This window comes from Roseivirga sp. UBA838 (genome assembly GCF_002296035.1).
In the GTDB taxonomy this organism is placed as follows: domain Bacteria; phylum Bacteroidota; class Bacteroidia; order Cytophagales; family Cyclobacteriaceae; genus Roseivirga; species Roseivirga thermotolerans.
On the sequence record NZ_DBHC01000003.1, the window covers coordinates 1 to 57,671 of the forward strand.

Annotated in this window: 54 protein-coding genes and 1 riboswitch (1 of these 55 running past the window's edge); of the genes, 38 read left to right on the top strand and 16 right to left on the bottom strand. The window is 44.4% G+C overall.

Annotation, left to right across the window (positions count from 1 at the left end; genetic code table 11):
- Positions 1–292, bottom strand: a 292-nt coding sequence (locus B3O12_RS00055) for a reverse transcriptase domain-containing protein (RefSeq protein ID WP_349675960.1), incomplete at its 3' end; no start/stop codon positions are given.
- Here B3O12_RS00055 and B3O12_RS00060 point away from each other — a divergent pair.
- The 3 genes from B3O12_RS00060 (at position 283) to B3O12_RS00070 (ending at position 2,626) form a co-directional block, all read left to right on the top strand.
- Entirely contained in the window at positions 283–495 is a 213-nt protein-coding gene (locus B3O12_RS00060) for a hypothetical protein (RefSeq protein WP_286754853.1), read from the top strand. The two genes, B3O12_RS00055 and B3O12_RS00060, sit on opposite strands and share 10 nt — an antisense overlap.
- Before the next feature lie 170 nt (positions 496–665).
- Positions 666–1,556, top strand: a complete 891-nt coding sequence (locus B3O12_RS00065) for a TolB family protein (RefSeq protein WP_286754854.1) — start codon at positions 666–668, stop codon at positions 1,554–1,556.
- A 398-nt stretch (positions 1,557–1,954) separates the two neighbouring features.
- Positions 1,955–2,626 carry a class I SAM-dependent methyltransferase gene (locus B3O12_RS00070; protein WP_286754855.1) on the top strand — a complete coding sequence of 224 codons (672 nt, stop codon included), beginning with the start codon at positions 1,955–1,957 and terminating at the stop codon, positions 2,624–2,626.
- A 45-nt stretch (positions 2,627–2,671) separates the two neighbouring features.
- On the opposite strand, the gene B3O12_RS00075 is transcribed toward B3O12_RS00070, so the two are convergent.
- Genes B3O12_RS00075 through B3O12_RS00090 form a run of 4 tightly spaced genes read right to left on the bottom strand, consistent with a single transcriptional unit; the run spans position 2,672 to position 5,398 of the window.
- Complete coding sequence (locus B3O12_RS00075) at positions 2,672–2,944, bottom strand: Trm112 family protein (protein WP_286754856.1); 273 nt, start codon at positions 2,942–2,944, stop codon at positions 2,672–2,674.
- A 17-nt stretch (positions 2,945–2,961) separates the two neighbouring features.
- Positions 2,962–3,609 carry a thiamine phosphate synthase gene (locus tag B3O12_RS00080; RefSeq protein WP_286754857.1) on the bottom strand — a complete coding sequence of 216 codons (648 nt, stop codon included), beginning with the start codon at positions 3,607–3,609 and terminating at the stop codon, positions 2,962–2,964.
- Positions 3,606–4,673, bottom strand: a complete 1,068-nt coding sequence (locus B3O12_RS00085) for an AIR synthase-related protein (protein WP_286754858.1) — start codon at positions 4,671–4,673, stop codon at positions 3,606–3,608. The genes B3O12_RS00080 and B3O12_RS00085 overlap by 4 nt, the downstream gene beginning before the upstream one ends.
- On the bottom strand, positions 4,673–5,398 hold the full coding sequence (locus B3O12_RS00090) for a class I SAM-dependent methyltransferase (RefSeq protein WP_286754859.1): 726 nt from the start codon (positions 5,396–5,398) through the stop codon (positions 4,673–4,675). The genes B3O12_RS00085 and B3O12_RS00090 overlap by 1 nt, the downstream gene beginning before the upstream one ends.
- 55 nt (positions 5,399–5,453) lie before the next feature.
- A riboswitch (TPP riboswitch) is annotated at positions 5,454–5,556 on the bottom strand.
- A 128-nt stretch (positions 5,557–5,684) separates the two neighbouring features.
- Here B3O12_RS00090 and B3O12_RS00095 point away from each other — a divergent pair.
- The 9 genes from B3O12_RS00095 to ftsY all read left to right on the top strand — a co-directional run bounded on the left by B3O12_RS00095 (position 5,685) and on the right by ftsY (position 11,347).
- Complete coding sequence (locus B3O12_RS00095) at positions 5,685–6,227, top strand: GNAT family N-acetyltransferase (RefSeq protein ID WP_286754860.1); 543 nt, start codon at positions 5,685–5,687, stop codon at positions 6,225–6,227.
- Between the two features lie 125 nt (positions 6,228–6,352).
- The gene (locus B3O12_RS00100; protein ID WP_286754861.1) at positions 6,353–7,414 is read left to right on the top strand and encodes a sensor histidine kinase; all 1,062 of its coding nucleotides are present in this window, start codon (positions 6,353–6,355) and stop codon (positions 7,412–7,414) included.
- Positions 7,415–7,417: 3 nt separating this feature from the next.
- A complete protein-coding gene (locus tag B3O12_RS00105) occupies positions 7,418–7,834 on the top strand; it encodes a response regulator (protein WP_189628241.1) in 417 nt (138 codons plus the stop codon).
- A gap of 73 nt (positions 7,835–7,907) precedes the next feature.
- Positions 7,908–8,483, top strand: a complete 576-nt coding sequence (locus tag B3O12_RS00110; RefSeq protein ID WP_286754862.1) for a Crp/Fnr family transcriptional regulator — start codon at positions 7,908–7,910, stop codon at positions 8,481–8,483.
- Between the two features lie 56 nt (positions 8,484–8,539).
- Positions 8,540–8,977 carry a carboxymuconolactone decarboxylase family protein gene (locus B3O12_RS00115; protein ID WP_286754863.1) on the top strand — a complete coding sequence of 146 codons (438 nt, stop codon included), beginning with the start codon at positions 8,540–8,542 and terminating at the stop codon, positions 8,975–8,977.
- A 5-nt stretch (positions 8,978–8,982) separates the two neighbouring features.
- Entirely contained in the window at positions 8,983–9,672 is a 690-nt protein-coding gene (locus tag B3O12_RS00120; protein WP_286754864.1) for a DJ-1/PfpI family protein, read from the top strand.
- 176 nt (positions 9,673–9,848) lie between these two features.
- Positions 9,849–10,031, top strand: a complete 183-nt coding sequence (gene rpmG, locus B3O12_RS00125; RefSeq protein ID WP_189628245.1) for a 50S ribosomal protein L33 — start codon at positions 9,849–9,851, stop codon at positions 10,029–10,031.
- 2 nt (positions 10,032–10,033) lie between these two features.
- The gene (locus B3O12_RS00130) at positions 10,034–10,189 is read left to right on the top strand and encodes a DUF4295 domain-containing protein (RefSeq protein WP_084375596.1); all 156 of its coding nucleotides are present in this window, start codon (positions 10,034–10,036) and stop codon (positions 10,187–10,189) included.
- A gap of 204 nt (positions 10,190–10,393) precedes the next feature.
- Entirely contained in the window at positions 10,394–11,347 is a 954-nt protein-coding gene (ftsY, locus tag B3O12_RS00135) for a signal recognition particle-docking protein FtsY (RefSeq protein ID WP_189628246.1), read from the top strand.
- Between the two features lie 16 nt (positions 11,348–11,363).
- Here the strand turns inward: ftsY and B3O12_RS00140 are convergent, their stop codons facing one another.
- Entirely contained in the window at positions 11,364–12,464 is a 1,101-nt protein-coding gene (locus B3O12_RS00140) for a hypothetical protein (protein WP_189628247.1), read from the bottom strand.
- Between the two features lie 185 nt (positions 12,465–12,649).
- Between B3O12_RS00140 and B3O12_RS00145 the strand changes: the two genes are divergently transcribed.
- From B3O12_RS00145 to B3O12_RS00160, 4 genes are all read left to right on the top strand, one after another.
- Positions 12,650–12,910 (top strand): hypothetical protein, encoded by a 261-nt coding sequence (locus B3O12_RS00145; protein ID WP_286754865.1) that lies wholly within the window; start codon positions 12,650–12,652, stop codon positions 12,908–12,910.
- Between the two features lie 115 nt (positions 12,911–13,025).
- Positions 13,026–14,339, top strand: coding sequence for a 30S ribosomal protein S12 methylthiotransferase RimO (gene rimO, locus B3O12_RS00150; protein ID WP_286754866.1), 1,314 nt, complete (start codon positions 13,026–13,028; stop codon positions 14,337–14,339).
- 63 nt (positions 14,340–14,402) lie between these two features.
- Entirely contained in the window at positions 14,403–15,986 is a 1,584-nt protein-coding gene (gene bshC / locus B3O12_RS00155; protein ID WP_286754867.1) for a bacillithiol biosynthesis cysteine-adding enzyme BshC, read from the top strand.
- Positions 15,979–16,548, top strand: a complete 570-nt coding sequence (locus B3O12_RS00160) for a 5-formyltetrahydrofolate cyclo-ligase (protein ID WP_286754868.1) — start codon at positions 15,979–15,981, stop codon at positions 16,546–16,548. The genes bshC and B3O12_RS00160 overlap by 8 nt, the downstream gene beginning before the upstream one ends.
- Before the next feature lie 3 nt (positions 16,549–16,551).
- Here B3O12_RS00160 and B3O12_RS00165 read toward each other — a convergent pair whose 3' ends face one another.
- The 5 genes from B3O12_RS00165 to B3O12_RS00185 all read right to left on the bottom strand — a co-directional run bounded on the left by B3O12_RS00165 (position 16,552) and on the right by B3O12_RS00185 (position 23,137).
- Entirely contained in the window at positions 16,552–20,262 is a 3,711-nt protein-coding gene (locus B3O12_RS00165; RefSeq protein WP_286754869.1) for a T9SS type A sorting domain-containing protein, read from the bottom strand.
- Position 20,263: 1 nt separating this feature from the next.
- Complete coding sequence (locus B3O12_RS00170) at positions 20,264–20,662, bottom strand: hypothetical protein (protein WP_189628253.1); 399 nt, start codon at positions 20,660–20,662, stop codon at positions 20,264–20,266.
- 162 nt (positions 20,663–20,824) lie between these two features.
- Complete coding sequence (locus B3O12_RS00175; protein WP_286754870.1) at positions 20,825–21,418, bottom strand: tRNA (5-methylaminomethyl-2-thiouridine)(34)-methyltransferase MnmD; 594 nt, start codon at positions 21,416–21,418, stop codon at positions 20,825–20,827.
- Positions 21,415–21,894, bottom strand: a complete 480-nt coding sequence (ispF, locus tag B3O12_RS00180; RefSeq protein WP_286754871.1) for a 2-C-methyl-D-erythritol 2,4-cyclodiphosphate synthase — start codon at positions 21,892–21,894, stop codon at positions 21,415–21,417. Before ispF ends, B3O12_RS00175 begins: the two co-directional genes overlap by 4 nt.
- Entirely contained in the window at positions 21,884–23,137 is a 1,254-nt protein-coding gene (locus B3O12_RS00185; RefSeq protein WP_286754872.1) for a M16 family metallopeptidase, read from the bottom strand. Before B3O12_RS00185 ends, ispF begins: the two co-directional genes overlap by 11 nt.
- 84 nt (positions 23,138–23,221) lie before the next feature.
- Here B3O12_RS00185 and B3O12_RS00190 point away from each other — a divergent pair, with 84 nt between their 5' ends.
- Positions 23,222–25,201, top strand: coding sequence for an alpha-ketoacid dehydrogenase subunit alpha/beta (locus tag B3O12_RS00190; protein WP_286754873.1), 1,980 nt, complete (start codon positions 23,222–23,224; stop codon positions 25,199–25,201).
- Positions 25,202–25,267: 66 nt separating this feature from the next.
- Complete coding sequence (gene ytxJ / locus B3O12_RS00195; RefSeq protein ID WP_286754874.1) at positions 25,268–25,576, top strand: bacillithiol system redox-active protein YtxJ; 309 nt, start codon at positions 25,268–25,270, stop codon at positions 25,574–25,576.
- A 9-nt stretch (positions 25,577–25,585) separates the two neighbouring features.
- On the opposite strand, the gene B3O12_RS00200 is transcribed toward ytxJ, so the two are convergent.
- The gene (locus B3O12_RS00200; protein ID WP_286754875.1) at positions 25,586–26,089 is read right to left on the bottom strand and encodes a hypothetical protein; all 504 of its coding nucleotides are present in this window, start codon (positions 26,087–26,089) and stop codon (positions 25,586–25,588) included.
- Positions 26,090–26,199: 110 nt separating this feature from the next.
- Positions 26,200–26,946, bottom strand: coding sequence for a membrane or secreted protein (locus B3O12_RS00205; protein ID WP_286754876.1), 747 nt, complete (start codon positions 26,944–26,946; stop codon positions 26,200–26,202).
- A 197-nt stretch (positions 26,947–27,143) separates the two neighbouring features.
- Here B3O12_RS00205 and rpsT point away from each other — a divergent pair, with 197 nt between their 5' ends.
- From rpsT to B3O12_RS00270, 13 genes are all read left to right on the top strand, one after another.
- Positions 27,144–27,395 carry a 30S ribosomal protein S20 gene (gene rpsT / locus B3O12_RS00210; protein WP_189628260.1) on the top strand — a complete coding sequence of 84 codons (252 nt, stop codon included), beginning with the start codon at positions 27,144–27,146 and terminating at the stop codon, positions 27,393–27,395.
- 109 nt (positions 27,396–27,504) lie between these two features.
- The gene (gene radC / locus B3O12_RS00215; RefSeq protein ID WP_189628261.1) at positions 27,505–28,194 is read left to right on the top strand and encodes a RadC family protein; all 690 of its coding nucleotides are present in this window, start codon (positions 27,505–27,507) and stop codon (positions 28,192–28,194) included.
- Positions 28,195–28,292: 98 nt separating this feature from the next.
- Entirely contained in the window at positions 28,293–28,910 is a 618-nt protein-coding gene (locus B3O12_RS00220; protein ID WP_189628262.1) for a DUF1684 domain-containing protein, read from the top strand.
- 64 nt (positions 28,911–28,974) lie between these two features.
- The gene (gene pheT / locus B3O12_RS00225) at positions 28,975–31,389 is read left to right on the top strand and encodes a phenylalanine--tRNA ligase subunit beta (RefSeq protein ID WP_286754877.1); all 2,415 of its coding nucleotides are present in this window, start codon (positions 28,975–28,977) and stop codon (positions 31,387–31,389) included.
- Positions 31,389–31,682 (top strand): hypothetical protein, encoded by a 294-nt coding sequence (locus B3O12_RS00230; RefSeq protein ID WP_229838473.1) that lies wholly within the window; start codon positions 31,389–31,391, stop codon positions 31,680–31,682. Before pheT ends, B3O12_RS00230 begins: the two co-directional genes overlap by 1 nt.
- A gap of 11 nt (positions 31,683–31,693) precedes the next feature.
- A complete protein-coding gene (locus B3O12_RS00235; RefSeq protein ID WP_189628264.1) occupies positions 31,694–31,981 on the top strand; it encodes a cell division protein ZapA in 288 nt (95 codons plus the stop codon).
- 59 nt (positions 31,982–32,040) lie between these two features.
- Positions 32,041–33,606 carry a ribonuclease Y gene (gene rny / locus B3O12_RS00240; protein WP_286742638.1) on the top strand — a complete coding sequence of 522 codons (1,566 nt, stop codon included), beginning with the start codon at positions 32,041–32,043 and terminating at the stop codon, positions 33,604–33,606.
- 294 nt (positions 33,607–33,900) lie between these two features.
- Positions 33,901–35,649, top strand: a complete 1,749-nt coding sequence (locus tag B3O12_RS00245; RefSeq protein WP_286754878.1) for a LytTR family transcriptional regulator DNA-binding domain-containing protein — start codon at positions 33,901–33,903, stop codon at positions 35,647–35,649.
- Between the two features lie 27 nt (positions 35,650–35,676).
- Positions 35,677–37,455: a LytTR family transcriptional regulator DNA-binding domain-containing protein gene (locus tag B3O12_RS00250; protein ID WP_286754879.1), complete on the top strand. Its 1,779-nt coding sequence runs from the start codon at positions 35,677–35,679 to the stop codon at positions 37,453–37,455.
- 188 nt (positions 37,456–37,643) lie between these two features.
- Positions 37,644–37,874 (top strand): response regulator transcription factor, encoded by a 231-nt coding sequence (locus B3O12_RS00255; protein ID WP_189628268.1) that lies wholly within the window; start codon positions 37,644–37,646, stop codon positions 37,872–37,874.
- 144 nt (positions 37,875–38,018) lie between these two features.
- On the top strand, positions 38,019–40,919 hold the full coding sequence (locus tag B3O12_RS00260) for a tail fiber domain-containing protein (RefSeq protein WP_286754880.1): 2,901 nt from the start codon (positions 38,019–38,021) through the stop codon (positions 40,917–40,919).
- A gap of 6 nt (positions 40,920–40,925) precedes the next feature.
- Entirely contained in the window at positions 40,926–45,737 is a 4,812-nt protein-coding gene (locus tag B3O12_RS00265) for a tandem-95 repeat protein (RefSeq protein WP_286754881.1), read from the top strand.
- Between the two features lie 6 nt (positions 45,738–45,743).
- Entirely contained in the window at positions 45,744–46,199 is a 456-nt protein-coding gene (locus B3O12_RS00270; RefSeq protein ID WP_189628271.1) for a hypothetical protein, read from the top strand.
- A gap of 633 nt (positions 46,200–46,832) precedes the next feature.
- Here B3O12_RS00270 and sucD read toward each other — a convergent pair.
- Positions 46,833–47,708 carry a succinate--CoA ligase subunit alpha gene (gene sucD / locus B3O12_RS00275; protein ID WP_189628272.1) on the bottom strand — a complete coding sequence of 292 codons (876 nt, stop codon included), beginning with the start codon at positions 47,706–47,708 and terminating at the stop codon, positions 46,833–46,835.
- Between the two features lie 416 nt (positions 47,709–48,124).
- Here sucD and B3O12_RS00280 point away from each other — a divergent pair, with 416 nt between their 5' ends.
- The 3 genes from B3O12_RS00280 to B3O12_RS00290 all read left to right on the top strand — a co-directional run bounded on the left by B3O12_RS00280 (position 48,125) and on the right by B3O12_RS00290 (position 51,123).
- Positions 48,125–49,573 (top strand): SLC13 family permease, encoded by a 1,449-nt coding sequence (locus tag B3O12_RS00280; protein ID WP_189628273.1) that lies wholly within the window; start codon positions 48,125–48,127, stop codon positions 49,571–49,573.
- 1 nt (position 49,574) lies between these two features.
- Positions 49,575–50,303: a nitroreductase family protein gene (locus B3O12_RS00285; protein ID WP_286754882.1), complete on the top strand. Its 729-nt coding sequence runs from the start codon at positions 49,575–49,577 to the stop codon at positions 50,301–50,303.
- Positions 50,304–50,433: 130 nt separating this feature from the next.
- A complete protein-coding gene (locus B3O12_RS00290) occupies positions 50,434–51,123 on the top strand; it encodes a hypothetical protein (RefSeq protein ID WP_286754883.1) in 690 nt (229 codons plus the stop codon).
- A 58-nt stretch (positions 51,124–51,181) separates the two neighbouring features.
- Here B3O12_RS00290 and B3O12_RS00295 read toward each other — a convergent pair whose 3' ends face one another.
- Positions 51,182–52,837, bottom strand: a complete 1,656-nt coding sequence (locus B3O12_RS00295; RefSeq protein ID WP_286754884.1) for a M28 family metallopeptidase — start codon at positions 52,835–52,837, stop codon at positions 51,182–51,184.
- 117 nt (positions 52,838–52,954) lie between these two features.
- On the opposite strand from B3O12_RS00295, the gene B3O12_RS00300 reads away from it, so the two are divergent.
- Together B3O12_RS00300 and B3O12_RS00305 are read left to right on the top strand one after the other, a co-directional pair.
- A complete protein-coding gene (locus B3O12_RS00300) occupies positions 52,955–53,194 on the top strand; it encodes a hypothetical protein (RefSeq protein ID WP_286742664.1) in 240 nt (79 codons plus the stop codon).
- The gene (locus B3O12_RS00305; protein WP_286754885.1) at positions 53,179–53,475 is read left to right on the top strand and encodes a type II toxin-antitoxin system RelE/ParE family toxin; all 297 of its coding nucleotides are present in this window, start codon (positions 53,179–53,181) and stop codon (positions 53,473–53,475) included. Before B3O12_RS00300 ends, B3O12_RS00305 begins: the two co-directional genes overlap by 16 nt.
- Positions 53,476–53,593: 118 nt before the next feature.
- On the opposite strand, the gene B3O12_RS00310 is transcribed toward B3O12_RS00305, so the two are convergent.
- Entirely contained in the window at positions 53,594–54,862 is a 1,269-nt protein-coding gene (locus B3O12_RS00310) for a replication-associated recombination protein A (protein WP_286742669.1), read from the bottom strand.
- Between the two features lie 401 nt (positions 54,863–55,263).
- Here B3O12_RS00310 and B3O12_RS00315 point away from each other — a divergent pair, with 401 nt between their 5' ends.
- Positions 55,264–56,640 carry a cytochrome ubiquinol oxidase subunit I gene (locus B3O12_RS00315; protein ID WP_286754886.1) on the top strand — a complete coding sequence of 459 codons (1,377 nt, stop codon included), beginning with the start codon at positions 55,264–55,266 and terminating at the stop codon, positions 56,638–56,640.
- Position 56,641: 1 nt separating this feature from the next.
- On the top strand, positions 56,642–57,671 hold the 5' portion of the coding sequence (gene cydB / locus B3O12_RS00320) for a cytochrome d ubiquinol oxidase subunit II (RefSeq protein WP_286754887.1). It continues 5 nt past the right edge of the window; 1,030 of the gene's 1,035 nt are visible here — the first part of the coding sequence; its start codon is at positions 56,642–56,644; its stop codon lies off the right edge, out of view.

Sequence of the window (57,671 nt, forward strand, 5' to 3'; positions counted from 1 at the left end):
GGCCTAAAAGCTCAAAATTGTTGGGTCTGCGGATGCCGCTCTTCGCCCGATTGATAGGCAGATCTAACTTGTTCTTTAAGAACAGGTAGACCTCATTTCCTATCTTTCTTGCTTCCGCCTTTGAATCAGCATAAACACTGAAATCATCGGCATAGCGGACAAACTTCAACCCTTTGGCTTTGAGATGCTTATCCAACAATATGTTGGAGAGCAATGGGCTAAGCGGGCTACCTTGTGGCATTCCTTTCCTGCGTCTGTGCAGCCTTCCATTGATCTGGATAGGTGCACGCAGCCATTTTCTGGGTGGTAGCCTTAAACCAAAAGGATAAGAAAGACTTTGTTAGAGTAGGCGAAAGTACCTACTTTTCAGGACTGTACGTAGACCACAGCAATACACTCCAGCTCACCAACCCTGGCTTAAAAGCCAAAAATATGATACCCTTCTGTGAATGCTGTACACACACTCTGAATGGAAAAGTGTTTGGCACAGAATAAAAAGCCTTACACTATTTTTTGAGAGGCATGCAGTCCACTCCACCCCAATAATTCATCCATAGAAATCCTAAACAACCACCACTAAACCCACCTACACAACCCTTATAACTAACTGATAACCATTTACATAAAACCAAAAAAGGCAATACAAACCCTCCGTTAGCTGACCTATGAACTATGCTAAAACTACTTCAATTGTTCTGGCCATGCTTATGGTTCTCTCAGCTTGCCAAAACAACCGATCTTCAAAACCTACCTATGTAATCGCGTACTCTTCGGCCGAATCCGGCAATGGAGAAATCTATCTGACCGATGCTGCCGGTCTGGCGAAAATTAAGCTCACCGATCATCCGGAAAATGATGGCTACCCGGCCTGGTCGCCCAGTGGTGAGCAAATTGCCCTATACGCCTACCATGACAACCGAACAACCTGGTCCATACACACCATAAACGCTGATGGCAGCAATAGAAAGCGGCTCACCCATACCAAGGGCATGTGGGACAGCTCCCCTAGCTGGTCGGCAGACGGCAAACAAATAGCTTTTGCCAGAGAGTATCCTGATGAGGCCGGAAATTGGCAGGAGGAAATATGGATAATGAACTCCGATGGCAGCAACCAGCGTCAGGTCATGTTGCTTGAGGGTGGCGGGCCTTATTTTACACCCGACAATAAGCTATTGTTTCACTCCAAAACCGGGCAAAGCGAAATTTGTATGGCCAATGCAGACGGAAGCGATTTAACTCAGCTAACCAGCAATAAAGCCGAAGACTGGCATCCGGAACTTTCGCCCGATGGCCAACAGATTGCCTTTATGTCGGACAGAGATGGAAATCACGAGATCTATATAATGAACATAGACGGCTCCGACCAAAGACGCATCACCCGAAACCCCGCCCGCGATTCCAGCCCCTCATGGTCGGCCGATGGTTCTAAACTTATATTTGCCAGAGAAGATGCCAGTGGCAATTATCACACCTATATGGTGAATAAAGATGGTACCATGGAAAGGAAGCTTATAGACAATGCAGGAACCCCGGTATGGCTCAAACTCAAGCGGTAAACCATTCGCTACATTAAGCTTAATCAGCCCCTCATTTTGGCCTTACTATAACCAGAAAAGTAATCATAAGGAAGAAGACCTGTTTTTATGGTTTCACCGCATTTCAACAATCTCTTTTCGGTAACTTACTTGAATTATTCTGGGCAAATAATATGGATTCAAAGCATCTTGAGGAGATAAAAAATACTAACTATGCTCTTGTTGCTCAACCTGAGAACAATTTCTTCTCGAGATAAAAAGACCTCATGTACACGTAAAAGATGGAGCGACACAACAAAAAACCACATCCTCAAAATCAACAATAACCCAAAAACCTTAGATGTAGAGGTATTTTTCAAACTTCTTGCAACTCTTGCCTAAGAACATGGGTTTATGAGCATAGTAAACCCACCCCAACCATGAGCGCTGTAGAGTTATTCGAAAAACAAAGAGCGGCCGGCTACAACCGGTTTGTTGAAACCTGGATCCCTAATTACAGATACTTTTTGAACCTCTTACCCAAATTATTGCTTCCGCTGAAGGAGCAAAAACTACTGGTGGTAGGTTGTGGCACCGGCAACGAAATTGAGCCTTTGGTTTCGGTTCATAAGAACTGGGATATTACAGGCATAGACCCTTCTCCGGAAATGATTGATCAGGCTCGCCAGAAGTTGCAGCCCTACTCCAACGTAAAGCTCATTGAGGGAGTAGTGCAAAACCTCAAAGACAGCGAACGGTATGGTGCCTCCACCCTGCTGCTGGTACTGCACTTTCTAAAAGATGATGGTAGCAAGCTGGAGCTGTTGCAGCAAATTGCTCAACGGTTGACCCCGGGAGCTCCTTTAATTCTTTTAGACATTACTGGCGACAGTCAACAAATAGAAGGAAACCTAAACGTTTTGCGTGCCATGATTCCTGAAGACGTGACTACGGAAGAAATTGAGCAGCGAATCAACCGAATTGCCAACGAACTCCACCATGTTTCCGAACCGCGGCTAAGTGAGTTACTTGTTCAGGCAGGGTTTACCTCTCCGCTACGATTCTTTCAGTCGGCTATTTACATGGGCTGGATGACCACCAAAGCCGGATGAGCTTTCGATTATCCGGACCTTGATTTCGTATGGTGCAAACCGAAGTTATTTAAGCAATGGCCGGTGATTTTCGAGCAAAAATGTTCCGTCTTCCTCTTTGCCCACATCAATACCCCACCGCTCCATCATAGGCGCTTCGAGGGCCTTCTGACGATACTCATCCGGGGTCATTATGGGAATGCTATAAATAATGGGGTAATAACGCTTGCAAGTTGGGCATACCATTAGCCCCTCCAGTACTTCGCCCGTTTCATCTTCATTGTATATATCTATGTGCAAATCGCTTTTATCAATAGGACAGCACAGTTTTTTAAGCATTGATTTTTGCATGGTTGCTAATTCTTTTTTATTGCTTTCAATTTATGGAGTAACGCTCTGTAGACACCAATTTGTCCGGCAGGATCTTCCGTATTCATAATACCGGAAATAATGGCCACACCATCGAAGGGCAGTTGAGCAAGTTTTTTGAGGTTATCGGGCCGAATGCCCCCGGACAGGAAAATAGGCAGGGAGCTAATGGATCGCGCCATTAGTACCGTTTCCGGCCTCACTATCTCACAGCTGTCTACAGAAGCGGAAGGGAATAAAGCGCAAAAGCTCACATAATCTGCCCCTTCACTTTGCGCCCACCGTATTCTTTCCACATTGTTGCCCACCGTAAATCCTACCAGAAGCCCCTTTAAAGCCTCTTTTATAGCAGGCCAATCTTGCGGTATGGTATCAAAATGCACTCCGGCTGCATTGCACTGCAGCGCAAGTTCCCAGTCTTCATTCATTAAGACAGGCGTACCGTACGGCTCGGCCATGTCTACAACCTCTTTGGCCAATTGTATTTTGTCGCTATGCGTAAACTCCGGGGGCCAATGGTTCCATAGCTGCAACACATCGACACCCGCCCTGAGCGCTTCTTGAAGCTTACTGAACAGCAGATTGCCTTGCATGGCCGGATCGGCCACTAGATAAACACCCTCCAACCGCTTCATTTCCACCCGGCTTTAAGGGCTTTGAAAAAAGCTCCCCAATAAGGGTCTTTACCCTCTACACTAAACTCAGACTGCCTTCCGTCAGCCTCTGTTATTCGATAAACTCCCTGTTGCGGAGTAAACTTTCCCACCACTGCAGACGGAATACCTTCCTGCTCGAGAGCTTTAATAAGTTGCGCTTCGCAGCCGGATTTAACCGCCATGGCCATAGCTCCCGCTCCAATGGAAAGTCTCGGGTCAATCTCAAACAACCGAGCCACTGCATCTACTTCAGGCTTTAGTGGCAAAGCCTCTCCCAGCAGGTCTACACCACACTTGGATGCTCCGGCCATTTCGGCTATTGCCCCCAACACTCCCCCTTCCGTTACATCGTGCATGGCCTGTAGCCCTTTTTGTATTCCCAGGGTTTGAGCGGCCAACCGCGCCTCTTTGAGCACCGAAAGATTCCAAAAATTTGATTCAGCCTGCTGCTGCACCTCCGTGCCGCAATGCCGGCTCACACTTTCAGGAAAGGCCATGGCCAAAATGGCCGTAGAGGAAAGTGCCATGCTTTTAGTGAGTATAATGCTATCGCCAGGCTGCGCACCATTGCTGCTAAGAATCTGGTCGCGGGGAGCTGTAAGAAACATAGTTCCTCCTCCTGCTATGGTAGAGTTTTGTCCTTCAATTTGCCCGGTATGCCCCCCTGTAATGGCCACCCCCATTTGCTCGCAAAGCTCATGGATATGTCGCCAATAGTCCTGAAAGGCTGATAACCCCATGGCTGTAGGCAGGTTAAGGACAAACTGAGCGAACTGCGGAGCATGGCCGGTTGTACTCATATCGTTGGCCAGCAAATGCACAGAAAGCCAGGCCGAGGCTTTTGCCCCCATGGAGGGTATCCACGATAGCGGATCGCTGGAGGTGGCCATAGCCAAACCATTACCCAAGTCTATTATTGCGGTATCTACACCAAACTGTGGCCCTTGAATAACTCGTTGGCTAGCCGCACCGGTATAAGGAAACAGTTCCGACTTGAAAACCTGTTCATCTACCTTTCCACTCTCATCTACGAATGCCGCCATCACACATCATTGAGTTGAACATGAAGACCAAAAAAGTCGCCATAAGGCTGGTGCCACTGCTGCACCGGAAACCACTTGGGCAGCCCGGTAGCCTGCCACTTTATGCTATAATCTCTGTCGAACAATGCTTCATCAATAAGTTCTTTAAGACTGGAAGGCGTGTAGAAATGAGCCGTAACATAGTAGTTGTTTCTGCCAAAAACCTGCTGCACACGCCTCCTCACAAGCTTGGGCGTGTTGCGGTTCATCATACCAAATATGATTCCGTACTTCCCTACCCTAACGGCTTCGCGAATTACTTTCACAGGGTCTTTGTAATACTCAAATGTGGTAACGAAGGCCAGGGCATCGAAACTATGATCTTTGAAGGGCATATGGTGCGAGTCGGCCAACACCAGGTCGCCATCAAAGAGATGCACCCCTTGCCCCAGCATAAATGGTGAAATATCTCCCCCTGTGGCCTCTATACCTATTTCTTTCCACCACCGGGTAAAACGCGTGGTACCACAGCCAAACTCAAGAAGGGTTTTCACCCTTGAATCGCTTTTTATCAGGTTTTCCAGGGTTTTCTTTTGCCACACCTCTTGCCTTTTATAAGGGCCTTCGTAGTACATTTCGTAATGATCGGTGTCATCGCGATTGAAGAACCACTCCTTACGCCCCTGCCAGTTGCGCAACTCACCGGTGGCTACATCGAATTTTTGCTTTTTTTCAATATTACTCATTGATCAACAGTATTGTTGATCGGATGAATGCCTGAAAAACAGAAGGATAATGATAATGGACATCATTACAATTCCCTACGCTGGCATTATCCAGATCAGGTTAGCGGGTATAATCTCAGCCGTGCCGAATTTCCGACACAACACCCCGGTTGTAACATTAACTAATGCAAAGGTATACAGCGGTAGCAGTTTGCAAAACGCTGCTCCTCTTTTCCGGAAAATATTTTATAACAGCCACACCCGGAGAGCTACATTGTATATGGCCAAGCCTGATTATCTTTAGCTCATGACTTTTAGCCTGCAACCCTCTTTGGCCAATGAAAAAGTGCGCCTGGAACCATTACTTCCTTCCGACTTTGACGCTCTTTATGCAGTAGCCTCCGACCCGGAGCTTTGGAAACAACACCCTAACCAAAACCGATGGCAGAAGCCGGTGTTCGAAAACTTTTTTAAGGGAGCCATAGAAAGCAAAGGGGCTTTTAAAATTATAGATAGCCAAACGGGTGATGTTATTGGAAGCACCAGACTATACGATTACAATGCGAAGCAGAACAGCATACTTATAGGCTATACCTTTTTTGCTAAAAACAGGTGGGGAAAGGGATATAACCATGCCACTAAAACCCTGATGCTGGACTACTTATTTGAACATATCAGCCGGGTCGATTTTCACATTGGTGCACAAAACTTTAGATCGCAATCTTCTATTGAAAAACTGGGGGCAAAAAAGATCGATGAACTTGAGGTAGCCTACTATGGTGAAGCGCCCAAACTGAACTTTGTGTACCGAATATTGCGCAACGACTGGCTCAAATGGAGAGAGAATTAACTCCTTAAAAATAGACTCCTGCTCAACGACCCCAGGCAGCTTACAAAACCCTCATTTGTAACTTAGCGCGATTAGTGTCGTAAATCTATTTAATTTTCTATATTTAATAGAAACATAGGTGCAACATGATTACTCAATACAACTTGCAAAGCAGTACCCTGTTGGGGCCCGGAAAGTCTTCAGGACCAACCCGGGAGGTTCAGCTTAGCTTGTTCATGATTCTTGTAGTATTTGCCGTAGATCTTATCATTCCTCTTGGAGTAGCCGTGGGTATATTGTATGTCTGTTCAATGGCAGTCATATTAAGCCAAAAGCCTAAAACACTACTTTATTTCTCTATACTCATCTCAATACTTATTTGGTTAATCCCGCTTATTACCATCAACAACCAAACCACATGGATGGCCTTTGCAAACCGTGGCATTTCTACGCTGGCCATATGGGTTATGTACATTATTGGAATACGGCACTCTCGGTTAAGTTTACAAGTACAAAAGCACAACCGGGAACTGGCCCACAAAAACAAAGAGCTGGAACAGTTTACCTATGTGGCCTCTCACGACCTGCAAGAACCACTGCGCACCGTTACTAACTTCACTAAAATTCTGGTTGAAGACTACGGCACCAAGCTAGACGATACAGGCAAAAAAAGCCTGAAATTCATTAGCGAGTCGGCTACCAGAATGCGACAACTGGTAAAGGACTTACTGGACTACAGCCGAATAGGTCAGGAAAGGCAGCTTACCATGGTAGACTGCCATAGTCTTCTGGTTCATATTCAGAAAGATCTTTCTTCGGTACTGGAATCTACCCACACCACCCTGGTTTTGGGTGAGCTGCCCGAGGTAAGAGGTTACCAAACAGAACTTCGGCTTCTATTTCAAAACCTCATTAGCAATGCTATTAAGTTCAGAAAAAAGGAGGTAGCCCCGCAAATTCAAATTACTGCAAAAGAAGACAACGGATGGGTCTTTGCCATACAAGACAATGGTATTGGTATATCTAAAAAACACCAGGAAAAGATCTTCACCATTTTTCAACGTATTCATTCCAGAGAAGCTTATGAAGGCACCGGCATTGGCCTGGCCCATTGCCGCAAGATAGCTGAGGTGCACAAGGGCAGAATCTGGGTTGAATCTGAGCCTGACCAGGGCAGCACTTTCTATTTTTATTTACCAAAACTATGACCCATGAAGCCCATACTCAACTCTATTTTGCTCATCGATGACAGCGAATCTGACAACTTCTTTCATCAGCGCGTCATCAATCAAATAGGATGCACCAACCATATAGTAGCTGTTGAAAGTGGGCAGGCCGCTTTAGACTACCTCACCTCCAAAGTAGGCGGAGAGCATCCTCAGCCCGATCTTATCTTTCTGGACATTAACATGCCCGGCATGAACGGCTGGGAGTTTATTGAGGAGTATGACAAGCTGGACCCCAAATACAAAGGCAATGTAATTGTAGTAATGCTCACCACCTCTCTAAACCCGGACGACAAACACAGGGCAGAGGATATTGAGAACATAAAAACCTTTATGAGTAAACCCCTAACCAAAGAAATGGTGAACAACCTGCTGCTAAAGCATTTTAAAGACCGGCTTTAGTAGACTTTCAGTTACCTTTACAAAGCCTAAAGCATTAATTTACGGCAGGAGCAACTGCCAAAGCCACTGTTGTATGCAAGACTCCTTATTCCGGCACATCAATAGATTTGTGGGTATTTCTCAAGAAGAGTTCGGCCAGATCTTGGGCTATTTCGATCCCATAACTACAGAAAAGAAAGAGAATTTAACCCACTCAGGCCACCTCTGCGATCACCTCTTTTTTGTAGCAAAAGGATGTGTGCATGCCTTTTTTACCGATCGCCAAGGAGTAGAAAAGACCATTATGTTTGCCATTGAAGATTGGTGGATTACTGATTTTCTGGCCTTTCACCACCAGAAGAATACAGATCTAAGCATTCAGGCTATTGAACCCAGCGAATTATGGCATATCTCTTACGCCAACTACCAACAGCTCCTCCGGGCCCATCCTTTACTGGAAGTATATTTTCGCAACGTATACGAAATTGCCTACGGAGCCTCTGTAGTTCGCACCAAATATGTTTTCGACTATTCGAAAAAGGAAATATTTAATCACTTTAGAAGAGACTTTCCTGAGTTTGTCAATAGGGTGCCTCAGTATATGGTTGCCACCTACCTGGGCCTTACCCCGGAGTATTTAAGCAAAATAAGGGCGGAGAAGCTTTCTTAAACCAGTTCAAGTTTTTTGGTTCGCAGGGCCTATACATTTGCTCAAAACAAAAGCAAATGAACAAGAGAATTCAGATTGAAGAAGTTGAGCCAAAGAGCTATGAAGGCATGTTTGCCCTGGAGAACTATATAAAAAACTGTGGAATTTCCGGCAAAATGGTTCACCTGATTAAAATGCGGGCATCGCAAATTAACGGCTGCGCATTTTGCATAGACATGCACAGCAAAGAGGCTCTTAAAGATGGTGAAACTGCCAGGAGGCTTTTTCTCTTAAATGCCTGGCAAGAAACCACACTTTTTACACCGGAAGAGCGCATTGTGTTGAAAATTACCGAAGAGGTAACCTTAATACATAAAGGAGGCCTAAGCACAGAAACCTATAATGAAGCTGTCGCCACTCTTGGCGAAAACTACCTGGCTCAGGTAATTATGACTGTTGTGGCCATTAATGGCTGGAACAGAATAGCCGTTAGCACTCACAAACCCATCAATTGAGCACTATGAAAAAGACCAGCCTACTCATACTAACTATCTTTTGTGGCCTAATCAGTTGCCAGGATCACAAAAACCTGCCCTCTAAATCTTTCAACAATGAGTTACCCATCATAGGGCTACTCATTTTTGAAGGAGTACTAATGACAGAGGTCACCGCTCCAATGGATGTTTTTTCCAAACCCGATCAAGATGGCACACCGCTGTTCAATGTCGTCACCATTGCCCAAACTCCCGAACCGATAACCACCGAAGAGGGACTAACCATAATACCCGACTATACTTTTGCCACTGCGCCCTCTCTCAACGTGCTCTTTGTGCCCAGTGCCTACGATATGTGGTCTATGGTGCGCAACCAAACACTTCTGGAGTTTATAAGAGCCAAAAATGAAGAAACCACCTACACGGTAAGCAATTGTGCGGGAGCTCAGCTCATAGGAGCGTCTGGCATTGCCAATGGAAAGAAAATAGTAACCTGGATTGGCGGAGGAGAACAATTACAGAAAGACTACCCCAAACTGCTGGTTCAGAACGACAGCCTTGTAACCTATATTGAAGATGGAAAATTTTCATCTTCAAACGGCAATCTGGCCACTTACGTGTCGTCTTTAGAACTTCTGGAAAAAATGACAACGCAAGAACACCGCCATTTTGTAGAGTCCTATTTATACCTAAACCGACTGAAAATGTGGGAGTAAGCAGAATTTCATATATTCGAATTCCATGGCCAAATTAGCAGCCAACATTTGGGTAGTGTGGCAGGGTCATCTACCTGAAAGACAGTGTATTTATTTTAAAGATTTTTTGATTCTTAGGTTTTAATATCAGAATCACTTCCCTATATTTGCAGTCCGAATTTTGAAAGCATAGAGAAATGGCTAAGAAAGGCAATAGAGTTCAGGTGATATTAGAGTGCACAGAGCACAAAGAAAGCGGCATGCCAGGAACATCTAGATACATCACCACCAAGAACAGAAAGAACACAACTGAAAGATTGGAGTTGAAGAAATACAATCCAATTTTGAAGAAACATACCGTTCACAAAGAAATTAAGTAATCATGGCTAAGAAAGTAGTTGCAACCCTAAAGAAAGAAGGTGGTGTAAAATACGCCAAAGTGATCAAAGCAGTAAAATCTCCTAAAACTGGTGCATATACCTTTAAAGAAGAGATGGTTACTGAAGATATGGTTAAATCTGTTTTAGCCGATAAATAAGAAATTGCATTTATCAATTATATTAAAGTCCCGTTAAGGGACTTTTTTGTTTACTATTCTTTTCGTCATTCTGAACCTGCTTTTGTCGGCAAACAAGCTAGTTTCAGAATCTTTGTATACGGGAGAATATATTCCGAAATAATTTCGGGAACGTACTTTAGCTATATAGGCTTATATAAGATAACTTCATCAAACCTTACTGTTATGGCACTATTCGGTTTATTTTCTAAAGAGAAAAAAGAGAAGCTCGATCAGGGACTCGAAAAGACTAAAGAAAGCTTATTTAGTAAGCTCGGTCGTGCCGTAGCCGGAAAATCTAAGGTAGACGATGAAGTACTCGATGAGCTGGAAGAAATACTAATAACCAGCGATGTTGGTGTAGAAACTACCGTAAAGATTATTGAGCGCATTGAAGAACGAGTGGCACGAGACAAGTACATGAACACTACCGAGCTCGATCGCATTTTGCGCGAAGAAATTGCCGAACTGCTAGCCGAAAACAATACCCAGGATCTTGCCGACTTCAAACTACCTGAAGGCCACAAACCACATGTTATTTTGGTGGTAGGTGTGAATGGTGTGGGTAAAACAACCACCATTGGCAAACTAGCCGCTCAATTCAAGAGCAAAGGTAAATCTGTTGTACTGGGTGCTGCCGATACCTTTAGAGCCGCAGCTGTAGACCAGTTAAAGCTTTGGGGCGAAAGAGTGGGCGTACCCGTGGTAGCACACGGCATGAATACTGATCCAAGCGCAGTAGCTTTCGATGCCGTAAAGCAAGGGGTTGAAACCGGTGCCGACCTTGTGATTGTAGACACTGCCGGAAGGCTTCATACCAAGGTAAACCTGATGAACGAGCTGACGAAGATCAAACGCGTGATGCAGAAATTCATCCCTGAAGCTCCTCACGAGATTCTGTTGGTGCTCGATGGCTCTACTGGTCAAAATGCCTTTATTCAGGCCAAAGAATTTACCAAAGCCACCGAAGTTTCTGCTTTGGCCATTACCAAGCTCGATGGCACAGCCAAAGGTGGAGTAGTGATTGGCATCTCAGACCAATTCAAAATCCCTGTGAAGTACATTGGCGTTGGTGAGAAGGTAGAAGATCTACAGGTTTTCAATAAAGCTGAGTTTGTAGACTCTCTTTTTAAGAAATAGACAGATCGATTAGCCTTCAAGGATTAGCCTTTAGCGCTTTCAACACAGACTCAATATTGTATCTAAAAAGGGTCTCCTGCTGATAGGAACCTCCATATAGATATCCATTTTCCTCATCTACAGATAAATTCCAAAGTTTATCAGGGCAGGCCAGCTGAGCTTTTAAGTTTCCTTCCCAATCAAAAATGCGAATAGTGGTAGGGTGAAACTCAGCCCACTTTTCCACAGAAACATCATAATAGAGTGTAAATAAGAAGTCTTTCGTGGCAGCCGTTCCATAATAATAATCCCTGTACTGCCTAGGGACAGATTTCGAGGGTGTAATAATGTCTGAATAGTTGTAAAGAGCATACTTTTCAGGGTCTCGGTAAGACATAATAAATTGTCCATCTCTGTCGAAAATGTCTAACCGATCATAGTAATCCATTGCAACGGCAAAACGAGATTGGTCAGGCTTCATTGAAAGAGAAACACTGTTAAAGTTTGCCCATTTTTTCCATCGTTCCTCATCAAGTATATTATTGACTTTGGGATACTCACCATAGGCTTTAATTTCACCGTTCTTTAACATTACCAAGGGAGCCATATTGGTTCCGTCATAATAACCAGGTTGATGACCTACTAAACCCACTGAGTCAACAACGAAAAGTGCATTCATAAAGTCATATTCGGGTCTATGTGTCACTTTTCTTTCAATTATGGTCTTGCCTTGTTGAAGGCTCTTGGTAATATTGATAAGACTTATCCTAAACCTTGGTGGGTCATTTACCCAAATCAAATAATCTCCATCTCTCTCTAAATATTGACCCCAGTAACTAGCTCCATAGAATGTATCAGGCCCTTCCCTTCCCCGCTCACCTATCTCACCTAAAAACTCAAGATCAGATGAATTGTAAACAGTAAAAACCACCCTATCAGCCCTATTTTGATCTTGCTTAATGAGTAAATATGAGCCTACTATAAAGGGAGCCAAACCAATCTCTTTCTCAAGAAATTGTTCACTGACAAGACTGTCCACCATTATCTTCTCCTCTACAATGCTACTTGAAGAGTAGTTTGAACAACTAATGGTAATGGAAAAAGTAATAAGAAGTAATAAGCATGCCGTTGCTTTCATATTGAATGTGTTACTTCGGAATATATCAAATTCCTGAACGTTTGCGTACAATTTACTGCACTTTATCGGTCAAACCCTTTGTGTATTAAATCATAATTATTTGATTTTCAACACATTAAATTCATGGCACTCATCTTGTTCCAAGAATAACGGATAGAAAACATTTGTACATTAACGAACAACTTATGAGTGCTATAGCTATACAAATTCCGCAAATCTCTGGCGAGCAAGACATTGAAGTGGAAGTAAAAATCAACGGCCAAAAGCGTTCTTACAATTACAGGGTAGAAGTATTCTACTGGGCCGACTGCGACAACCCAAGCGATGACAGAGTAGACTGCATCCGGCAAATTCTGGCTAAGTACGACTCAGAGTGGGAGCTTTATCAAATTGGTCTTCCAACAGATGAGTTAGTACCAATTACTTTCAGAAAGAGAAGAGGTTAGTTTCAAGTTTTAAGTTCAAAGTTTTATGTCTGGGTGACCGAACTTTGAACGTTAAACCTAAAACTTAAAACTTGCCAATTCTTGTTACCTTTGCCCTCCAAATTCATTGATTACCATGAAGGTTAAGGGGCTGAAGAAAGATAAAGTCAACATTGTAACACTAGGTTGTTCTAAAAACCTGGTGGATTCTGAAGTTATGTTGACCCAATTGAGGGGAAATGGCATTAGAACCACTCACGAATCTAAAAAGGACGATGCAAACATCGTCATCATCAATACCTGTGGCTTTATAGATAATGCCAAGCAGGAGTCTATTGACACGATTCTGCGATATGTAGATGCCAAGGAAGAAGGGCTGGTAGAGAAGGTCTATGTAACAGGTTGCCTTTCACACCGCTACAAAGACGATCTGGAAAAGGAAATTCCTCAGGTAGACGCTTTTTTCGGCACCATGGAATTGCCCGCTCTGCTAAAGAAGTTCAAGGCTGACTATAAGCACGAACTGCTTGGCGATAGAATTACCACCACCTCTAAGCACTATGCCTATCTGAAAATCGCTGAGGGCTGCGATAGGCCCTGCTCTTTTTGCGCTATACCTTTAATGCGTGGTGGGCACAAGTCCAGGCCGATAGAAGAACTCGTTACCGAAGCTAAAAACCTGGCCAAAAATGGCACCAAGGAGCTTTTGCTCATTGCCCAAGATTCTACTTATTACGGCCTTGATCTCTACAAAAAGAGAAATCTGGCAGAACTAATGCAGCGACTCTCCGATGTGGAGGGTATTGATTGGATAAGGCTTCATTATGCATTCCCGACAGGCTTCCCTATGGACGTGCTGGATGTGATGGCCGAACGCCCGAACATTTGCAATTACCTGGACATTCCTCTTCAGCATGGCTCTACCAAAATGCTCAAATTAATGCGCAGAGGCACTACCCGCGAAAAAACGGAAGCCTTGCTGGCCGAAATGCGATCAAGAGTACCAGACATTGCCATAAGAACCACCCTTATTGCAGGGCACCCGGGAGAAACCGAAGAAGACTTTGCCGACATGGTAGACTTTGTAGAAAAATCAAGGTTCGACCGGCTGGGCATATTCACTTATTCGCACGAAGAAAACACCCATGCCTTCTCAATGACCGATGATGTGCCTGACGAAGTGAAACAAGAAAGAGCCAATCACGTTATGCAGGTTCAGGAGCAAATTTCCTATGAAATAAACCAGGCTAAAATCGGGAAAACGTTTAAAGTATTGATCGATAGAAAAGAAAGCGGAAGCTTTATTGGGAGAACCGAACATGACTCTCCCGAAGTTGACAATGAGGTTTATATAGACGCTAAAAAGCATTACCTGAGAGTTGGAGATTTTGCCCAGATTAAAATAACCGATGCCACTGAATTTGACCTTTATGGCGAACCGTTGCTGTAGTTATTGCACATTTTTAGAACTTGAAGCGTACTAAGACAGTTACCTTCAACATAAACCAATAGTATGAGCACTTTAACCGAGACTGACTGTCTGCTATCAACGATAGAATTTTCGAAGACCAACAGTTTTTCATCGTTTTTTTTAGACTACATCTCCAACAAAGAAGAGCTCAAACCTTTTCATAACGGCCTACCTTCTTTAGCCAATCTTAGACAGCAAATTGAAAAGAGGAACTTCCCTGTAGAACACCGCTCGGTGGTGTCTGCAGTACTCTTCGACCAATACGCTGATACTAAGGCCTCTGAAATGACGCTAGCCAACATAAAGGCACTGGAAGATCAAAAAACCTTTACTATAACTACGGGCCATCAGCTCAATATTTTCACCGGGCCTCTGTACTTTATATACAAAATTGTTACCGTTATCAATGCCTGTCAAAGGCTAAAGCAAACCTACCCTGAATACAACTTCGTACCGGTATACTGGATGGCCTCCGAAGACCATGACTTTGAGGAAATATCGCACTTCAGACTCAACGGTAAAAAACTGGAATGGAAGACCAATCAGCAGGGAGCCGTTGGCCGATTTCACCTCAAGGAAATGAACAGCATCTTTGAACAGGTAATTGGCATGCCTCAGTTTTTTGTTGAAGCCTATCAGAAAAAAAATCTTGCGGCAGCCGTAAGGCATTATGTCAATGCGCTGTTTGGAGACAAAGGGCTTGTGATTGTAGATGCCGATGACCGACAGCTCAAACACCTCTTTAAACCGGTAATAACTGCCGACCTTTTTGATCACAGCCCCCAAAAAGAAGCTCAACACACCACCGAACAACTAGAGAAAATCGGTTACTCTACCCAGGTATTCCCCAGGGAAATCAACTTGTTTTACCTAAAGGAGAATATCAGGGCACGGATAGTGAAGGCTAAAGGTGCCTATGAAGTGTTGGGCACAGGCATTCGGTTCAGTGCTGATCAACTGGAAGACGAAGTAGAGAATCACCCGGAGCGGTTTAGCCCAAATGTGCTCCTCAGGCCTCTTTATCAGGAGTTTCTCCTCCCCAACCTGGCCTATGTAGGTGGCCCCAGTGAGCTTGTATATTGGCTTCAGCTAAAAAGTGTTTTCGATCGGTTCAACACTACCTTTCCGCTCTTAATGCCACGCAACTTCGCAGCCGTAATAGACAAAAACAGCTTGCGTAAGATTGAACAAGCTCAACTCAGCTGGGAAGACTTGTTCAAAGATGAGCACAGCCTTGTCAATGAAAAGGTAAGGGAGCAGACTACTTTTCAGCTCGATCTTGCCGAGCAAAAGCAAAAACTCAATCAGCTGTTCGATGATGCCCACCGGCAGGCCATTGCTATTGACCCTACGTTAGATAAAATGGTAAAAGGTCAGCACAGGCGAGCCGAAAAGACCCTTGAAAAGGTTGAACAAAAAATACTCAAGGCCGAAAGAAGAAACCAGGAAGTTCTGGTAAACCGAATATATGCCATCAAAGAAACATTGTTTCCGGGCGGAAGCCCCCAGGAACGAAAAGACAACTTCCTGAACTTCTACATGACCGACCCGGGCTTTATTGAAAAGTGTTTTGATGCTTTTGATCCCTTCGATTATCGCTTCCACCTTATTAAAGCCAATGAATAAACAGGTTTTGCGCAGTATGTTTCTGGAAAAAAGGCTTACGCTAAGGCCTGCAGAATACGCTCTGCGTAATACCCTGATGATAGAAAACTGCAAGCAGTTTTTAACGGCCTATAGCGAGCTTAAGCATGTACACATTTTCGGTTCAATGCCTACCAAATTAGAACCCGATACTGCTCCGCTGATCGACTGGCTGCTCTTGGAGCAGAAGCAGGTCTATAGCAGCAAAACTCATTGGAAGAAAAGAAGCCTGAGCCATCACCCCATAAATCATTCGGCTGACTTCCGGCCAGACTCAAGGGGAATTCCTGAACCTACGAGCAGCCAAGAAGCACAGGCTACTTTGTTCGATTTGGTTTTTGTACCATTGATAAGTTTCGATGAATCGGGCAATAGGATTGGCTATGGAGCCGGCTTGTACGATCGCTTCTTGGCCGAACTGAAGCCTGAATGTAAAAAGGTGGGATTGGCCATAACCCCACCTTTGAACACTATTCCTTATGCCGATACTCACGACATTCCCTTAAGTGCCTGTATTAATCACCTGGGCATCTATACCTTTTGAGCCCTAACGACTTCTTTTCAACAGCTTGACACTGGCCTTTCTATTGGCGTTTACAGCCTCGAAAATATAAACTCCATCTGCCGAAGATCGCAAATCGAGCCTGATTTGAGTTCCTCTCTGATACTGTTTCACTTCATTCATGGTCACGCTTCTGCCCTGAGCATCTATGACCTGATAGCTTACCGCTCCCGAGAAAGTTCGCGGTAATACCAGATGAAACACTCCATTGGAAGGGTTAGCGTCTACCACAATTGTGGTGGCATTTTGTATCAACTCATTGTCGATAGAAGCAATTACATTTTCAATGGTATAGGTTTCTTTTTGAGTGAAACTACCATCAAAATCATTGCCTGCCAGGTCTTGTACATCTTGAGAGGACACAAAATTGATATCAATTACCCCATCGGCCGCAATATTAGAAACCGTCACGGTAAATACCCTGGTACCGGTAACTGCCAGCAGTTCGCTTATCTCTGCCGAAGGAGCACTGGAAGACAACTCCAAATCGCTTATATCCATATTCTGTACATTTTCAGTAAAGGTTAGGGTAAACGAAACGGTGTTCTGGTTGGTAACTTCAGTGCCGGGATCATTGCGGGTGAGTGATGCACCGGGGGCTGTCACATCGGTAATAGTATACGTTTGTTCCGATTCTATAGTACCGGCAAAGGCGTTGCCCGAAGTATCTTCAATATCGTTTGAAGCGGCCACTCCCAAGCCCAAGGTTCCGGAACCTCCTATATCTCTCACGGTAACCCTGAATACCTGACCGGCTGTAACCACCGCCACGTTGTCTACTACACCCGAAGCTGTTCCGGTAGTCTCAAAATCATCTGCGCTAATATTAATGACTTCTTCATCGAAGGTGACTTCAAACTCTACTGATGTACCATCTGTGGCCTCTGTGGCCGGATTGAAACGGTTGATGGAAACTATTTTTGGAGCCTGGCCATCCAGGTTTAAAGAAACTACATTTGAAAGCCCGGTTCCTTCCACTCCCTGAATACCCAGGCGCAACTGATAATCGCCACCTTCGGCCACAGTTAGTTCTGCGGAGTTGGCTCCATCAATTTCCTGTCCGTTTCGAAGCCATTGATAGCTCATTGGAAAACTGGCATTATACGATATGTTGCCGCGTAAAGTAACCGCTCGACCATTTTCGCTAACGGAGTAATTGATGTTTGCCACCACTCCTTCCACATCGTAGTACCCATAAAAACAACCGTTACCATGGGTGCTGACCATAATCATGCCTTCTACCGGACGAGCCACAATGTTTGCTACGACTACATTACCAATGCTTTGTGATGCTTGCTGTGTCCAAACCGTATTGTCACCGTCCAGTGCCTTTGTCATGTATAACCCTACAGAAGTTCCTACAAAGTAGTAGTTCCCCCCTGCACCATCGGGCATTATCTCTACAGCTCTCACAGATGGCCCGGCTCCCGAACCATCGGGATTTTCTTCCAGATTACCCGAAATAGAATGCCAGCTTTGTCCTCCGTTTTCGGTGTACCAAACACTCACCAAACCATAGTTGGAGTATGTAACAATTACCTTATCGGCATCTTGAGGGTCCACAGCTATGCCCGAAATATTGGCAAAAGGCAGACCGTTTGATATTAACTGCGCCTCAGTTTGATCGGCCAGATCTTTTGTATTGGCCACCTTATATACCCCGCCTTGTCGAGTACCGAAGTAAAGTACTCCCTCGGGCTGAAAAGACACATCGAGAGCCGATACCTGCTGAGTGGCCAGGTTGGTATTAATTATAGTAGACCACTGCCCTTCTCCCGGATTGTTTCGCACATCGTTGGTGAAAAACACTCGGCCTCTTGCGGCCACAAATACCTGGTCTTGATGCACAGGATTTACATGGTATGGATTGACGAACAGATAATCACTGTCATTGTCGGTCGGTGAAATATTGCCTACAAAATTATATTCATTGCCCTGCAGCTCATATCGAATAAGGTTTCCTCGCTGAGATGACGCAAAAATGGAGTTATAGTTAATGGCCGTAAAGGCACCATCTCCTCCAAAAACTTCTACCCAATTCTCCTTGGCATTAGAGGTGAATTTTGCCCAGGTTCCATTGTCTTGCATTCCTCCGGCCAACTGCGGATCGCCCAGATCAAACTGGTGAATATCGGCATGATAAAACTGCGTGGTAATGTAGCCATTGTTCAGGCTCTTCCAGGTAATGGGATTGTTGGCACTTACATTGGCCTTATTGTTCTCGGTTAGATGCAAACCTCCATCGGTAGCCGAAATCATACGGTTCGGGTTAGAAGGAAAGAATGCATAGGCATGATTATCGGGGTGATGATTGGGATACCGCGGAAAACTGTTCGGGTTATTGTCGTTGTTGTAGCCTCCCACCTGTTTGGTTTGAGCAGTGGTACCAAAGCCATTGGTAGACCTGATTAGGTTTACCCCACCAAGGAATATAACGTTCGGGTCACTGGGGTGCACGGCAGCGTATAGATCATATCCTCCCTGCGAGCCATGCCCGGCCCCTACATCTCCGGTACTCACATTGATGTTGGCTGAAAGATCGGTCCAGAAGTTTGCCGATTCATTATAGGCAAACAGCCTGTTGCCGCTCACAAAGTACACTTTGTTTTCATCGTTAGGGTCGATGGCAATCTCAAAGCGGTCGAAGCTACTTGGGAAATTGGAAGGTGGCTGGATTTTGGTCCAGCTCAAACCATCATCAGACTTATAAAATCCATCTTCACGATTGTTACCATTAAAGCTACTGTTAGCAATGGCCGCATATACTTTTCCGGAAGAGCTTACGGCTACATCAGAAAAGTTATTTCCGGTATTGTTAGCTCCAAGCACCACTTCAAACGTTTCGAAGCCATCGGTACTGCGAATAATTTCGCTGAGCCCGGCCGCATAAATTTCTGTGCCCGAAGAGGCCGACTTATCGATGGCTAGCTGATGGATGATACTAAAGCGGTCGGTGCTGGTTACCACATCACTCTCAGAGGTACCGGCTTTTGCCGTTGCCTGAATGAGCGACCAGGTTTCTCCGCCATCGGTAGATTTATAAATGCCATTTCCCAGATAAAACGCCCCGCTAGCCGAGGCCGAATTGCCAGTGAATTCCCCGGTAGAGTAATACCACTCATTGGTTTTACCGGTTCGGGTGTCTTGCACTATACTGGTAATAGCTGGGTGCTGCTGCAAACCGCTCTTTCTGGCCCAGGTCTGCCCCTGATCAGTACTTTTCCATACCCCCCCGGCAATTCCACCGGCCACTATTATGTTTTCATCGGTAGCATCAATAACTACTGCGCGGGTTCGGCCTCCAATATTATATGGCCCCACATTGGTAAAGTTCTGGCTATTCTGGGCTTTGGCTTGTTTGCCAAAAGAAAACGGACTCACACTGCTGGGGCTCGCATTTACAGCTTGGCTGAGTTTGGTTTTAGCATATTCCAGCTCTCGTTCATAAATATTTTCCGGCAACCGCCCTGTTCTGGGGTCTACGAGTTGGCCCATTTCAAACTCCAGGCGTTCAATGGGGTTTTCACTTTCGTCTTCCTCCAACCGATCCATCAATTCGGTGGGAATGGCTCCCATGCTCAACGACCGGACAGAGTAGCTGTATTTCTGTTCAACAGGCCGATTTGTAAACACCGCAACGGCCAGCAAAAACAGTCCTGCACTGCCAACCAGTAATTTCTTCCAATTCCTCTTCATTCTATTCTATAATCATATTTAAGACCAAACTCCCCTCCGGTCGGTTAATGGGAGAAAGGACATCCAGGATCACTTCACTATTATTTTTAAATCGGGCATTGGTAGGGGCAATTAGCGTTACCTTTTCTCCAATGCGTGGCTCTATGCCCGCAAAAGTGCCCCCCTGATCTACCACCTGCAGAATCTCTACAGTATAGCTAAGCCTATCGCCCACTTTTTCAGGAGTGCCTAACACTTTGCCTTTTATTCGTAGGGCGTCTTTTCTCATGCTTTCGGTTTGTGCCTGAATTACCCCGTTTTCGTTGGTTGGAAACTGACTTTTAGTACATGAAAAGGTAAGCAAGCCAATTATTACGTAAGGTAGAAATGATGATGCATAGCACCATTTTTTGAATATCATTGGTAGTAGTTTTATCTCGAAATATACACAATATTGAGAACGGACAAGAGAGAAAACCTACTCAATTTTAGCACTTAGATCTTTCTGGCGCGTACCATCTCCTTTTTACCGGGAGGCCCTTTTAAAGTCTCTACTTCCATGCCCAATCCGGCCAGATTTCGTTTAAACTGCCCTTGCGCACAATAAGTCACCAAAAAAACCTCCATTGGCCATCTTATTATAGATACTTTCAAGTGGCTCAATACCCCAAAGTTCGGCTTGCTTGCTGGGAGCAAAAGCATCATAAAACACCAGGTTGAATTTCTCGTCTGTGGTAAAATCTTCCAACTTGCAGGGTTGTTTCAACAAACTAAAATTGGGAGCTAAAATCTGCTTTTCAGACCACTCCGCTTGATGAAGCCTAAGCAAGTCGGCTTTGGTAAGGCTTCCATTCAGTACTTCTGCATAATTTAAGCCACTGTAAATCTCTTCTGGCAGAGGGTAAGGCTCCAAACTGGTTACATGAAAATCATTCTGAGCGTGCTTTAGAGCATAGTCCCAAACCAGCATTACATTTAAACCCGTACCAAAACCAACTTCCAAAATATGGAAAACCTTGAAGCCCGTGGCCAACATACGTTGAATACCTTCCTTAATGAACACATGAAGAGATTCGCTCAAAGCACCATGGGTTGAATGATAGGTTTCTTTGAGTTCGGGGTTATACAAAGAATGAGACCCATCTGAGGTAACTATGAGCTTAACCGAACCACTCATGATTTATAAATCAATACGGTAGCGTAGGCAGCCACCCCTTCTTCCTTCCCCACAAAACCCAGTTTTTCGGTAGTGGTAGCTTTTATGGAAACATCCTCTTCCTCCACTGCCATAACTTCGGCAAGGCAAGCCTTCATGGCCGGGATATGAGGATTAACCTTGGGTCTTTGAAGGCAAATTGTTGAATCGATGTTAGAAATCTCGTAACCCGCCCCTCGAATAAGCTCCATTACGCGCCTAAGCAGAACCTTACTATCAATACCCTTAAACTGTGGGTCAGTGTCTGCAAAATGATATCCAATATCGCGCATATTGGCAGCCCCAAGCAGGGCATCGCATATCACATGAATTAGCACATCGGCATCGGAATGCCCCACAGCGCCATGAGTATGTGGCACTTGAATTCCGCCTAACCAAAACGCTTTGCCTTCTTCTAACCGATGTACATCGTAACCGAACCCTACCCTAATTTTCATTACTTAATTGATTTGATTTGTACCTTAAAACAGAGGCATTCTCTCGCACAAGCAAATGCTCAGCCTGCCTTTGTATATCTTCCGGCCTAACTTTTCGAATCATCTCCCTTTCCTGATTCACCAGATTGGCATCTCCCAACATTTCTGCATAAGCAAGGTTCATGGCTCTATTGAGTAGTTCCAGTTCTGAGAAGACTAAAGTCGACTCTGCTTTGTTTTTAACCTTTTCAACCTCTGCTTTTCCGAGCTCATGTTGTTTAAAATCTTCAATCAGATTCCAAATAGCCTCTTCACCCTCTTCAATGGGGTGTCCCCCATTGAGCTTACCTTCAATGACCAACAATCCCGGATCTACCGATCCGGAAACATGGGCCGATATACTGTTGAATATTCTCTTTTTCTGAAGTAGCTGCTGATATAACCTGGACGATTTACCCCTACCCAACACATCGCTCAAAAGGTCTGTGGCATGATACTGAGGATCGGTTCTGCCGGGCATATGGAAGGTCATATAAAGCGCATCAACCGGAACATTTTCTTCTACTTCGAGCTGCCTGTACTCTGACTGAACAGGCTCGGGGGGAATATTGCGTTTCACCTCAGCTCCTGCAGGTATTGGCCCAAACCATTTTTCGGCCAAACGCTGAACCTCTACCAACGAAACATCTCCGGCCACAACTAAAACAGCATTGTTGGGTAGATAGTAAGTGTAAAAGAACTCTTTCACATCGGCCATGGTGGCCTGCTCTATGTGGGCAATCTCTTTGCCTATGGTAGCCCAACGGTAAGGATGTTCCTTATAAGCCAGCGGACGCAATTTGAGCCAGGCATCTCCATAGGGCTGATTAAGATATCGCTGTTTGAATTCTTCTATAACTACCGACCTTTGCACCTCCAGCACCTTCGGATCGAATGACAAGCTGAGCATACGGTCTGACTCCAGCCAGAAGGCTGTTTCCAGATTAACAGCCGGCAGGGTGATATAATAGTTGGTAATGTCGTTGCTTGTAAAGGCATTATTGTCGCCACCTACACGCTGTAAGGGTTCATCAAACTGAGGCACATGACGAGACCCCCCGAACATTAAATGCTCAAATAAATGTGCAAAACCAGTTTTTTCAGGGTGCTCGTCTCTGGCTCCAACCTTATAAAGTAAATTGAATGCAGCCATAGGTGTGCTATGATCTTCATGAACGATCACCTTCAGCCCGTTGTCCAGAGTAAAACTTTCGAATGGAATCATGTCAGACAGCGAAATTAAAAATAATGCCCCTTAATTTTCGCAATCGGCCCTTTACTTTATTTTTGTTCGCTATATCACCCACCTATGAGATTTAACAAGAGCGGTTACAGCAACGAAGAACTCCTTCATCTATACAAGGAACTTATTACCCCAAGGCTAATAGAAGAGAAAATGCTCATCTTGCTAAGGCAGGGAAAAATCAGCAAATGGTTTTCCGGCATTGGGCAAGAAGCCGTATCAGTAGGTGCTGTTCAAGCCCTGAATCAAGACGAATACATTCTACCAATGCATAGAAACCTGGGGGTATTCACCGGTAGAAACGTTCCCTTCAGCCGACTTTTCGCTCAGTTTCAAGGCAAACTAAGTGGCTTTACCAAGGGTAGAGATCGTTCTTTTCATTTCGGCTCCCGAGAACACCATATTGTGGGAATGATCTCACACCTGGGACCTCAAATGGCACTGGCCGATGGGATAGCCCTTGCCAATCGTCTGAAGGAAGACAAAAAAGCAACACTGGTCTTTACCGGTGACGGAGCCAGTTCGGAGGGCGACTTCCACGAAGCCCTCAATGTGGCAGCCGTATGGGATCTGCCGGTCATTTTTGTAATCGAAAACAATGGCTATGGTCTTTCTACACCAAGCCATGAGCAATTTAAATTCGACAGCTTTCTCTCCAAAGGCCCGGCTTACGGAATTGAAGCTGTACAAGTAGATGGCAACAACATACTGGAGGTTCACAAAACGGTGAGTCAGTGGGCCAAAGAAATTCGCAAAAACCCCAGACCTGTTATTGTTGAGGCACTCACTTTTCGTATGCGCGGCCACGAAGAAGCCAGCGGCACCAAATATGTGCCCAAAGCACTCATGGAACACTGGGCCAAGAAAGATCCGGTGGAAAACTACGAGCAGTACCTTCTTAAAGGAAAAATACTCACTGAAAAGCTTATTGATAATTACAAAGCAGAAATAAAGGCCGAAATTGACAAAGGCCTTGACACAGCCTATGCCGAAAGCCTGCCTGAGTTTAAGGAAGAAACAGAACTTAGCGATATGTTCTTCCCGTATGAAACTCGTGCAAAGGCTCCTGAAAGCAAGACGAAAACAGAAAAGCGTTTTGTAGACGCCATTTCAGATGGACTAAAACAAAGCCTGGAGCGGTTTGAAAACCTGGTGGTTATGGGGCAGGACATTGCCGAATACGGAGGCGTTTTCAAGATTACAGAGGGCTTTATTGATACTTTTGGTAAAGACCGAATTAGAAATACACCGCTATGTGAATCGGCTATAATTGGCACAGGACTGGGGTTGAGCATTAACGGCTACAAGTCGGTAGTAGAAATGCAGTTTGCTGACTTTGTAACCTGCGGATTTAACCAGATAGTGAATAACCTGGCCAAAATCCATTACCGCTGGGGGCAACAGGCCGATGTGGTGGTGAGAATGCCTACGGGGGCCGGAGTTGGGGCGGGTCCCTTCCACTCACAATCGAACGAAGCCTGGTTTTTTCATACCCCGGGGTTAAAAATAGTATACCCCTCTAACCCATACGATGCCAAAGGGCTATTGAACGCAGCCATCGAAGATCCCAACCCTTACATGTATTTTGAGCATAAGGCGTTATATCGTTCCTTGAGCCAGGAAATACCGGACGATTACTATACCCTGGAGGTAGGAAAAGCTCAGGTGGCATTAGAGGGTAACGATCTTTCCATCGTCACATATGGCATGGGAGTGCATTGGGCAAAATCCTTAGCCGAAGAGCTTCCCCATATTTCAGTAGAGGTCGTAGATTTGCGCACTTTATCTCCGTGGGACAAAGAAACCGTGAGTGAATCGGTGAAGAAAACAAATAAAGTTTTGGTATTGCACGAAGACACCCTGATAGGCGGAGTTGGTGCAGAAATAGCGGCTTGGATATCGGAACACCTATTTCAATGGCTCGATGCACCTGTTATGAGATTGGCTAGTCTGGACACTCCTGTACCTTTTACCAAAACACTGGAAGAAAACTTCTTGCCACAAAAAAGACTTAAAAGTAAAGTAACCGAGCTGTACGACTACTAAGATATGTTCTGGAAAAAAGATAAAAGGCGCGAATCCTGCGGTATGCAATGGACTCCACTCACAACAATGAGCCAACTAGAAACCATTGTTGAAGAGAGTCACAAACACCCGGTACTAATTTATAAGCATAGCACGCGTTGCGGTATTTCTTCCATGGCTCTTGGCAGGTTAGAGAGAGAATGGAGCCATAATCATTCGTCAATAAAGAGTTATTACCTCGACTTAATTGCTCACCGGAACATATCTAACCAAGTATCTGCCTCATTTGGAGTGGCACATGAATCGCCCCAGGTAATACTCATAAAAAAAGGGAAGCCGGTATACCATGCTTCCCATTTATCAATTTCGGCTAACGATTTAATCAGCGATCAATAGCTGAACAAGTTAAAAAACCGTCCAACACCCCTCTACCCAAATTCTTATGCCATTAAACACCCGATAATGTCCGGGCACCCATCTATGGTGAGACCTTCTCACACTCCAATGGCCGTCTATCCAAATATCGCGTCTCAACCGGTGATCGTAGTGCCAGTAACCTGACACCCAAATATGACGGTTACTTGGTCGGTACCCTCTTCGCACGGCTATTCTCCGGCCATTACGGAAATCATAATCGTAGTAAACCCTGGTGTTTCTTACAGGAGTCGGTCGTCTGTCATATCTCCAACCACGATCTCTGTAAACCCTGCAGTCAATCACACGAACCGATCGACCATGACGATCTCTTATCTCATCCCGATCGCGGTGACGATCGTTTCTGCGCACATCTTCTCTTCTGTCTTCTCTCCGGTCTCTATCCCTATCGCTCTGCCTTCCTCGTTGTGCGAACATCTCAGAGGCAGAAAAGAATAAAAACACTGCTGATATAATTAGTATTACTCTTTTCATAACCTTGATCTTTAGTTTAAAACTTACTTCAAGGTCCGGACCTGGTAATTAATGCATTGTGCTTATCTATTCCATTACCGTGCCAAAAAGAGCGAGGAGTTTTAAGAGGGCTATTGTCTTGTCCAGATTTCTTTAATAGGCTCACCGGCAGAACTCAACCCGCTATGCACCCATTTGTTGCCATTTACCTCATAATTAAAAGTAAGCGATGCCCCCACCCTATCCGGGTTTCGCGAAAAAAACTCAATGTGCTCAGTATACTTACCATCCTTCAGGCTAATGGTCCCTCCCCCTGTTCCTGAAAACTGCTTATTTTCAGGGTTGTAGGCCGCCCATTGAAAGCGGGTACCGGTTATTACTTTTATGGTCTTTCTCGCCCCCTGCGACATGGCACGCATTTCGCCCTCCTGCATTCTATCGGTAATGCGCCACGCTCCGGCCAGGTCGCTGTTACCCGTATCAATTCGGTTAAAAACCATGGTATTCGTAGCTTCCCCAACGGTATAGCTAAAAGTTACTTTATTCGCTTTCAGTTCGGCCGTCATCTCTACACGTTGCCCAATTTGGCTTTCGTCCCAGGTATTGAACTCATTGGTATAAAACAGTTTATTGGCAATGATTTCTACCATTCCTCCCTGACTACCAATAAAACGCTTCCCTTCCTCATCGAACTCGGTGTAAAAAACATAAGGTTCTTCAATGAGCAACACAGCCCTATGTGCATAGTGCTCACCATTTACAGTTTCTAGCTCCCAGGCACCTTCCAGTGCATTGGCCCTAAACTCACCGGTAGAAACTGAAGAGCCCGGGAAAACATGGGCAGCCCAAAAGGCAAGAAGAATTATTAAATATTTCATAGCCAAGCATTTAAGAGGAAAAGATACGTAATTTTGAAATCAATTAGAGTGGCAGAGTCAATTTTGAGGCTCTGGAATGGCTTGCGAGAGGGTAATTGCTGTGCGCCAAAACCTTAGGCTTTAAATTTCTTTACCATGCTTTGCAAATTATTGAATTAGACCTATCTTTGCATCCCAATTCAGAAAGCAGAAATTAAATGGCAAACCATAAGTCAGCATTAAAGAGGATCAGATCAAACGAAGCAAAGCGTTTGAGAAACAGATATCAGAACAAAACGACTCGTACGTTTGTAAAGCGATTGAGAAATACTTCTGATAAGTCTGAAGCACAAGAGCTTTTGAAGAAAGTTATCAGCATGTTGGATAAACTTGCTAAGAAAAACATCATTCATAAAAACAAAGCTTCTAACCAAAAGTCTAAACTGACTAAACTGGTAAACAGCCTCTAAATCATAGGTTAAAGAAATTTTGAAAACCGAGTACTTACTACTCGGTTTTTTTGTGCCTTCAATTTATTTTCAATCAAATTTTACCACATTATTTCTTTATTATTGAATAATGGAGAAACCACTGGGTATACAAAGTTGGGCAGAAGAGGATCGCCCCAGAGAAAAGCTACTGCTCAAGGGTCGCACTACGCTTTCGGATGCAGAATTGGTTGCCATACTCATTGGCTCAGGCTCTACCGAGCTCAGCGCAGTAGAATTATCAAAGAAAATACTGGCCAGTGTAAACCATGACCTTAACCATCTGGCTAAACTCTCCGTCAGTGACCTGATGCAATTCAAAGGAATAGGAGAAGCCAAAGCGATTAGCATTGTTAGCGCCCTGGAGTTGGGCCGAAGAAGAAAAACAGGCGAACAACGAGCCAAAGTTAGAATTAAGTGCTCTGCCGATGCCTATGAGGCCATTTCGCCTGAACTACTCGACCAACCCGTAGAACAATTCTGGGTAATTATGCTAAGCAGGAGCAATCAGGTACTTAATAAGAGACCCATTAGCCTGGGAGGAGTGAGTGGTACAGTGGCAGACCCAAAAGTTATTTTCAAAAAGGCTCTGGAAGATCTTGCTAGCGGTATAATACTGGTGCATAATCACCCCAGCGGAAATCTAAAACCCAGCCGGGCCGACCTTCAGCTAACCGAAAAATTAGCTCATGCCGGCAAACTTCTTGAAATACCTGTGCTAGATCACATTATTTTTACTGACAACGGCTACTTTAGCTTTGCCGATGAAGCCCTGCTCTAGGGAACTGACCATCAAAACACTTGTGCTTCACTTTTTAAACTACCACCCTTAACTTCGCGTTCTGAAAAATACGCTAACACAGCATAGCCTCAAGCCTTATGAAAAAGAGCAACTTGTTCATTCTACTAATTGTAGCCATAGTAGCCATTACCATTTTCAACTTCCTGACCATTGGCGAGAGCTCTGCAGATTACAAAGCTCGGTTGGAGACCGAGCGAAAAGACAAAAACGGCTTTATGCTCTCCTCCTCTTCGCCCCTACTCGAAGAAGACAAGCTCAACTTTAAGGGGCTCAACTACTACCCGATTGATGAAAGCTATAAAGTAACCGCAAGAATAGAACTCACTGAAAAAAAGCAGCCCATATTTATAGAGTCCACCACAGGAGAGCAGCTCAAGTACATTCCTTTTGCCAAAGCAACCTTTAAACTTAAAGAAAGGGAGCACACAGTAATGCTCTATCAGGACTGGGAAGAACGCAACGCCAACAAGCTATCGCTTATGTTTGCCGATGAAACCAGTGCTATCGAAACCTACGGTGGCGGCCGCTATGTTGATGTGATGTATAGAAACACCAATTCGGTGGTTATAGATTTCAACACCGCTTACAATCCCTACTGCCACTTTAACCCAGAGTATAGTTGCCCTATCCCCCCGAGAGAAAACATGTTGAATGTAGCCATAGAAGCCGGTGAAAAAATTTACAAAAACGATTAAACACACGGACAGGATCAATTAATCACTAATTTTGCCCATTCTCTGAAAAAGCATTTAGCGCAAAATGAAAATATCACTCAACTGGCTCAAACAATACATAGACCTTCATGAAAGCCCGGAAGAAATTGCCACCCTGCTTACCGCAACCGGACTGGAAGTAGAAGGTATTGAAGAGGTTGAAAGCATTAAAGGAGGACTAAAGGGGCTGGTTGTAGGCCAGGTAACCAACTGCATACCACACCCCAATGCCGATAAGCTTAAGCTCACCCGGGTTGATGTGGGCACTGATGAGCCACTCCCCATTGTATGCGGAGCTCCTAATGTAGCAGAAGGACAAAAAGTAATTGTAGCCACCGTAGGTAGCACACTTTACCCTACTACAGGAGAGCCTTTCCAAATTAAAAAAGCCAAGATCAGAGGCGAGGTTTCTGAAGGAATGATTTGTGCCGAAGACGAAATAGGCCTGGGACAGTCTCACGATGGCATAATGGTACTCGACACCCAACTGCCCAACGGTACACCTGCTGCCGAATACCTTCAGCTAAGTTCCGACTTTGTATTTGAGATAGGACTTACCCCCAATAGAGCCGATGCGGCCTCCCACATGGGAGTTGCCAGAGACCTGAAAGCGGTACTCAAAAGGGAACTTAAATGGCCAAAGGTAAACGATCTTAAACCTGCCCCTAATTCTAAGGGAGTAGACCTCAGTGTGGAAAACACTGAAGCCTGCCCAAGGTATTCGGGCCTCACAATTGAAGGTGTCACCGTTCAGGAATCGCCCGAATGGCTACAAAAATACCTTAAGGCGATTGGTATAAACCCTACCAACAACGTGGTAGATATTACCAATTATGTCTTACATGCCATTGGCCAACCAATGCACGCCTTCGATGCGGCCGCTATTGATGGACAAAAAGTAATTGTTAAAAACCTTGAAGAAGGCACTTCTTTTACCACCCTCGATGAAAAAGAGAGAAAGCTTTTTGCAGAAGATCTAATGATTTGCAGCGAGAAGGGAGGCCTATGCATTGCCGGAGTATTTGGAGGTATAAACTCGGGAGTAACAGAAAAAACAACCACTGTTTTTCTTGAAAGTGCCTATTTTTCTGCCGACAGCATAAGAAAAACAGCGCAGAGGCACCAGCTCAAAACCGATGCTGCCTTTCGCTATGAACGTGGCACCGACCCTAATCTTACGCTCTACGCCCTCAAGTATGCGGCCCAGCTCATTTTAGAAATAGCCGGAGGCCGGGTAGTTGGCCAAATACACGATATATACCCTCAGCCAATAGAGAATTTCCTCATAGACGTTTCCTATAGCAGAATCAATCAACTTATAGGAAAAAAACTGAGCACTCGTGAGGTCGATGAAATATTGGCCGGACTGGAAATACAGCAGGAAAATAAGACTGAAGAAAACTTTACGGCTATAGTACCTCCTTACAGGGTAGATGTGCAGCGCGAAGCCGATATTGTCGAAGAAGTGTTGCGGATATATGGCTATAACAATGTGGAGTTACAACCAACTTTGAGCTCTACTTTTCTTTCGGAGTTCCCGAAAAAAGATGCTGACTCTCTTCAACAAGAAACTTCCAGGCTATTGAGTGGTGCAGGATTCAACGAGATCATCACCAACTCATTGACCAAACATCAGTATGCCGAAGCCTCCGCGAGCATTAATTCAGAAGAAGATGTTCACATATTAAACTTTTTGAGTGAGGAGCTTAACGTAATGCGCCAATCACTGCTCTTTTCAGGCTTAGAAGTTTTGGAGCGTAACATTAAACGCAGACAAACCGACCTGAAGCTGTATGAGTTTGGCACCACTTATCATAAAAAGAACAACAAGTACACCGAGCAATCAAGGCTAAGTTTGTTTATTACCGGAGCCCAAGCGCAAGAGTCATGGCTAGACAAAAGTAGATTGGTTCGCTTTCACGACCTCTCGCAAGTAGTCTATCAGTTACTCAATAAGTTTGGAATTCACCAACTCGACATTGAAGAGGCCAGCTCAGATGTTTTTGCCTATGGTATAAGTCTTAGTTACAGAAAAAAACCGCTGGTGTATCTCGGCAAGGTTAATCCGAAACTGGCCAAACTTTGCGATGTGAAGCAGGAAGTTTTCTATGCCGACTTCGACTGGGAGGCTCTTCAAAAGTATTATCCATTAACGATTGACTTTGAGCCACTTTCCAAATATCCGGAAGTGAAAAGAGACTTATCATTAGTTGTTGACAAATCGATAAAATTTGAGGACATTAGGAAGCTTGCCGTAAAAAATACAGGCAAATTATTGACAGGCTTGCGCGTGTTCGATGTATATCAGGGAGACAAAATTGGGGCCAATGAAAAAGCCTATGCCATGAGTTTCTTTTTACAAGACCAGCAACAAACACTGACTGACAAAGTAATTGACAAAACCATGCAAAGGCTGATAAACGTCTTTGAAAAAGAACTAAAAGCAACAATTAGAAGATAATGAGCAACCATCCGATTGACCAGAAGCTTGCTGTTCTCGAGAAACGAGTAAACGAACTGATCAAGGCCTACCAGTCGGAAAGAGCTAAAAACACACAATTAGAGCAGGTAAACCAACAGTTAAAAACTGAAGTTAATGGCCTTGAAGCCAAACTTGCTGATTTTCAAAATCAGTACAAAATCGCTAAAATTGTATCTAGCACAACAGTGGAGAAGGATGAAGCTGTTGAGTTGAAAAATAAATTAAACGAGTACATTAAAGAGATTGATCGTTGCATAGCTCATTTGAGCTAACTTTAAGATAAATGGATCTTCTATCAATAAAACTTAAAATAGGAGACCGCGAGTACCCAATGAAAGTGAAACCTGAAGAGGAAGCTAGGGTACGTAACGCAGGCAAATTCATCAACGAAAGACTTCGGTCTTATCGGGAAAAGTTTGGTATTGATGATAAAGAAGACCTGCTGGCTATGGTGGCCTTTGACTGTATGGTAGCTAAACTGAAAAGTGAAGAAGAGTTTACTGCAATCGATAGCACAGCAGAAAACACCATTGACAGACTGGATAGCCTCATAAAGCAAGCACTCTCTTAATACCGTCATTTCATTTCAACTCAGGTTTTATTCGGTCTCCGCATAGATTATAAATACATATGGGAGAAACGCTAACTATTTTGCTGACAGCCATCGGATCTTTGGCAGTTGGCTTTTTATTAGGTCGCTTTGTGTTGCAGAAACTCAACACAAAAGCCACACTTGAACTCGAAGAGAGGGGAAAACAAATCATTAAAGAAGCGGAGCTAACGGCCGAAAACATTAAGAAAGACAAAATCTTAGAGGCCAAAGACAAATACTTTAAACTAAAGGCAGAGTTTGAAGAAGAAGCCAACCGCAAAAAGAATCAGATAATAGCCAACGAAAATAAGCTCAAGCAACGAGAGAGTAAACTCAATCAGCAACAAGCCGAAATTAGCCGCAGAGAAGCCGAACTCGACAGCCTCAAAGAAAATGTAGAAGCGCAACTGGAAATTGTAAGAAAGCGCAAAGAAGAACTCGAAAGCAAGGTGGAAGAAAAGGTAAAAGCCTTAGAAAAAATTGCCAACCTTTCGGCCGATGAAGCAAGAGAGCAGCTTATTGAAACCTTGAAAGACGAAGCCGAGAGTAAAGCTTCGGCCCTCATTAAAGACATTATAGACGAAGCCAAACTCTCCGGTGCCAAAGAAGCCAAAAAGATTGTAATAGAATCTATTCAGCGCACAGCCACTGAGCATGCCATTGAAAACTGCGTTTCTATTTTCAACATAGAAAGTGACGAGATCAAGGGTAAAATCATTGGCCGGGAAGGCCGAAACATTCGTGCCCTCGAAGCAGCCACCGGTGTAGAAATAATAGTAGACGATACGCCCGAGGCCATTATCATCTCCGGTTTCGATCCTGTACGAAGAGAAATAGCCCGCCTGTCGTTGCACCGATTAGTGACCGATGGCAGAATTCACCCCGCCAGAATTGAGGAAGTGGTGAACAAAACCACAAAAAACATTGAGGAAGAGATAGCCGAAATTGGTGAGCGCACAGTCATAGACTTGGGCATTCATGGCCTTCATCCGGAGCTGATTAAACTGGTAGGCCGAATGAGGTTCCGATCTTCCTATGGCCAAAACCTGCTACAGCACTCCCGCGAGGTAGCCAACCTCTGTGCCACTATGGCCTCAGAGCTGGGGCTCAACCCTAAGAGAGCAAAGCGTGCCGGACTATTGCACGATATTGGCAAGGTATGGCCGGAAGAACCTGAAATGCCACATGCTATATTAGGTTTTGAGCTAGCCAAAAAGTACAAAGAGCATCCGGAAGTATGTAACGCCATTGGTGCCCACCACGATGAGATGGAAATGACCTCTCTCATTGCTCCTCTGGTTCAGGCTTGCGATGCCATATCAGGTGCAAGACCGGGAGCCAGAAGAGAAGTGATGGAGTCTTACATAAAACGACTCAAAGAACTTGAAACTCTTGCCCTCAACTTTGAAGGAGTAAATAAATGCTACGCCATTCAGGCCGGACGAGAGCTGCGTGTAATGGTTGATGCCGAGTCAGTTACCGATGCTCAGGCGGCTCAGCTTTCATTCGATATTTCTCAAAAAATTGAAAAGGAAATGCAATATCCGGGGCAAATCAAAGTCACGGTAATTCGCGAAATGCGTGCAGTAAACTACGCCAAGTAGTCTATCAAAAGCAACGCAGGCTGTTTCAGATGGCTAAATCAGAGGTAGTGTCTTACTACCCATGCCACATGCCGGTTCATGTGCCAATTTTAGCCTTTCGAAACAGCCTGTTTTTTTACAAACTAAAATATGTTCCCCTTCCGGCTTGCTCGGGTCGAGTATTCCTGATATTTTAGGAAAGGCGTGCACTTATTGGAGTCGTGATTCCATCCGTTGAATCATACAGCATTTCTCCAGTGGCAGTTTGCGTCAGGAGGTTTTTCCTCAATTTTAGATTAACCTTAAACATCTACTGTGACTAAGTCTTTTGAGGTAGTAATTGCCGCTGTGCGAATGTCTTTGACCCCTGGCAGAATCTATTCAATACTGCTCCTCCTTGTGCTCACCACCATGGTCTCTGCGCAGCAAAATTTCGACTACCTGATGAGTAAAGCGAGAGAAAACTCCAGAAACCCGGACAGCCTCTCTTACTATGGCAAATTACTATTAGAAAAAGAAGACAGCCTTTCAAGACTAGAAGGGTACTTTGCCATAGGTTATGCCGCCTACCAGTCGGGAAGCATTAAACAGGCCGTAGCTTACTACGATTCTGCCCTCTTCTTTACTAATCGGAAAAAACTCCGCACTACCTACGACAGAATTGTACGCAATCAGGCCATTGCTTACCAGCGCATGGGCGAAATTGATAAGGCCAAACAGATTTACGAGCAAATGCTGGTACTGGCAGACGATGAAAAAAGCCCTATAGGACGGGCACTAGCCCTGAATCAACTGGGTATATTAGAACAAATGGATGGCAATTTCGAAAAAGCCTCCAAACAGTTCAACGAAGCCCTCGACCTATACAAAAAACATAGCCCTGAAGGCATGGTGAACACCATGCTCAATTTGGGAACGCTCTACGGCCGAATGGATCTTATTGATAAGTCCAACACTATACTCAAAGAAGCTGCCGCCACAGCCATGAGCTTCAAACAACCGGTATTAGCGGCCAGATGCTACAATAACATTTCTGTCAACTTCAGAAAAATTGCTCAACTCGATTCCAGCAACACCTATCTGAAAAAGTCACTCCCTATATACACAGCCACAAGAAACACTCTGGGTTTAGTAAACACCTATCAGAATATTGCTCATAACTTTTTAGAAGCTGAAAATCAAGACAGTTGCTATCACTATCTCCACCAGGCAAGAGCACTCAACGAACCTGGCGAAGACATGTTTCTATCAGGTGAGCTTGATTTTTTAGAGGCTCAGGCCGAACTGAAGTTTGGAGAAACCGCAAAAGCCATTGCACTCATTAACCAGTCAATTACCAAAGCACTTACCCAGCAAAGAATAGACGACTTACGCGATCGGTACGAATTTCTTTCCGAAGCCTATGAAAAAGATGGGCAGGACAAACTAGCCCTGCAAATTTTAAAAAAATGGAAAGCTCTGGACGACAGTCTGGAGTACTTTAAAAACATAAAGACTATCGATGAGATTACGGCAGAATACGATCTGGCTCGCAGCGAAATACTGGTAGAATCTACCAGAGTAAAAACCAATCTCACCCGAAACCTCATCATAGTAAGTGTTATTACACTCTTAGTAGTTGGCCTCGCCTATACGTACTATAGAAACTTTAGAAAAGAACGGAACGAGAAGTTGGTAAAAGAAAATGAGCTTGAACAACTCAAAGAAAAACTGAGAGACTTAACCCATCGATCGCAGCTGGCCACTCAGCGAGAATTTATAACGCTAAAAAGCAAAGCACTCCTCAAACTGGAAGAAATCAAATACATTCAGTCCGATGGGCCTTATATTGAAATCTATCTGGACGAAAAACAGAAACCGGAAGTAGACCGAAATACGCTCAAGAACATTCTTTCCGAGCTCCCCTCCAATAAATTTATTCAGGTACACCGGAGCTATATTGTAAATATAGACCACATTAAATCTATATACGCCACCAAACTGGTGCTTGAAGATGGCACCGAATTGAATGTGAGTAGAAGCTTCAAAGAAGAGGTAGAATCACTATTGAACATGCCCGCCTAAAAGGACAATGGCAAGAGTTGATTAATAATGAAGAACACAAGAACAAGACTATTCCCCATCGCTCAATTCATTCTGTATCTAGGGCTTTTGCTAAGCACGGAGTCAAAGGCTCAGCAAGACTTTAATGACCTTAAGTCAGATATTTTAATGGCAAAAACGGAAAGGGCAAGACTCGAAGCCATTGTTACCCTAAGTGTAACTTATAACCGGAACCAACTGGATAGCCTGTACTACTACTCCGAAGTACTCTCCGACCCCGATATTAACGACAAAGAATTTGCTGAAGCTGCTAAGGACCTGATAGAAGGAGTTGCCCTTTACCATCAGAGCAGACATGCAGAAGCCATAGACCTTTTGGAGATAAGCCGGAAGAACTTTGCCGAGCTAGGCTCCAAAAACCTTCAAATACGAAGCATGAGTTTTCTAGGGCTGGCCTACAACCGTTCGCGCGAACATGCGCAATCGGCCAATGTTTTCAGAGAAGTACTGAAACTTACCGAAAACGATAGCGAATATACCGATGCCCGAATTGCCGCCTTCGGCAACCTATCCAACGCCTACAGAGCTCTTGGTCTTTTTGCCGAAGCTATTCACTCCCTGGAAAAAGCCATTGAACTATCGGGCGATGTTCGGCCAGAAACCCAACAGATGAGCTACTTCAACCTTGGTCAGATGTTGGCCCAACTGGAATTATATGACCGCGCACTCGATGCCCTCCGACTTATCGATGTAGAAAACTTTCCCTCAGAATCTGTTCGAACTGCCGTTTACTCCAATATGGCAAGAGCCTTCAAACAGCTTAACCTTTCAGACTCTGCTCATTTCTACTATCAAAAAGCCCTTAACAAAGCCCAAACAACCAACAATTGGCAGCAAGCCCTAAAACCCCAAATAGAGTTGGGTAGAATTGCTATGGAACGTCAACAATTTCCGCTGGCCGAAACATTACTTAACAACGCAGACGATTTTTACAAGCAACACCGTTTTCCTCCACCTGCTTACACCGACCTGCTACTTGCCAAAATGGAGCTCTATATAGCCAGTGGCCAGTGGCAGAAAGGCCTCCAGGCATCTAAAACCTTCGAGCAGTTCATCAATACAAATAGCATTATACACATGAGTCAGAATGGCTTTGAGCTTGTGGCGCAAATCCATGAAGGGCTTGGCGACACTGAGTTGGCGCTTCAATATCAGAAAATGTACAACGACCTGGGCCTGGCGGCCAAAGAAGCCGTTCAGACCAACCGACTGATTGAACAAAGAAACCAACTGGCCCTGCTCGATGCTAACGAGCGCCTTGAAGAAGAGAGCTCCTCTAAAGAGTTTTATCAGGGGCTTACCTTTCAGGTGATTGCCCTAAGCCTGATACTTTTAACAGTACTTTCAATTGTATACAGATACTATCACCGAGTTAAAAAAGACAACGTAGTAAAATCTACCGAGCTGAGCCAGTTAAAAAGCCAGCTGGAAGAAGCGCAGAGTCAAACTCAGGAGGTAGAGTTTATAAGTCTTAAAAGCAAGGCCTTGATAAAGCTCAGTGACCTCCGCTTTGTTCGTTCCGATGGTCCATACCTGGAATTTCATTTGACCAGCAAAACCAAACCGGAAATTGACAGAAACTCTCTTAAAAGCCTCATGGATGAACTACCCAATAATTTCATTCAGGTTCATAGAAGCTTTATTGTAAATCTAAACCAGGTAAAGTCTATCTATAAATCAAAATTGGTACTTAATGACGACACAGAGATTAGTGTGAGCCGCAGCTTTAAGGACGACATAGACGAACTGCTGCGCAACACCGCCTGACATTTAGTACTACTTTTAACGTTGTTCGTGACAACACCAAGCCACCCCCTTCTATTCACAAGGCTTTTTCAATATGTCGTTCATGACAACTAACCCGTCAGTCATGACATTTATCTGAAATTGGGCCGCCCATTCACCAAATTGAGTAACAACAATCAGTACTCCAATTAGGGTACCCACACATTCCAATGACCAACAAAATTCAGACTAAAGACAAGAAGAGAATTCTTGAGCTTCTCTCTGCCAGAGAGGTTGAGATTCTCACGCATATGGCTAAGGGCAGTTCCAGAAGCGACATAGCATCGGCCCTTTCCATTTCGGTGCTTACCTATGATGAACATAGGAAGAACATCAGAAACAAACTTGGCCTGCACTCCAGTGCCGACTGGGCTTTGGTTCTGCTCCCTTTTATGGGCTAACCATAAAAGGCAATAAAAGAAATATAGTCGGTTTAGTTGAGTCTCTTGGTTGGGGAGTACACACGGTTCTCCCCGCCATTCTTGCCCAAACCAGCATATCAACATAAGTCAAAAAAAATTATCACAACCAAAATGTTAACAAAAATGAAAAAACGACTACTCCTCGTTCTTAGTTTCGCACTGGTTTTGGGCATACCTGCCACTATGGCTTTGCCTTTACAAGACGGTGCAGCTCAGGTTCAGGAAGGCAAAAAAATGAGCTTTCAGGGAACCCTTTATGAAAATGGAACACCGGTTACCGGTGAACGTAACTTTACCTTTTTAATAGATCTTGGTGAAGGCAACAGCTGGACAGAGACCCAGAGCAATGTTCAGATTATAGAAGGCCTCTATGCTGTTACACTCGGTTCGGTAAACCCAATGCCCGAAGACCTTTTTCATGGAGTAAGTGGCCGTACGCTTACCATTAGCATTGGCAACACCGTATTGGGAACCACAGAGCTACTTGCTCCATTCTCGCCAAAACCCATTGGCCCTACCGATGACCTCCCCAGAAGAATAAGCATAGATAACTCTACTACAGACTCAGACACCATCTTCTATTTCAATATTTCCTCAGACAACCTGAACAGAGGAACCCAAAGAGGTATTCAGGTAGATATGACCGGAGCAGGGTTCAAAACCGCCCTCAGAGGCAACGTAATCTCCCTCGAAGGAAATGAACAAGGAGGCATTGCCATAATAGGTAGCGCAATAGGCCAGGGCAACGGCAGCCACGAAGGTGTGAGAGGACAAGCCTTTGGAGCCGGACGAAACAATGCCGGGGTACTAGGGTTAGCCGGAGGTCCGGGCAATGGTGCCACAGGATATGAAGAAGGCTCTTACAACAACGGGGTGGTAGGCTACGGCCAGTCTAACCCATGGGGAAACACCGGTGTAAGTGGTTGGGCCCTAGGTAATGTTGGGGTAGACAATATTGGAGTTGCCGGTATCTCCGCTGTAGGAGGAGAAGACAATACAGAAATAGAAAACAAAGGTATTTTAGGAAGAGCCGAAGGCTATGGCATTAACAAAGCCATATGGGGCCGTGCCATGAATGGCGTAGAAAACTGGGCCGGATGGTTCGAAGGAGATGTGGCTGTGCACGGAGGAAACAACCTGAATGTATACGGTTCTAATCCGGAAGACAGTATTAAAGTACAGCTCAACTATTACGAACCAAATCACTCTGGTTCGGTGCTTACCTTTGGCCACAATAAAACCAGGCGCTCGCTCATTGGCAGCGACTCCTATCGCACAGGAGGCTTGCTACACCTTTACGATTCATTAGACAGGGCCATGGCGCAGCTAAGAGCAACCGGCCGAATAGCCGAATGGGTAGCCGACCAACACCCGCATGGGCAGCTCTCCTTGTGGGGCAATACCAGCCAGAATTTCTACATGGGAGCAAGAGTATGGGAAGAAGGAGGATCGGACTTGCCGGTATTGCAAATGTTTGGCAAGAGAATCGAAAATCCGGATAATCCCGGCAACTTCTCTCCAATGGAAGGAGTATTCATGTCCATTCAGGACTTTGGTGACGGAAAGCAACAAGGCCTATTGCAACTAGGCAAAGAAGGAGAAGCAGCTGCCGTTATGAGCAAAGACAATCTGCAAGCCATGCTCAATATAGTAGACCACAACAGCAAAACCCGCCTTGAGGTGAACGAGCAAAATTCAGGTTCTATCAAGCTAATGAGTGCCGTTGACTCAGTAAATGTGCTCATAGACTCCAATGGAGAAAAAGCAGGTCTTATTCACCTCAACGATTCATTGGGAAGAGCCAACATGAGAATGCTCACCTACTCTGGTGGTGGTGCGTACCTCGAGCAGCACGCAGGAATTTCAGAAATTGGTGAAACACGTGTTACCTACCAACTCGTTGGCAATGCCAACCCTTGGAGCAATATGATCGCCCGCAATGCCGATGGCACAGCCAAAGGCCGCGTTCAAAGTGGCTGGTTGCCAGGAGGTGGTGAAGAAATAGGGCAATTCCGAATTTCAGATGGCAGCAACAGAACACTCGCACAAATGTTTGCTAACGGAACAACTGGTGGACGACTCGCACTGGAAGGTCCAAGCTCATCAAACTTCTTTATGGGCGGAAAGGATTGGGAAAATGCCGACCTGGCTTTCTTCGCAATGCGAGGAGCGACATCAGTTAATGACGGAAACGGAGGCTCTTACTTCCCAGATCTAATTGCCCTTAATATTAATCAAAAAGATGGAGTGGACTATGGCTCGTTTGACATGAACAACTCCAGTTATTCAAGCATAAATCTAGGTGTTAAATCATGGGAAAGTGATGGGCTAAAGAAACCCATTTTCCAAATGATGAGCGACTTTGAAAAGTCCGATGGAAACGGAGGTACCTATAGGCCGTCCTTAGTAGATATGCAGGTAAATATTTCGAATGCAGGCACATATTCTGGAGACTTCAACCTAAACAGTTCAGCAGGCACAGGTATAAGAATGTATGGAGGCGCAGACTTCAATAATGATGCTTCCGATGTATATAGTCACATTGCTTTAGATGGTTTAAATAACAACCACATCTACCTTGACGGGAACGGTAATGGTGACTTTACAGGCAATATCAGTGCTGTTTCTATCAATCAAACCTCTGATGCTCGTCTCAAAACCAATGTAAGTACCCTAACCTCCGGCCTGGCCATGGTAAATAATCTGAGAGGTGTACGCTATAACTGGAAAGATACAAGCCGACCTGAAAACAAAATTGGCTTTATCGCTCAGGAAGTAGAAAAAGTAGCCCCAGAACTGGTTATAACCAAAGAAGATGGCTTTAAGGCTGTGAACTATGGAGAAATGACCGCCCTTTTGGTTGAAGCTGTAAAAGAACTTACGGCTCAGGTAGAAGCGCTCAAAGCAGAAAATGGCCAGCTCAAAGCCGAGGCCAACAAAGTAGAGGCCTTGGAAGAGCGTTTGGCAAAAATTGAAGCCTTGCTTTTAAACACCCCTAAAACTGTTAACGCTGATCAAAAATAATCAGACATGATTAGCATTAAACGATCAAAAACAGTCAGATACCTGGCAACCCTTCTGATGGTAGCCCTCTATGCCTTGCCAATGCAGGCACAGGAAGGCTCTACCGATAATGCGCGAAACAAGCGTATGACCACAGCCAGTGGAGGATGGTTTTCAGGGGGTATAAACACCAGCTTTATTTCCGTAGGGCAGAATGGTGCGAGTACCTTGCTTACCGCTACCGATGGCCAAACCCAATCCAAAGGCAACTTTGGCTTTGTGGTACCATTGGTTGAAAAAATAGAGCCCAATCAGGCACCAATAGCCATATCGGCAAGCCGATCGGTATTCTATAAACTTGGCGATGTACTGCGTCTCAATGGTTTCGACCCGGATGGAGACGCTATAAGGTTCGAGGTGACTCAAGGGCCCGAAAATGGAGAATTAACAGTATCAGGTGCTCGTGCAGGACGTTTTACGTTTACACCGGCCGGTAGCCTATTGCCCAAAAATGGTTACAAAGACACCATTCGGTTCAAAGCCATAGAAGTTGAAGGCGAGAAACTAGAATCTGAAGTGGCCATGCTGCCCTTTACTTTCAACGTGGCCGATGAAGCACATGAAATCACGAATCTGACCGTTGCCTCTTCTTCAGAAAGTGCCAAAACCCTGGCCCTGACACTGACCGATTCACGGTTCAATGCCAACTACACCATAGACATTGGCTATATAGACCTATCTAATCCTTCGGCTCCAAAACAGGTATCCATTGTAAATTCCGGCTTTAGCCTGGAGAGTTTCACACAAGACTCCAATACACTCACCCAAACCATTAGTGTGAGCAAAACGGACCATCCCTACCTGTTTAGTGCTGAAAAAGCCATCATTACCGTTTTGGTTAAAACACGTTCCGGATTTAGTGACGATGACCTGTTTGTTTTGACCAATACAAGCAACGGCAGTGGTGGTACTATTAGCCATTTAGATTCGGATACCCGATTCTTTACTCAAAACGGAGACACAAAAAGCCTTACCAATCAAACTTCTTCCGATGGGCTATTCTTCAGTTTTGCTTCGGAGAAAGAAACTCCGGAAAATACGGCCGTTTCTATGAACTTGTTTGCCGTAGAATTAGGTGACTTTGACCTTAACAATGCCTCAATAGCTATAACTACCAACCCCAAGAAAGGCTCTATTACCGACCCTGTTTTGGTAAAGTCTTCCGCCAACCTGGCACAATGGACGGTGTTTTATAGCCCGGTAGGCGATGTGGGTTATTTAGATTCGCTGGAGTTTACAGTGACCAGTGCCGACAGAGAAGCTTCGGTTTCCGCGTTTGCCAAAGTGCAGGTGGTAGATGTAAACGACCCGCCAACACTTTCGGCCATTGCCGATCAGCAACTAAATGAAGAGGAAGCCGGAACCGTAGACCTGAACTTTGCCGATGTAGATAACGACCTTATAGTTACCGTTACTTCATCTAATGCCAATCAGGTAGCGGCCACAGTAAGCAATGGCCAGCTAACGTTAACTCCGGCCCTCAACTTTAATGGAAAGGTAAACATTACGGTACTGGTAGAAGAAGAAGGCACCAGCGAGGCATATTCAAAGTTAGAAACCTTTGAAGTAGAGGTTGTTGCCGTGAACGATGCCCCAATTATGGCCTCAATTAGCGATCAGGTGATAGATGAAGACAATGTATTTACATACACGCTATCTGCCACTGATGTTGATGCTGCAGTGCCATTGTTCACTTACAAAGCAACCCCCGATATAGCCGGTGTAGCCACCGTTTCCATCAATGGGAATGTGCTAACAGTAACTCCTTCGGCCAATTACTTCGGTACTATAAACTTTAGTGTAACAGCCGATGACCGCCTGGGAACCAATACTTCTGTTTCGGCAGCAGAGACATTTAGCCTTACCATTAACCCGGTAAACGATGCTCCCGTTTCAGTAGCCACCATTCCCGCCCAAAACCTGGTAGATGTTCAGCCCGCTTATATAATGAATCTTGGGCTATACTTCGATGACGTGGAAACATCAGATGCTAACCTTACCTTCACTCATAATGCTACCGGCACTCTGTTCACGCTTTCGGTAGAGCAAAACAACCTTACCGTTACTCCAATTCAAGGGCAGAGTGGTAGTGAAGACGTAACCATTACTGTAAGTGATGGAGAGCTCTCTGTATCGCAAACCGTTACTTTCAATATTCAGGGCAATAGTAGTGACATTACAGCCGCAACTATAGATAACGTGAGCATTGATGAAGATGCCGGAGCCTACACAGTAGATTTGAGTGGTGTTTTTGCTGACACAGGCGATCCTTCCGCTCAATTCTCCTACACTATTGGAGGTCTTTCAAAGGTGAGCTCATCGCTGAATGGCACGGATCTGGTGTTGACTCCCGAGGCAAACTTCAATGGCACAGAGACCATTTTAGTAATAGCCAGTGCGAATGGGAAAACTTCATTTACCTCATTTCAGATTAATGTAAATGCCGTAAACGATGCCCCTACCCTGGGTTCTGTCAGTGCACAAAGCATTCAGGAAGATGGCCTGTTGAGCGATCTGTATATAACGTTTGAAGATATAGATACAGACGCTTCAGACCTCAGCTTCACAGCCACTTCATCTAACGAATCGCTCATTGCTTCTACAGCTATTGGCATAAGTAAAGGAAGCAATGGTATAACACTTTCTGCCCCAACCCTTGCCAATGCTTCGGGCAGTACAACCATTACCGTTACTGTTTCTGATGGTGAACTTACCGCCACTCGTCAGTTTACGGTAAACGTACTTTCTGTAAACGATGCGCCAACAGTCATTTCTACAACTATTGCGGCCGCTTTGGAAGATGCTGCTTACGAGCAAGCATTGTCCGGTTTGTTTGCCGATGTGGATGGTGATAACCTGAGCTACAGTATAGAGGGTGGTCCTGAATGGCTAAGCATTGACAACGGCTCTTTGAGCGGAACGCCAGGCAATGATGATGTGGGAAATACCTCCTTCTATATTACCGCAAGTGATGGTTCGGGCGGCAGTGTACGACAGCAGTTTAGCATTACTGTTACCAATACCAACGATGCCCCTGTGGTGGTATCTCCTGCTGCGGATATCACTGCTACTGAAGATGTATTACTGAGCTCATTTATCAGTAGCTCAATCTTTAATGATGTAGATGGAGATAATCTAACTCTCTCGGCCACTTTTAGCGGAGCAAATTGGTTAACCTTTGATGCAACCAACAATCGCTTTACCGGAACCCCGGGCAATGATGATGTCGGTACGGTGAATATTACCATAACCGCTACAGATCCTGATGGGGCCTCTGCCTCGGACGAATTGGTACTTACGGTAGTGAATACCAATGACACTCCCACCGATTTGACCCTTTCGGCAATAACAGTAGCCGAAAACAGCGACATAGGTACAGTAATAGGAAGTCTTTCAACTACCGATGTAGATGCCGGAGACTCATTTACCTATACTCTGGTATCCGGATCGGGTGCAGAGCATAATGATGTCTTTGCCATTGCCAATGGCAATTTGGTAACCAATGCAGCTATTGACTTTGAAAGCTCAGCCAGTCTTAATCTAAGACTGCAAACCACCGATGCGGCCGGAGCTACTTACCAGAAGTCTTTTACCATTGTGGTGACCAATGTAAACGAAGCTCCTACCGCGCTAAGCCTGAGTAATTTAAGCCTGGCTGAAAACAGCGGAATCAATGCTGAAGTGGGTAGTTTGAGCACTACCGACCCGGACAATGGAGACAGCTTTACTTACAGCCTGGTTTCAGGTGCTGGAGACACAGACAACAGCGGCTTTGACATTAGCAATGGAAAACTGGTGTCTAAAAACAGTCTGGACTTCGAAACTAAGAGCAGCTATTCGGTAAGAGTGAAAACCACTGATGGCGGAGGCCTGTCTACTACCAGCAGCTTTACCATTACCGTAACGGATGTCAATGAAACACCAACCGACATTGGTATATCGGCCAGTTCAATTGATGAAAATGTGGATGAAGGCACCGTAGTGGGCGTACTTAGTACTACCGATGAAGATGCTAACGACAGCTTTACTTACAGTCTGGCTTCAGGAAGCAATGACAATGATGCCTTTAGCATTGACGGTAGCAATCTAATTACTGCCGCAGCAGTAGATTTCGAAACCAAAGCGAGTTATACAGTGATAGTTACCACCACTGATGGCGGTGGCAATACGCTGGATAAAACCTTGACGATTACTGTAAACAATGTGGCCGAACCTTCAATAGCCGCTATTGACGGGTTGGTATTTGCAACCACTGATATTGAAGAAACTTCTACCCTTACGTTTACCGTGGAAAACACAGGAGATACAGAAATTGAAGTTTCTTCTATTGCGTTACCAGAAGGCTTTTCTGCCGATAAAACTGCGTTTAATGTAGCCATTGGCAGTTCTGCTGATGTAATAGTAACTTTTGCCCCGGACGAAGCCAAAACCTACAGTGGCGAAATAGTAATGCAATCGACCGTAGGCGAAACACGAATCAACGTGGTGGGTGAAGGAACAATTGTTACCGGGCTTGATGACGATATGCTTAAGGCAACCCAGATTGGGTTGTATCCCAATCCGGCTCGTGATGTTGTGACCATAGACCTAACTCAGCTACCTCATATTCAACCGGACCTTGCCATTGTAGACTTAAATGGCAACAGCGTTTGGAGCAAACAAAAGGTGCAGGAATCAAAGGTAGAGCTGGATACAGGTACTTATCCGGCCGGCACTTACCTTATCAGAATATCTTCTGATAAGGGCAGTGTGGTGAAAAAGCTAATCATTGTAAAGTAAGTCAGCATGAAACAGAAGATCATTAGAACAAACTATATGTTGCTGAAGAGTCTAATGCTGGGAATCATCTTGTTAACCACCGCCTCTTGTAAAGGTGGTGGTGATGATACCCCTCAAAAGACTCCTCAAGAAATAGCCCAGGAAGTAATGGAAGCTACCTGGAGCCTGGAAAATGGAGGGTCTATAACCCTGGATGGCAGCAATGTCTCTAACCGCTATGAAGGCTTTACCCTTCGTATAGGAAATAAAACCTACACCACTACCAATGCTGGAGAACTTTTTCCTGCTACAGGAACATGGAACTGGGTGGGAACATCGGACGACCAGGTAACTACAGAAAGCGGTAAGGAAATAACCATTACCGAGCTAAGCTCTACTCGTTTTGCCTTTTCATTTAGAAAAACCGACCAAAACGTGGCAGCAGGCGTACCCGGCAATTATGTGGTTACTCTTACCAAGTAACCTGACAAAACTTAAAAGCATACGCTGTTTTTTTAAAAAAATACCTAGATCAGGGTATTGAGTACGGAAGTAATCTGTGAGACCTTTACATCGTCAGTAAAGATTCATATAGTAGTCTGATTTAGTTGAGTCTCTTGGAAATGGGAACCGCAGAAGGTGGTTCCCATTTACCCCTAACCCTGAAACCCTATGACTGAAAAAGCCATCAATACCATTTCAAAATTTGTAAGCAAGGTTTCTGATAATTTTGAGGTAATTATTCTTGTGGCCGTTATACTTTTTATTCTGCTCTAGCTCCATAAGCCGCAATATCCCAACCCCACTATTGCACACCTGTCTGATTACCTTCCTCCCGCGCACAACCCTTTTAATTATCACTCCTCTCTTTTTAGAAAGAATCATTTTATGGGGTTACAATTTAGATTGCATAGAACTAAACTTCTATCATAAGCTGCGTTTTACAACACCTTATAAGAGCCATTGATGAAGATACAAATGGTAGCAAGGCATAATTGGTGTCATAAGGAAGTAACCCTGTCATTTTAATTAGTGGTCCGGGAAAAAAATTGTATACCATAGCAACAAAAAAGGCCGGTAAATTACCGGCCTTTTCGCAATATCTATGAATAGGAATTATCCTTTCAGCACTTTGGCCATGGTTTCACCAATATCTGCAGGAGATTTTACTACATGGATTCCACATTCGGCCATAATTCTCATCTTGGCTTCAGCAGTATCTTCAGCACCTCCAATAATGGCACCGGCATGGCCCATTCTTCTACCCGGAGGAGCTGTTTGGCCGGCAATAAAGCCAACTACAGGTTTTTTATTTCCGGTAGACTTAATGTACTCTGCAGCCTGGGCTTCGTAGTTTCCACCAATTTCACCAATCATAACAATGGCATCGGTTTCATCATCTTCCATCAACAGCTGCACCGCATTTTTAGTTGGTGTGCCAATAATTGGGTCGCCACCAATACCAATGGCAGTAGAAATTCCCAAACCGGCTTTAGCCAATTGATCAGCAGCCTCATAGGTTAGGGTTCCTGACTTGGAAACCAGCCCTACTCTACCCTTCTTAAACACAAAACCGGGCATAATTCCGACTTTGGCTTCTTCCGGAGTAATGACTCCCGGGCAGTTAGGACCAATAAGAGTAACATCTTTTCCTTTAAGGTATTCTTTGGCCACAACCATATCTTTTACAGGAATACCCTCAGTAATAGCAATGATTACCTTAATGCCGGCATCGGCTGCTTCCATAATGGCATCGGCCGCAAATGCCGGTGGAACAAAAATGATCGAAACATCCGCTCCTGTTTCTTTCACGGCATCGGCTACGGTATTAAAAACAGGTCTGTCTAAGTGCGATTGGCCACCTTTTCCCGGTGTTACACCACCAACCACATTCGTTCCATATTCTATCATTTGACCTGCGTGGAATGTACCTTCAGAACCGGTAAATCCCTGCACAATCACTTTTGAATCCTTATTCACTAAAACGCTCATTGCTATGGGTTTAAATTTGTGGCAAAAATAGAACATAATATCGCACGACCAAAGGGAATATTGAGTATCGAACAGTGTTCCATCAGCTCAATTGGCCGTTTGTCTGGTACATTAGATCATTAACAGATTTTAACCGAAAATTTTTATTCTTATTGAAACCATTTGAGCCTACAGAGCGTCTAATAGACAGAAGTTAATTCTGAAAGAAAGGAGCCCAATAAAGCTCATCAGAATTTAATTCCAGGAGAAGACGTTTAAAACATAGTTAGTTAGTTTTTAGTATTTTAAGGTTGAAGATGAGAAAAGCCCCAAATGGGGCTTTTTTCGTTGATGGGCCTATCCCCGACTAAACAAACAGGCCTTCACTCCATCAAATTTTTATACTATTTTCGGTCTTCACGAAAAGCACAATCACCTTGAAAGAACCACAGTTTTTTGGAGCAAAACTGTTTGGCCTGATTGCCGGGCCGCTCTTGTTTTTCCTTATCCAGTTTATTCAACCTGGCGATGCCCTGAGTGCCGAAGCATGGAAAGTGATCGGTATAGCCCTTTGGATGATTATATGGTGGATTACCGAAACCGCTCCTATACCGGTAACAGCTTTGTTGCCTATTATTCTTTTTCCATTGACCGGGGTGTTTACGGTAGATGAAGCCACTGCTCCCTATGCCAACAAAATCATCTTTCTATTTATGGGAGGCTTTATGCTTGGTTTGGGTATGGAAAGGCACAATCTGCACAAGCGAATTGCCCTAACCCTTATAAAGAAAACCGGCACTAACCCCAATGGCATCATTTTAGGCTTTATGCTTACTACAGCTTTTATATCTATGTGGATTAGCAACACAGCCACCACCGTTATGATGCTCCCCATAGCCCTATCTATCACCCAGTTGTTAGACATTGATGAAAGCGCAACCAAAGGCAAAAGGCGTTTTGCTCTGGGGCTAATGCTAGGAATTGCCTATGCAGCCAATGTGGGTGGAACTGCAACTATTATTGGAACTCCGCCCAATGTGGCCTGGGTAGGCTTTATGAACGACATGATCGGTTATGAGATAACCTTCGCGCGCTATCTTATGATTGGCCTCCCCATTTGTTGTCTAATGCTGACCATCAGCTATTTGGTTATTACCAAAGTAATGTACCCGAGTGGTCTCAAATCATTGTCCGAATCGGCCGAAGTAATTGATGAACAATTAAAAAGCCTTGGTAAAATTTCGAAACCCGAGAAATATGTAGCGGCCATATTTGTGCTTACAGCCCTTACATGGATTTTGAGAGGAAGCATTAACAACTGGTTAAACACCGATCTACTAAACGACTCGGTGATAGCGGTAACAGGTGGTACTCTTATGTTCATTACTCCCATAAAGCTTAAGGAAAACAAGTTCCTGCTCGAATGGGAATATACCCGTAAACTACCCTGGGGCATACTCTTGCTTTTTGGAGGCGGGCTCACACTGGCCAAAGCCATGGAGAAATCGGCCATAGTAGAGTTTGTGGGAGAGAGTATTGCCGGGGGAGGCGAATTAAATACCATTCTACTAATTGCCGGGCTAACGGCCTTCATGCTTTTTATGACCGAAATTATGAGCAATGTAGCTCTCACAGTCATCTTTGTTCCAGTGGTTATAGGCATATCGCAAACACTCGACATGAATCCGGTATATCTCACTCTACCGGTTACCCTTGCCGCCAGCTATGCCTTTATGATGCCTATCTCCACGCCCCCCAATGCAATTGTTTTTTCCAGCGGAATGATACGCATGAAAGAAATGATTAGGGCAGGTCTGGTGCTCAATCTTATAGCCATTGCCTTGCTTGTACTTCTTTCTCAAACACTCTTACCTCTGGTTTACTAAGATGAAAGAAGCAACCAAAATTTTCGATCGGCTAGTTCAGGAAAGAAGGTCGGTAAGAATCTACGATCAAGAAGCTCCATTCGATGATGAAGCTGTACAGAGAAGTATTGAAAGAGCCGTTCTAGCCCCAAATAGTAGCAACATGCAGCTTTGGGAGTTCTACAGGGTTGAATCAGATGAGGCCAAAAAACAGGTAGCCTGGATGTGTATGAACCAAAAGGCGGCCAAAACAGCCCGAGAACTGGTAGTGGTGGTAGCCCGCAGAGACCTTTGGCGAAAAAGGCAGAAAGCATTGGTTCAGGAAATGAAAAGAGTCTATCCCGATGCTAAGTCTAAGCAAGCACAGCGGGCTATGAACTACTACAGGAACCTTATACCCAAGTATTATTGGAGCGACTGGTTCGACCTTTGGGGCTTTCTTAAAAAGTGCATTTACTTTTTTGTTGGCCTCAAGCGCCCAATGGTGCGCCATGGCAATCGAACGGATATCCGAATTTCTGTTCATAAAAGCGCTGCACTTGCAGCTCAAAACTTTATGATGAGCATGAAGGCCGAAGGTTATGATACTTGCCCGATGGAAGGAATGGACTCCCTCAGAATCAAAAGCTTCCTAAGACTTCCCCGAAAGGCTGAGATCGTAATGGTTATTGGTTGCGGGCCTTCGGCAGAAGGAGGCATTTATTCTGAAAGGTTCAGAATTCCGAACGAAGAAGTCATTTTCCGGGTATAGATAGTCCTACCTTTGGGTTTAAAGCTACCCTATATCTTTTGTTATCGGAAAATATACCTCATCTTCAGAGGTAGTAGGCATTTTAGATACTGAACTATTTCACCATATTTAAATAACCAATTATTGTATTATGAATTCAAGACGCACAGTTTCCCTACTGGTCATTTTTTGTTTACTAAGCACTACCTCATGTATGGAAATGCTCGAAAGAGTCTTTTTCCGATCCAATGGAGGTGGCACATACACCTTTGCCATCAATATGTCCGGAATGAAGTCTTTGCTTGCCGGCTATGGTGAAGAGCTGGATATGAAAGACCTGATGAATGAAATAAAAATGGGGGACTCCACCTTAACCCGAAAAATGGGAGGTATAGAAGGTATTAGTAACATTAAAGCCAACTTCGACACCACCAATTTTACTATTGAAATGTCGTTTGAATTTGCTAACCTCGAAGCACTTAACCAAGGCATCAGTGCCTATTATCACGATGAATCATCTCCATTGGACATAGAGCAATACACACTTTATGAACAGAAAGGGGGCGAAATAATTCGTACCAACCAGAATGTAATGTTAGATCAAATCATGAAATCCATTAAAGAAGAGGCTGGTGGTTCTGAAGAACTAGACATGGAGTTTGTAGAAATGTTTCTGTCCGATATGAAGTATACCCAAGAGATCTCGTTCGAAAACGAAATCAAAAAATTTTCTAACGATGAGTATACGCGCACAAACAGTAACACCATTACTTGGACCAAATACCTCTTTAATAAACTCGATGTTAAATCGAATATTGGGGTAAAAGTGAAAACAAAATAGAGATACACATTTAAACCCTCCCCTTAATTCAAGGGGAGGTGGTTGAAGACCGGAGAGATCACTTCTTCTTCATACTCATATCAGAATCCCTCTTCGCCTTAAACTCAGAACCTTCATTCCATTGTGGCCAGTAGGTTTCATTGGCCAATCTGTAGCCCACGTTAAAGAGTAACTTGGCATCTTGAACGATACCTTTTAAGTCCCATTCCTCCGGCTCATAGTTATCTTGAGGCTGATGATATTTTACTGCGAGATACTCCTTCGTTTTCTCTTCAATATACTCCACACCTTTCTCCTTAGACTCATAAGAACCAGAAGCATACAATGCAGGAATACCCACTTTAGCAAAGTTGAAATGATCTGATCGGAAGAAGTAGCCTTTTCCTGGATCGGGGTCAGGAATAACGTATCTCCCTTGTTTCTCAGCAGCCGTTGTCGCATAATCATCTAGCTCCGACTGGCCATAACCTGTAATGGTCAGATCTTTCATTTCGCCATAAGCCGGCAGGCCATCAATGTTGATATTCGCTACGGTTTGGTTAGGAGGGAAAATCGGGTTTTGAGCGTAGTATGCCGAACCAAGAAGTCCCTGTTCTTCGGCCGTCACGAAAAGGAAGACCACCGATCGTTCCGGCTTTTTCTCCAGCCCGGCAAAGGCTTCGGCAATAGCCAATAGGCCAGTGGTACCGGAAGCATTGTCATGAGCCCCATTGTAAATGGAATCGCCATCGATTGGTTCGCCCACACCCAGATGATCCCAATGCGCTGAATAGATAATGTATTCGTCTGGTCTTACAGAGCCTTTTACGATACCCACTACATTTCTCGACATATCACGCTTTACTTCGTTAGTCACACTAACCGAAGCAGTTAAGCCCATAGGAATAGGTTTGAAATCTTTGGTTTTGGCTATCTCAGAATAGTCTTTAATTCCGGCAGCTTTGAATAATTCAACTGCAGTATTTCTGGTAATCCAACCTTGAATTGGGCATTTGTAGCCGGCATTCGGATCGTCAAGATTTAGTTTGGAACCTGTCCACGAGCTTTGAACTACCAACCAAGGGTAACCAGCCGGAACAGTTTCATGAACTATCAATACACCAGCAGCGCCTTGTCTGGCAGCCTCTTCATACTTATAAGTCCATCGACCATAGTAGGTCATTTCTTCTCCTTTGAAAAAAGTGGAATCACCAGAACTAAAACCCGGATCGTTCACCAAAACCACCACAGTTTTGCCTTTTACATCCAGCCCTTCATAGTCATTCCATCCATATTCGGGAGCTACAATGCCATAACCGGCATATACCAACTCAGAGTCTTCAATACCCACAACCTCGTCCGTTCTCTCGGTATAAACCACCACATCTTTCATGGTTTCGAAGGTCATGGTTTGACCCTTGCCTTTGACCACCATGGTTGGTGATTGCGTTCCGGTAATTTCTACCAAAGGTACATCCTGAAAGTATGAGTCGCCATTACCGGGAGCCACACCCATAGCCTTTAATTCGGACTCCAGATAATGAATGGTTTTCTCCTCCCCTTCCGTAAAAGGCTTTCTACCCATAAAATCATCGGAAGCCAATACCTGCAAATGCCTGTCGATAGATAGCGTGTCCATCTGAACATCGAGCTCTGCGGTTTCAGTGGATGAACCTCCACAGGAATAAATCAAGGCCAGAACAGCCAGAAGCGATATATTTTTGAATAGTCTCATAAGTCTGCTTTGTGCTTTGAAGTTATGGAAAATTAGTTCTCAATTAAAACTCCTACCCTCAATAGAAAACAACCAGCAATGGCATGATTTGAGAGGGATTATAATTAACTTGAAGCTATGTCTACTCCCTTAGCTGAAGATAAAGCAAAGTTGATTTCGAAGATCAATGAAATAAAGGATCAGTCTGTGATAGACGACCTCATGCGTCTACTTGCCATAAATTCCGATGATTCTATTTATCTCTTATCAGATGGGCAGCGTGCCAACATCATGGAGGCTCGGGAACAAATCAAAAAAGGGCAAGGAATAGACTCAGGGCAAGCCGACCATGAAATTGACCAATGGTTAAACGAGTAATTTGGTCGCCAAGAGCTCAAACAGAGCGTAAGGAAATTCTAGATTTTTGGTTCAAAAGAAACAAAAGCAAAACATACTCCCGAAAGCTCAATAGATTATTCAAAGAAGCAATAAACCTAATTATCGATTACCCCGAAATTGGCAAGCGAACTGATTTGGAGAATGTTCGAGCCAAAATAATTCGTGATTACATTATGTTCTATGAAATCAATGTTGATGAATTATTCATTCTTTCGATTTGGGATACTCGACAAAATCCAGAGAATCTTGAATTGAAATAATAATTCAACCTTTGCGCCCTTAGCGTTTTTTGCGGTTAATCTTCACCACAGAGTTCGCGGAGATCGCAAAGGTCACTTCCGTCCTCAAGCTTCAAGCTTCCGACTTCACGCTTCAAGCTTAGTAGCCGTACTTCTCCTTCCACATAGCTTTCAAGCGTTTACGCATTTCATCTTCGCGTGCATTACTTCCCGGATCGTAAAGTTTAGTGCCTTTTATTTCCTGAGGCAGAAACTCTTGCTGCACAAAGTTTCCCGGATAATCATGGCTGTACTTATAGCCTTGACCATAACCTTCTTCCTTCATCAGTTTGGTTGGGGCATTGCGAATAGGCATTGGAATGGACAAATCACCGGTTTTTCGAACTAAATCTTGTGCCTTATTGATCGCCATATAAGCCGCATTGCTTTTAGGCGATGAGGCCAGATAAGTCACAGCCTGAGAGAGTATAATCCGACCTTCAGGGTAGCCAATCATATTCACGGCCTGAAAGGCATTGGTTGCTATTACCAAAGCAGTAGGGTTGGCATTGCCAATATCTTCTGAAGCCAGAATCACCAGCCTGCGCGCAATGAATTTGATATCCTCACCACCTTCAATCATTCGGGCCAAATAATACACTGCAGCATTAGGGTCGCTTCCACGAATGGATTTAATAAAAGCTGAGATCACATCGTAATGCATATCTCCGGCTTTATCATAAGTCGCTACTCGTTGCTGGGCAATGTCTTTGACCAACTCATCAGTGACCACGGCCGGATCGTCTTCAATATTCTGAACTACCAGATCTAGCAGATTGAGCAATTTGCGAGCATCTCCACCTGAAATATTAAACAGTGCCTGCGTTTCTTTCAGCTCTACTTGTCGCTTGCTGAGGATTTCATCCTTTGCCAAAGCCTGCTCTATCAAACGGAACAAGTCTTCTTTAGAAAGTGCCTTGAGCGTATACACCTGGCTTCTCGATAGCAAAGCGGAATTCACTTCAAATGACGGGTTTTCGGTAGTGGCACCAATCAGCGTAATATCTCCCTTTTCAACAGCCCCAAGCAAAGCATCTTGCTGCGACTTGTTGAAACGGTGAATTTCATCGATAAAAAGAATAGTATTCGACTGAAACTTGGCCTTTTGTATTACCTCTCTTACTTCTTTCACTCCTGAACTAATAGCACTCAGGGTAAAAAACGGAGCTTTAACGGAGTTGGCAATGATATTGGCAATGGTGGTTTTACCCACACCCGGTGGTCCCCAAAGAATCATAGATGGGATTCTGCCTGCGTTAATAGCTCTTCGCAAAACTCCCTCCTTTCCTACCAGATGCTCCTGTCCAATCAGGTCATCAAGCGTTTGAGGCCTCACTCTTTCGGCAAGCGGTTTTCGGGTAAAATCCATGCGGCTAATTTAAGTTCTCTAAGCTAGAAGGAAACCTTCGTGCCTGAAAATCGACAGAATTATTTCTAAGCTCGAAACTGCCATCAAGTCGTCCGACCGCTTGTAGCGGTCGGACGACTAAGCAACATTCCGGTAACTAAGTCAGGGACAGAAAGGACTTTGACCCCAACCCTTCCCGAGGCTTCGGGAGGGCAAGGCGATGAAGCTTTTCGACTTGATAAAGCTAAAGTCCCCTTTAGGGGATTTAGGGGTACTATTTCAATCCAATCGTTGGTAGAAAAAAGTAAATTTTCAGGAACATGATCACTGTTTATTCGGTTCAAGATTGTAATAGTTGTTACTTCTTCAAAGTATGCGTGCTATACCTTTGAAGAAGCTTTTCCACCCCTAATACAACCATTATGGATGTAGAAATCTTAGCCCGAATCCAGTTTGCCTTCACTGTGGCCTTTCACTACATCTATCCACCCTTGAGCATTGGCCTCGGACTGGTCATGGTCTTTATGGAAGGGCAATACCTTCGAACCAAAGACAAGACTTATGAGGTACTCACTAAATTCTGGACAAAGATCTTCGCCCTGACTTTTGGCATTGGAGTAGCCACCGGAATTGTAATGGAATTTGAGTTCGGCACCAATTGGGCCACTTATTCACGGTTTGTAGGCGATATTTTCGGGAGTGCTTTGGCGGCCGAGGGAATCTTTGCTTTTGCTCTGGAAAGCGGTTTCTTAGGCATTTTACTCTTTGGTTGGAACAAGGTAAGCCCTCGGGTACATTTTATCTCCACCGTAGGAGTATGGCTGGGCAGTATGTTTTCAGCCATCTGGATTGTAGTGGCCAACAGTTGGCAACAAACACCGGCAGGTTATCATGTAGTAGGAGAAGGAATCAATGCCCGGGCGGAGGTCACCGACTTTTGGGCAATGGTTTTCAATCCATCGAGCATTGAAAGAATTCTCCATGTATGGATTGGTGCTTTTCTGGCCGGAGCATTTCTCATCATCTCCGTTCATGCCTATTATCTACTCAAAGGAAGGCATGTAGAGCTTTCCAAAAAGGCCATCAAGATTGCACTAGGCGTTGCACTGATTTCTTCTTTAGCACAACTCGTTACCGGTCACGCTTCTGCTGAAGTCGTGGCTGAATATCAGCCGGCCAAGCTAGCGGCTATGGAGGGGCACTTTGAAGAAAACGCCCCTGCTGATCTATACCTGTTCGGCTGGGTAGACAAAGAATCGAAAGAAGTAACAGGCTTAGCTATTCCCGGAGGCACCAGCTTCTTAACTCATCAGGATTTTAATGCACCCATACGTGGTTTGGACAGCTTTCCTCAAGATGAGATTCCAACTCAGATCAATGCAGTTTTTCAATTCTATCATATCATGATTGCCATAGGAATGGGCTTAATCGGTCTAACTATTCTGGCCACATTCTATTGGTGGAAGGGCAATTTATTTGATCAAAAATGGCTTTTAAAAATATTGGTGATTTCGGTACTGCTTCCGCAAATAGCCAATCAGGTGGGTTGGTTTACAGCAGAAATGGGCAGACAACCTTGGGTGGTTTATGGGCTTTTGAAAACTTCGGATGCTTTGTCTGAAGTAGTCACGGCAAATCAGGTATTGTTCTCCCTTATCCTATTCTTTATGATTTACGCTTTGCTTTTCACCTTATTCATTTATCTATTGAATAAAAAGATTAAGCACGGCCCTGATGAATCGCCATTGATGGATCAAAGGCCAAGACAAAGAGATGTAAGCAACGCATTTAGCAACTAATATGGGAACGTTCATAGGCATAGAATACTCAACCTGGTGGTTTCTTGTGGTAGGAGCCCTGTTCTCTGGTTATGCCATTTTGGATGGCTTCGATCTGGGTGCTGGCGCATGGCATTTATTCTTTAAAAAGGAAGAAAGCAGGAGAATCGCCTTGAACGCTATCGGTCCGGTTTGGGATGGAAATGAGGTTTGGTTGGTGATTGGTGGCGGTGCACTCTTTGCCGGTTTCCCTGTGGTATATGCCAATATGTTTTCGGCCATGTATATTCCCTTTATGCTGTTTTTGGCCGCCCTGATCTTTCGCGCGGTGGCTATAGAGTTTAGATCCAAAGAAGAAATGGCGTGGTGGCGAACCATGTGGGACGTGAGCTACAGTGTGAGCAGTATTTTACTGGCCTTGCTCTTGGGCATTGTTTTAGGGAACATCCTCATTGGAATTCCACTAGATGAAAACAAGCAATTCACAGGTCATTGGCTGAGCTTCCTGAACCCTTATGCGATTATGGTTGGGGTCACCACACTAGCTGCATTTATGATGCATGGCGCTATTTATCTCGGCATGAAAACCAAAGGAAAGCTCTATGCTCAGGTCTATCAGTTTCTGAAAAGAGCCATCATCTTTTTTATTGTCAGCTTTGCGATGGTAACGGTTTACACCCTCATCTACATTCCACATCTAACAGACAAAATCAGCAGAAACCAGTGGATGTTTATTATTCCGGTAATTGCCTTTTTGGCTATCGCTAATATTCCGAGACTTGCCACCAAGAAAAAATTCCTTCAGGCATTTCTATTTTCTTCACTCACATTGGCCATGCTGTTAGTTATTGTGGCCTTAGAGCTTTACCCAACCATCATTTACAATACAGCCGACCCAGCACATCACATTACAGTCTCCAATGCAGCATCTTCATCAAAATCCCTAAAGATCATGCTGATCATGGCCGCTATCGGCATTCCATTGATTGCCACCTACACTTACTTTGTCTACAAAACCTTCTGGGGCAAAGTGGAATTGGATGAGCATAGTT

What these genes read in the sequence shown, in the direction of transcription:
- B3O12_RS00065 (WP_286754854.1), top strand. Translation starts at nt 666, where the DNA reads ATGAACTATGCTAAAACTACTTCAATTGTTCTGGCCATGCTTATGGTT.
- B3O12_RS00070 (WP_286754855.1), top strand. Translation starts at nt 1,955, where the DNA reads ATGAGCGCTGTAGAGTTATTCGAAAAACAAAGAGCGGCCGGCTACAAC.
- B3O12_RS00075 (WP_286754856.1), bottom strand. Translation starts at nt 2,944, where the DNA reads ATGCTTAAAAAACTGTGCTGTCCTATTGATAAAAGCGATTTGCACATA.
- B3O12_RS00080 (WP_286754857.1), bottom strand. Translation starts at nt 3,609, where the DNA reads ATGAAGCGGTTGGAGGGTGTTTATCTAGTGGCCGATCCGGCCATGCAA.
- B3O12_RS00085 (WP_286754858.1), bottom strand. Translation starts at nt 4,673, where the DNA reads ATGGCGGCATTCGTAGATGAGAGTGGAAAGGTAGATGAACAGGTTTTC.
- B3O12_RS00090 (WP_286754859.1), bottom strand. Translation starts at nt 5,398, where the DNA reads ATGAGTAATATTGAAAAAAAGCAAAAATTCGATGTAGCCACCGGTGAG.
- B3O12_RS00095 (WP_286754860.1), top strand. Translation starts at nt 5,685, where the DNA reads ATGACTTTTAGCCTGCAACCCTCTTTGGCCAATGAAAAAGTGCGCCTG.
- B3O12_RS00100 (WP_286754861.1), top strand. Translation starts at nt 6,353, where the DNA reads ATGATTACTCAATACAACTTGCAAAGCAGTACCCTGTTGGGGCCCGGA.
- B3O12_RS00105 (WP_189628241.1), top strand. Translation starts at nt 7,418, where the DNA reads ATGAAGCCCATACTCAACTCTATTTTGCTCATCGATGACAGCGAATCT.
- B3O12_RS00110 (WP_286754862.1), top strand. Translation starts at nt 7,908, where the DNA reads ATGCAAGACTCCTTATTCCGGCACATCAATAGATTTGTGGGTATTTCT.
- B3O12_RS00115 (WP_286754863.1), top strand. Translation starts at nt 8,540, where the DNA reads ATGAACAAGAGAATTCAGATTGAAGAAGTTGAGCCAAAGAGCTATGAA.
- B3O12_RS00120 (WP_286754864.1), top strand. Translation starts at nt 8,983, where the DNA reads ATGAAAAAGACCAGCCTACTCATACTAACTATCTTTTGTGGCCTAATC.
- rpmG (WP_189628245.1), top strand. Translation starts at nt 9,849, where the DNA reads ATGGCTAAGAAAGGCAATAGAGTTCAGGTGATATTAGAGTGCACAGAG.
- B3O12_RS00130 (WP_084375596.1), top strand. Translation starts at nt 10,034, where the DNA reads ATGGCTAAGAAAGTAGTTGCAACCCTAAAGAAAGAAGGTGGTGTAAAA.
- ftsY (WP_189628246.1), top strand. Translation starts at nt 10,394, where the DNA reads ATGGCACTATTCGGTTTATTTTCTAAAGAGAAAAAAGAGAAGCTCGAT.
- B3O12_RS00140 (WP_189628247.1), bottom strand. Translation starts at nt 12,464, where the DNA reads ATGAAAGCAACGGCATGCTTATTACTTCTTATTACTTTTTCCATTACC.
- B3O12_RS00145 (WP_286754865.1), top strand. Translation starts at nt 12,650, where the DNA reads ATGAGTGCTATAGCTATACAAATTCCGCAAATCTCTGGCGAGCAAGAC.
- rimO (WP_286754866.1), top strand. Translation starts at nt 13,026, where the DNA reads ATGAAGGTTAAGGGGCTGAAGAAAGATAAAGTCAACATTGTAACACTA.
- bshC (WP_286754867.1), top strand. Translation starts at nt 14,403, where the DNA reads ATGAGCACTTTAACCGAGACTGACTGTCTGCTATCAACGATAGAATTT.
- B3O12_RS00160 (WP_286754868.1), top strand. Translation starts at nt 15,979, where the DNA reads ATGAATAAACAGGTTTTGCGCAGTATGTTTCTGGAAAAAAGGCTTACG.
- B3O12_RS00165 (WP_286754869.1), bottom strand. Translation starts at nt 20,262, where the DNA reads ATGAAGAGGAATTGGAAGAAATTACTGGTTGGCAGTGCAGGACTGTTT.
- B3O12_RS00170 (WP_189628253.1), bottom strand. Translation starts at nt 20,662, where the DNA reads ATGATATTCAAAAAATGGTGCTATGCATCATCATTTCTACCTTACGTA.
- B3O12_RS00175 (WP_286754870.1), bottom strand. Translation starts at nt 21,418, where the DNA reads ATGAGTGGTTCGGTTAAGCTCATAGTTACCTCAGATGGGTCTCATTCT.
- ispF (WP_286754871.1), bottom strand. Translation starts at nt 21,894, where the DNA reads ATGAAAATTAGGGTAGGGTTCGGTTACGATGTACATCGGTTAGAAGAA.
- B3O12_RS00185 (WP_286754872.1), bottom strand. Translation starts at nt 23,137, where the DNA reads ATGATTCCATTCGAAAGTTTTACTCTGGACAACGGGCTGAAGGTGATC.
- B3O12_RS00190 (WP_286754873.1), top strand. Translation starts at nt 23,222, where the DNA reads ATGAGATTTAACAAGAGCGGTTACAGCAACGAAGAACTCCTTCATCTA.
- ytxJ (WP_286754874.1), top strand. Translation starts at nt 25,268, where the DNA reads ATGAGCCAACTAGAAACCATTGTTGAAGAGAGTCACAAACACCCGGTA.
- B3O12_RS00200 (WP_286754875.1), bottom strand. Translation starts at nt 26,089, where the DNA reads ATGAAAAGAGTAATACTAATTATATCAGCAGTGTTTTTATTCTTTTCT.
- B3O12_RS00205 (WP_286754876.1), bottom strand. Translation starts at nt 26,946, where the DNA reads ATGAAATATTTAATAATTCTTCTTGCCTTTTGGGCTGCCCATGTTTTC.
- rpsT (WP_189628260.1), top strand. Translation starts at nt 27,144, where the DNA reads ATGGCAAACCATAAGTCAGCATTAAAGAGGATCAGATCAAACGAAGCA.
- radC (WP_189628261.1), top strand. Translation starts at nt 27,505, where the DNA reads ATGGAGAAACCACTGGGTATACAAAGTTGGGCAGAAGAGGATCGCCCC.
- B3O12_RS00220 (WP_189628262.1), top strand. Translation starts at nt 28,293, where the DNA reads ATGAAAAAGAGCAACTTGTTCATTCTACTAATTGTAGCCATAGTAGCC.
- pheT (WP_286754877.1), top strand. Translation starts at nt 28,975, where the DNA reads ATGAAAATATCACTCAACTGGCTCAAACAATACATAGACCTTCATGAA.
- B3O12_RS00230 (WP_229838473.1), top strand. Translation starts at nt 31,389, where the DNA reads ATGAGCAACCATCCGATTGACCAGAAGCTTGCTGTTCTCGAGAAACGA.
- B3O12_RS00235 (WP_189628264.1), top strand. Translation starts at nt 31,694, where the DNA reads ATGGATCTTCTATCAATAAAACTTAAAATAGGAGACCGCGAGTACCCA.
- rny (WP_286742638.1), top strand. Translation starts at nt 32,041, where the DNA reads ATGGGAGAAACGCTAACTATTTTGCTGACAGCCATCGGATCTTTGGCA.
- B3O12_RS00250 (WP_286754879.1), top strand. Translation starts at nt 35,677, where the DNA reads ATGAAGAACACAAGAACAAGACTATTCCCCATCGCTCAATTCATTCTG.
- B3O12_RS00255 (WP_189628268.1), top strand. Translation starts at nt 37,644, where the DNA reads ATGACCAACAAAATTCAGACTAAAGACAAGAAGAGAATTCTTGAGCTT.
- B3O12_RS00260 (WP_286754880.1), top strand. Translation starts at nt 38,019, where the DNA reads ATGAAAAAACGACTACTCCTCGTTCTTAGTTTCGCACTGGTTTTGGGC.
- B3O12_RS00265 (WP_286754881.1), top strand. Translation starts at nt 40,926, where the DNA reads ATGATTAGCATTAAACGATCAAAAACAGTCAGATACCTGGCAACCCTT.
- B3O12_RS00270 (WP_189628271.1), top strand. Translation starts at nt 45,744, where the DNA reads ATGAAACAGAAGATCATTAGAACAAACTATATGTTGCTGAAGAGTCTA.
- sucD (WP_189628272.1), bottom strand. Translation starts at nt 47,708, where the DNA reads ATGAGCGTTTTAGTGAATAAGGATTCAAAAGTGATTGTGCAGGGATTT.
- B3O12_RS00285 (WP_286754882.1), top strand. Translation starts at nt 49,575, where the DNA reads ATGAAAGAAGCAACCAAAATTTTCGATCGGCTAGTTCAGGAAAGAAGG.
- B3O12_RS00290 (WP_286754883.1), top strand. Translation starts at nt 50,434, where the DNA reads ATGAATTCAAGACGCACAGTTTCCCTACTGGTCATTTTTTGTTTACTA.
- B3O12_RS00295 (WP_286754884.1), bottom strand. Translation starts at nt 52,837, where the DNA reads ATGAGACTATTCAAAAATATATCGCTTCTGGCTGTTCTGGCCTTGATT.
- B3O12_RS00300 (WP_286742664.1), top strand. Translation starts at nt 52,955, where the DNA reads ATGTCTACTCCCTTAGCTGAAGATAAAGCAAAGTTGATTTCGAAGATC.
- B3O12_RS00305 (WP_286754885.1), top strand. Translation starts at nt 53,179, where the DNA reads ATGGTTAAACGAGTAATTTGGTCGCCAAGAGCTCAAACAGAGCGTAAG.
- B3O12_RS00310 (WP_286742669.1), bottom strand. Translation starts at nt 54,862, where the DNA reads ATGGATTTTACCCGAAAACCGCTTGCCGAAAGAGTGAGGCCTCAAACG.
- B3O12_RS00315 (WP_286754886.1), top strand. Translation starts at nt 55,264, where the DNA reads ATGGATGTAGAAATCTTAGCCCGAATCCAGTTTGCCTTCACTGTGGCC.